This is a genomic window from Propioniciclava sinopodophylli (assembly GCF_004324755.1).
In the GTDB taxonomy this organism is placed as follows: Bacteria; Actinomycetota; Actinomycetes; order Propionibacteriales; family Propionibacteriaceae; genus Propioniciclava; species Propioniciclava sinopodophylli.
The window spans coordinates 112858-170410 of record NZ_SDMQ01000002.1 but is presented as its reverse complement, the minus strand read 5'-3'; the positions used below and the strand labels follow the sequence as shown (position 1 = coordinate 170410).

Below are 57553 nucleotides of genomic sequence, written 5' to 3'. Positions count from 1 at the left end.
GCCGGCGCCTCGGGCAACGAATCCTCGGCCGTCTACTACGGCGAGCGGACGGCCGGGCAGGCCCTCCACGCGCGCGACCTCATCGCGCCGAGCGCGCGCCACGCCGCGGCGGACGCCCTCGTGTCTGCGCTGCGCGCCGAGGGGCGCGAGGTGCTGGAGGAACTCGTCACCAACGCCGAGGTGCGGGACCGCCTGCTCCAGGACCTGTCCTTCAGCCCCCGCGGCGAGCTCGTCGCCCGCATCCCGGAGGGCACCGTGCTGTCGTTCAGCGACGGGGTGGTCACGGCGACGCTCGCCCCGTCCGTGGTGGAGGGGCTGCTTTCGGAGCAGGGCTGGGCCGTGCGGGAGGACGTCACCGGCCTGGTCGCCTCCCCGTCCGCCACCCCGGTGACCTCCGTCAAGTCCGCGCCCGCGGCGTCCGTCGACTGCACGGTCGCCCAGTGCGTCGCCCTCACCTTCGACGACGGCCCCGGACGCCACACCGCCCGCCTGCTCGACGACCTCGACAGCCTCGACGCGCCCGCCACGTTCTTCACGCTCGGCGCGTCGGTGCGGGTCGCGCCCGACCTGGTGCGCCGGATGGCCGCCGAGGGGCACGAGGTCGGCAACCACACCGACGACCACCGGCAGCTCACCAAGCTCGGCCCCGACCGGCAGCGCGCCCAGGTCGAGCGCGCGCAGGCAGCGATCGCGGGCGCCGGCGTCCGGGCCACCGTCTGCCGGCCGCCGTACGGCTCCTACGACGCCACCACGCGGGAGGTCGCCGGGCTGCCCATCATCCTCTGGGACGTCGACACCCTCGACTGGAAGCACCGCTCGACCGAGCAGACGACGAGCATCGCCCTGCGGGATGCCCGCGCCGGCTCGATCGTGCTGATGCACGACATCCACGCGTCGACGGTGGACGCCGTGCCGGGAGTCGTGGCCGGCCTGCGTGAGCGCGGCTTCACCCTCGTGACGGTCTCCCAACTGCTGGGTGATGCGGTCCCCGGGAGCGTGCACCGGCGCCGGTGACCCACGTCTTGACGGACTGTCGGGGGCGGCGCGTAGAGTGGGGAACCCTTCGAACAAAGGTTCGAATGAGGGTTCCTCCCGGGGGTGGTCATGCGGCGCTACGACGAGCCGATCGCGGTGCGGTCGGGTGAGGTGGCCGGTGAGCCCGCGCCGGTGGAGTTCGTCTGGCGCCGCCGGCTCTGGCGGGTGCTGGGGGTTGAGACCCGCTGGCGCGAGACCGGTCAGTGGTGGGTGCTGGGCGGCGGTTCCCGGGGCTCCGCCGAAGGGTCGGGCAACGACCTGCTCGCCGAGGCCGAGGTCTACCGGGTGCTGGCCAGCGCGGGGCGCTCGTCGCTGCCGGGGGTCTACGAGCTGGCACACCCGCTGTCCGGCGACGCGTGGTTCCTGCGGGCGGTGGTGGACTGATGTCCGCCGAGTCGAACGGGCGCTGGGTGCCGGCCGAGGTGGTCTTCGACGACGTGGCCGCCGCGCTCGCCTCGGCGGAGGACGCGGTGCGCCCGGCCGACCGCTACCTCGCCGCCCACCGGGCCGCGCTGCGCGTGGCGGCCGGCGTGCTCGCGCGGCGGCGTCCGCGGCTGCGGGAGCGGCGCAGCATCTGGGCGGTGCTGGCCGGCGTCGCTCCCGAGCTGGCCGAGTGGGCGGATTACTTCGCGATGCTCCAGCTCAAGGTGGAGGCGGTGCAGGCCGGCGCGGTCGGCCTGGTCACGACGCGGGAGGCGGACGACCTGGTCCGCGACGCGCAGGCGTTCGCGGCGGCCGCCCATGCCTGACCCCTTCGTCCACCTGCGCGTGGCGTCCGGGTACTCCCTGCAGTACGGGGCGTCCCACCCCAGCGCGCTCGTCGAGGCCGCCGCCGGCCACGACATGGACACCCTCGCCCTCACCGACCGCGACGGGCTGTACGGGGCGGTCCGGTTCGCGAAGGCGTGCCTGCGGGCCGGCATCGCCCCGGTGGTGGGCGCCGACCTGGCGGTGGCGAACGACCCGCGGCGTCCCGAGCGGGGCAGCACTCGGGCGGTCGTGCTGGCCGAGTCGAGGGCCGGTTGGGGGTCGCTGTGCCGACTGGTCAGCGCCACGCACGCCCGCGGCGACCGGGGCTCGCCGGTCACCACCCGCGCGCTCGTCGGGGAGCACCGCGACGAGGCGGTCGTCGTGCTCGGCCCCGACTCCGACCTCGGCGTCGCGCTGGCCAGGCGCGACGAGCGGGCGGCCGAGGGCGTCCTCGGCGACTGGCTGGAGGTCGTCGAGCCGCACCAGCTCGTCGTCGGCGTCACCAACCACCACCTCGGCGGGCGGGCCGGCCCGGGCCGCGGCGGGGAGGGGACGGCGCACCTGGCCGGGCGCATGCTCGCCTTCGCCGACGCGCACGGGCTGACGGGTGTCCTCACCAACGCGGTCCGGATGGCCCGCAAGTCGGACGCCCCGATCGCCGACGTGCTGGACGCCGCCCGGCGCCTCGTGCCGCTGGACGTCCGCAACGTCGACCGGCGCAACGCCGAGGGCTACCTCAAGTCCGGCAAGGAGATGCTGGCCACGGCCGAGGAGGTCGCCCGCCTCGCCGGCCGGCGCGACGCCACGCGGCTCATCGGCGACACCCGGCACCTGGCGCTGCGCTGCCGCCTCGACCCGGTCGCCGACATCGGGCTGGGGGAGATCCACCTGCCCGAGTTCCCCGGCGGGCTGGCTGAGCTCCGGGCCCGCTGCGAGTCCGGCCTGGCCGCCCGCTACGCCGCGCCCGCGGCGTCCGTCGTCGAGCGGTTGGACGAGGAGCTGGCCGTCATCGGGCAGATGGGGTTCGCCGCCTACTTCCTGACCGTGGCCCAGGTGGTCGACAGTGTGAAGGAGATGGGCATCCGGGTCGCGGCGCGCGGGTCGGGGGCGGGCTCGCTGGTCAACTACTGCCTGGGCATCTCGGGGGTCGACCCGATCCGGTACGACCTGATCATGGAGCGGTTCCTGTCGCCGCTGCGCAGGGCGCTGCCCGACATCGACATCGACGTCGAGTCCGCGCGCCGCCTCGAGGTCTACGACCGGGTGTTCGCCGACTTCGGCACCGACCGGGTCGCCGCCGTGGCGATGCTGGAGACGTACCGCGTCCGCCACGCGATCAGGGACGTGGGGGCCGCGATGAGCCTGCCGCCGGGCGACATCGACCAGATCGCGAAGTCGTTCCCGCACATCCGGGCGCGCGACGTCCGGCACGCGCTGCGGGAGCTGCCCGAACTGCGGCGGGCCAACCTCGGCGACGAGCGGCTGCGCGTGCTGTTCGAGCTGGTCGAGGGTCTCGACGGCCTGCCGCGGCACGTGGCGCTGCACCCGTGCGGAGTGATCCTGTCGGACGCGACGCTGGGCGACCGGACGCCGGTGGAGTCCTCGCTCGGCGGCTACCAGATGAGCCAGTTCGACAAGGACGACGTCGAGGACCTGGGGCTGCTCAAGCTCGACATCCTCGGCATCCGGATGCAGAGCTCGATGGCGCACGCCCTGTCCGAGGTCGAGCGCGTGACGGGGGAGCGGGTCGACATCGATGCGCTGGCGCCCTACGACGACCCGGAGGTGTACGCGATGATCAGCCGCGCCGAGACGATCGGCTGCTTCCAGATCGAGTCGCCCGGGCAGCGGGAGCTGGTCGGCAAGTTCTCCCCGAGCGAGTTCAACGACCTGGTCATCGACATCAGCCTGTTCCGTCCGGGCCCGGTGAAGTCCGAGATGGTGGTGCCGTTCCTGCGCGCCCGCAACGGCTGGGCCGAGGCGGTCTACCCGCACCCGAACCTGCGCGCGGCGCTGGCCGAGACGCGCGGGGTGATCGTCTTCCACGAGCAGGTGATCAAGGTGGTCGCGGCGATGACAGGCTGCTCGCTGGCCTACGGCGACGAGGCGCGCCGCGCGCTGGGCTCGCCCGAGGGGCAGGAAGACGTGAAGCGCTGGTTCCACCCGGCCGCGCGCAAGCTCGGCTACGACGAGCGGCTCATCGACGACGTGTGGGCGATCCTGGTCTCGTTCGCCTCCTTCGGGTTCTGCAAGGCGCACGCGGCGGCGTTCGCGCTGCCGACCTACCAGTCGGCATGGCTGAAGTGGCACCACGGCGCCGCGTTCATCTCGGGGCTGCTCACCCACGACCCGGGCATGTACCCCAAGCGGCTCATCCTCGCCGAGGCGCGGCGGATGGGCATCCCGGTGCTGGGGCTGGACGTGAACGCCTCCGGCGACGTCCACCGGGTCGAGCGGGTCCCTGGGCCCGTCGATCGGTTCCCTGAGCCTGTCGAAAGGGCCACCCTGGGCGTCCGGCTCGCGCTCACGGACGTGAAGAACATCAGCGCCGCCGAGGTGGAGCGCATCGTCGCCGGGCAGCCGTACTCCGGGCTGGTCGACTTCTGGCACCGCGCGCGGCCGGGCTCCGACGTGGCCGAGCACCTCGTGCTGGCCGGGGGTTTCGACGCGCTGTACGGCATCGATCGCCCGCGCGGGTTGGGCACGCGCGGGCGGGTGACGCGCCGCGACCTGCTGCTCACCCTGGCCGACCTCGAGCGCGCCGACCGGGTGGACGCCCGCGCCCACGGCCGCGCGCGGGGGCTGGGGTCCGGCGGCGCGACGGGGCACCAGGCCGTCCAGGTGGCGTTCGACTTCACCGAGCCCGCCGCACCGGACGCCCCGGGTGCGATCCCGGGCGACGTGCGGGTGTCGGGCCTGCCCGAGATGAGCGACGAGGAGCGGATGGCCGCAGAGCTGGCCGTGTTGGGCATGGACGCCACCCGCCACGTCATGGAGGACCACCGTGCCTTCATCGAGGCGATCGGCACGACGGCGTCCGACCAGCAGATGAAGCGGCGCAGCGGCAGCCGCCTGCTGGTGGCCGGGGTGAAGGTGGCCACGCAGACACCGCCGGTGAAGTCGGGCCGCCGCGTCGTCTTCCTCACCCTCGACGACGGCACCGGCCCGGTTGACCTCACCTTCTTCGAGGACGCCCAGGGGCCCTTCGCCCGGACGGTCTTCAACTCCTGGCTGCTCGTCGGTCTGGGGGAACTGCGCCGCACCGGCGCCCGTGGGGTCTCGTTGCGGGCGCTGGGCGCCTGGGACCTGCTCCACCTCGAGGCGCTGTGGCGCTCCACGCTGGAGGCGACCGGCGACGAGCGGGCCGCGGTGGCGGCGGTCCACGCCCTCATCGACGCCGACCTCGCGGCGCGGGCAGCCGAGGTCAACGCCCCACGCATGGCCGAGCCGGCCGAGGCCGGCAGCCAGGGAGAACGCGCCCGGCGCCGCGCAGACACCGAGCACGCCGGCGCCGCCGGCGGCATGGGGCAGCGGCGCGTGCTCATCCACCCCAGCGGGTTCGTGCAGTCTCCCTACACCGACGTCGCCCCCGCCGGTGAGTCGCCGCGTTCGATCCCCCAGGAGTACGCCGACCCGGGCCGCAAGCTGTGGCACTCCAGCCCGGGGTCGTCGGGCCGCTGAGCAGCAGGTGCCTGAGGCGCGTCCTTCGAGGCTCCTTCGTTTGACCTCAGCGGGCGCGTCAGCGAGCCGCGACGAGCCGGTCGCGCCGCCCCGCCCCCGGTCGCGGCACCAGCACGGGGGTGCGGGCCTTGTACTCCTCGTAGTCGGCCTGGCCGCCCCACTTCTGCTCCGCCTTCTTCTCCAGCAGCGGGATGCCGCTCACGCGGGTCAGCAGCAGGGTCACGAACAGCGGGGAGATGATGGCCACCCACTGCCACCCCTGCAGGACGGGCAGCGCGATGATCGCCACCCCGGCCCACAGCAGGATCTCACCCAGGTAGTTCGGGTGCCGCGAGATCGACCACAGGCCGGTGGAGATGAACCGGCCGCGGTTGTCGGGGTCGGCCCGGAACCGGCTCTTCTGCCAGTCGGCGACGACCTCCAGCCCGAAGCCGAGCAGCCACACCAGCGTGCCGAGGAGGGCGAACCATCCGAGCGGGACGCGGTTGGCCGACGTGATCGTCACCCACGCCGCGGCGGCGGTGAACGTCACCCACAGGCCCTGGATCGTCCACACGTTGAGGAACCGGGGTAGCGAGGGCTTGATCTCGTCGAAGCGGTCGTCCGCCCCGGCGCGGCTGACGCGGCGGAACAGGAAGGTGCCCAGGCGTCCGGCCCACGCGATGACGAGCGCGCCGACCAGCAGGGCGCGTGCGTCCACCCCGGGCGTCAGCAGAAGGAGGGACAACGTGATGAAGATGTAGGTGAGGCTGCCGGTCAGGTCGAAGAAGCGTTCGGTCTGGCCGAGGAACGCTGGGACGAACGCCCCCCACTGGATGACGAAGGCGACGGTGACCGCGAGCGCGAACACCGGGACGCCCGCGACGGTGGCACCGCCCTGGCTTCCGGCGAGGGCGACGAGCGCGCCCACCGCCACGACGAGGGGGAGGGCGATCAGCGCCGTGCGGTTGCTCATGGGTGTCCTTCGGGTGGATGAGCTTTCAGCCTAATCAAACAGTTTGAATATCAAACTTATGCGACAAGCCTGTCCAACCTTGGTCGGCGGACTGGAGGCAAGCCCTCGGCGGACTGGAGGCAAGCCCTCGGCGGACGGAAGGCAAGCCCTCGGCGGATGGGCGCTTGACGGAATGTCGGGGGCACCGCCTACTCTGGATTCGAATCAACGTTCGAATCATTGAGGAGGTGCCGTGCCGGTCATCGCCCACGTCGACATGGATGCCTTCTACGTCGCCGTCGAGCTGCGGCGGCGTCCCGAGTTGCGTGGGCGTCCGGTGTGGGTGGGCGGCGCCAACCGCGGGGTGGTGCTGTCGGCGTCCTACGAGGCGCGGGCGTTCGGCGTCGAGGGGGGCATGTCGTCGACGCGGGCCCGCCGGCTGTGCCCGGACGCGGTGGCCATCAACCCCGACTACGACGCGTACGAGGCGGCGTCCGACGGGGTGTTCGCGATCTTCTCCACGATCACCCCGCACGTGGAGCGGGTGTCGTTGGACGAGGCGTTCCTCGACCTCACCGGCACCCGGCGCCTGCTCGGCGAGCCGGAGGAGGTGGGTGAGCTCATCCGGGCGCTGGTGGCCGACGAGCAGGGCATTCCCTGCTCGGTGGGCATCGCGCCGACCAAGCTGATCGCCAAGATGTCCTCGAACCGGGCCAAGCCGAACGGACTGTTCCGCGTCCACCCGGGCGAGGTCATCGGTTTCCTCCACCCCCAGACGGTCGAGAAGATCTGGGGCGTGGGGCCGGCCACCACCGAGAAGCTCCACAAGCTCGGCCTCCACACGATCGCCGACGTCGCCCACACGCCGAAGTCGACGCTGCAGCGCGCGTTCGGCGCTCGCGCCGGGGGAGAGCTGTGGGAGTGCGCCTGGGGCATCGACGGGCGCCGCGTCGTCGCCACCGAGCCGACCGACCGCAGCGTGGGCAGCCAGGAGACGTTCGGGAAGGACACCGACGACCTCGACTTCGTCCGCGCCGAGCTGCTGCGCACCAGCGTGCGGGTCACGTCCCGCATGCGGCTGGCCCGCGTCGTCGGGCGCACGGTGACGCTCACGCTGCGGTTCGCCGACTTCCGCACCGTGCAGAAGTCCCTGACCCTGCCCTACCCGACCGACGCGACGGACGAGGTGTACGCCGCCGCAGTCCGGCTGCTGCGGGCCTTCCGGCTGGAGCGCCCGCGGCTGCGGCGGGTGGGCATCCGGGTCGAGCACGTCCTCGACGTCGACCAGGTCGCCACCCAGCCGGCCCTCGACGAACCCGAGCGGGGGTGGCGCGAGGCGGAGCGGGCCGCCGACGCGGCCATCGCGCGGTTCGGGCCGCACGCCGTCTCACGGGCCACGTTGACGAGAAGGGCCGGTTCCGTTTGAGGCAGCGGGCGCCTACACTTGTCGCACGCCCGGCAACCGGGTCCCGCCCACGACGAAGGGAGGCGCGATGGCACTGTCCGACAAGGAGCAACGTCTTCTCGAGCAGCTCGAGGCTGCCCTCGCGGCCGAGGATCCGAAGCTGGCCAACACGCTGCGTGGCACGACCAACCGCACCCTCCACCGCCGCAGGGCCGCGATCGCCGGCCTTGGCTTCGTGATCGGCCTGGCCACCCTCATCGGCGGCATGCAGGTCGCCTGGTTCGTCAGCGTCATCGGTTTCCTCATCATGCTGGCCGCCACGGTGGTCGCCATCAGCTCGTGGCGCGTCGTCGAGACGCAGCAGCCCGGGCGTCACCCGGAGACCGACTCGGCGTTCACCGACCGCCTCGACGAGCCGTGGCGCCGCGGCGACGACGCCTTCTGAGGGCTCCACCAAGGCACGGCCACCCGGCAGACTCAGCCGACCGAACTCAGCGCGCGACCCTGCGGGGTTGCGCGCTCTTGCGTTTCCCGGCCCGTTCGCGCGCCTGCGCGGTGAGCGCGGCGGTGATGGCGTCCACCTCGGCGCCCCACCGGCCGGGCAGGTCGAAGTTCTCGCTGCGGTCGAATAGGGCGCGCTCGGATGCCGCCGCCAGGCTGCGCAACGCCTCGGCGGCCCCGGCGTCCCCGCCCAGCGACCCGACGAGGCGCTCGGCCGCGAACCGCGGAGACCCGCCCGGCCACGACAGCTCCAGGTCGGCCACCACCTCGCACACCTCCTCCCACGCGGACAGGGTGTCCGCGCGGGCGTCCCCCGTGCCGGCCAGGCGCTGCGTGCGGCGACGCGCGCGCAGCCAGCGGGGGACGAGGACGGCGGCCGCCACACCCGCGGCGGCGAGCAGCCCGAACAGCACCCAGGGGACCGCGCCCGGGACGGCCGGAGCTCCGGGGTCCACCGGCGTGGGGACCGGCGAGGCGGTCGGCGTGGGTTCGGAGGGCTCGGCCGACGGCGTGGCCTCGGCGGTCGGGCCGGCGGTGGGCGCGGCCGTCCCGGTGGGCTCCTGGGTGGTCGCCGGGCCCGCCCCGGAGTCCCCGCGGGAGGGCGTCGGCTCGAAGGCGACCCAGCCCAGGCCGTCCAGCCACAGCTCCGGCCACGTGTGCAGGTCGCGCTCGGTGACGCCCCAGACGCCCTCCTCCTCGGTGCCGGGGACGAAGCCCACGGCCATCCGGGTCGGGATGCCGACCTCGCGCGCCATGATCGCCATCGCGCCGGCGAACTGCTCGCAGTAGCCCGTCCGCGAACCGAACAGGAAGTCGTCGATGGTGGCCAGGCCGTCCCCGTTGCCGGTGGTCGGCGCGATGGAGTAGGTGAAGGCGTCCGATCGGAGGTAGGCCTCGAGGGCCTGCGCCTTGGCGCCCGCGGTCGGTGCCGCCCCGGTCACCTCGCGGGCGAGCTCGCGGATGCGGGAGGGCAGCTCGACCGGCAGGCTCGTGGTGAGCTCGCGCCCCGGGCCGCCGTCCGCCTCCGCGCGGGCGATCGCCTCTGCGTCGGGGCGGACGTCGAGGCTGCGCACCTCGTAGCTGATCCCCTCGGTGGCGCGCCCGCGGCCGGGGCCGGCCATGGCCATGACATCGAGGGTGTCGAGCGCGAAGCCCCAGTCACCCGGGGCGTCGAACGCGGTCGGGGCATACGGGACAGGCAGCCACTCGCTGGAGAAGTCGCCCACCTCGACGTTGGTCGTCCGGCCGACACCGCGGGGGGAACCGGGCGGGCTGGGGATGCGTCCGGTGGCGACCCTGACGTCGGACAGGGCGAAACCGGCCGTCGACAGGGACGGCAGCGTGGCGAGCTTGAGGTACGCGCCGCCGGGGCTGTCGGTGGTGTAGCGGATGATGACCTCGTCTGAGCCCTGGATGAGGTTGCGCTTGAGGTCGAGCGAGGGGTCGCTCATCTGCAGGGGCTCGCTGTTGGTGCGCGGCTCGAAGGTCGGCACGAACTGGGCCGCCACCCACGTGACGCCCACGGCGCCGGCCGTCATGGCGACCGCCGTGAGGAGCGCGGCCGCCCGGGCGGCGGGCCGCTCGCCGTGGCCCCACGGGGCGGCGGCGAGCAGCACCAGCCCGATGCCGACCGCCAGCGCCACGAACTCGCTGAACAGCGTGGGCGTGCTCAACGCGACGGCGACGACCAGGTGCAGCGCGACCAAGGGGATCACGGCCAGGCCGGGGCGCTCGCCGCCGACGGCGATGGCGTCAGCGGCGAGGGCGACGAGCGCGGCGCCGAGGACGATGGCGAGAGTGGCCCCCGGGTTGGGGAACATCGGGGCCGAGCTGCCCTGGATGAAGCTGATCCCCTCGCCGAGCAGGGCGGGCAGGCGCAGCACGTGGCGGACGCCGTGCGCCCACCAGATCGCGCCCACGAGGGAGACGGCGGCCGCAACGACTTGCAGCAGCGCCACGCCGATGGTGGGCAGGCGCAGCACGCGGCGTCCGAGCCAGCCGGCGGCCAGCACGAGCACCATCGCGGCGCCGGCGGCCTGCAGCGCCTCGGCATGGCGGGTCATCTGGGTCCAGGGCCACAGCTGGAGGCACAGGGCCACGGCCAGGGCGAGGCCGACGCGGGTGTCCAACCTCATTGGGCCACCCCTTCTGGCGCCCAGGCGTGGGCCAGTTCGCTGGTGGCGTCCACCTCGCGCACCTCCCAGCCGTGGTCGACCAGAACGGTGCGGCCGTCCTCGAAGCCGGGCCGGGCGTCGGCGTCCGGGGCCATGACGAGGGCGACCCGCTCGTGGCGGGACGCCGTGGTGGCGGCCAGCAGGTCGGCGGTGCCGCGGTCGAGGCCGCCCAGCAGCGCGACGATCCGGTTCTCGGAGTGGGCCTGCGCCATCCAGACGGTGGCCTCGTGCAGGTCGGGCGCGTGGGAGACCGTGGCGTCCACCAGCGGGTCGAGCCACGCGGCGGACGCGCCGACTCGGTCGGAGGACACCTCGTGGCGGGAGCCGTCCGCGTCGATCAGGGTGACGGTGTAGCCGTCCGACAGCAGCCGCAGCCCGATGGACGCCGCGGCCGACACCAGCCACTCGAATGTCACGCGCTCGTCCCGGGAGGCGGGGTGGACGCCCAGGCGCGAGTCGAGGAGCACCCAGGCGGTCGGGTCCCAGGCGGCCTCCTCGCGGCGCACCATGAGGGTGCCGCTGCGCGCGGTCGAGGGCCAGTGGATGCGGCGGACGTCGTCGCGGGCCTGGTACTCGCGGACGAGCACGTCGTCGGGGCCGGACACCGCGGTCTGGGGGATGGGGGTCTCGCCCGTGACGCCGTAGGCGGCGGCCCGGCTCGGCGGCAGCGGCACGACGGCCGGCGTGACGACCAGCTCGGTGGGCTGCGCGACGCGGACGGTGTGCACCCAGAAGCCCAGGATGTCGGTGAACCGGATGCGGAAGCCGTCGAGCGTGTGCCGCCCCCGACGCCGCGGCCGGACGCTGTAGGTGGTCTCCGTGCGTGCCCCCGCGTGGTCGGCGTGCAAGTGCGCGTGGTGCGGGCCGCCGAGCAGGCTGCCGGGGTCGTCCTCGGCCACGACGTTGCCGCCGGGGCTGGGCCGGACGGCCGTGGCCAGCACCTGCACGGTCGCGGGCTCGCGGACGCCGACCACCGGCGGCGTGACCGACCGCTCCAACACGAACCGGGGCCGCAGCACGAGCAGCGCCAGCAGCGCCACCACCGGCAGCGCGAGCAGGAAGAGGGCGGGCCAGACCGTGTCCTGGTTGCCCAGGCCGATGCCGAGCAGCAGGACCAGCGCGCCGAGGACCCAGAACAGCAGCGTGCGGACGGTGGGCTGGGGGAGCGGGAGCATGCGGTCCTAGGTGCGGCGCGGTGCGGGGATGGACGCCACGAGCTGGGACACGACGTCCGCGGTCGACGCCTGGGCGGTGTGCGCCCGGTGGCTCAGCAGGACGCGGTGGGCCAGGACGGGGACGGCCAGGGCGTCGGCGTCCTCGGGGATCACGTAGCCGCGGCCCTGCATGGCGGCGCGGGCGCGCGAGGCGCGCAGGAGCTGGAGGCTGGCGCGCGGGGAGGCGCCCAGGCGCAGCGAGTCCGAGGTACGGGTCGCCGCGACGATCGAGACGACGTAGTCCTTCAGCGCGGGGTGCACGAACACCTGGCCGACGACGTGGCGGGCGTGGAGGATGGCCGCGGCGTCCGTCACCGGGCCGAGGTTGTCGAGGGGGTTGCTGGCGCCGTGGTGCTCCAGCATGTCGATCTCGGCGGCGCGGGTCGGGTAGCCCATGGAGATGGCCGCCATGAAGCGGTCGCGCTGGGCCTCGGGCAGCGGATACGTACCCTGCATCTCGATGGGGTTCTGCGTGGCGAACACCATGAACGGGCTGGGCAGCTCGTGGGTGGTGCCGTCGACGGAGACGTGCGCCTCCTCCATGGCCTCGAGCAGCGCCGACTGGGTCTTGGGTGAGGCGCGGTTGATCTCGTCGCCGATCACGATGTTGGCGAAGACGCCGCCCGGCTTGAACTCGAACCCGCGGGTCTGGGGGTTGAAGACCGAGACGCCGGTGATGTCGCTGGGCAGCAGGTCGGCGGTGAACTGGATGCGCCGCACCGAGCAGTCGATGGACCGCGCCAGGGTGCGGGCGAGCATCGTCTTGCCGACGCCGGGCACGTCCTCGATGAGCAGGTGGCCGCCAGCGAGCAGGACGACGAGCGCCATGTCCACTGCTTCGGCCTTGCCCTCGATCACGGCGCCCACGGAGTCGCGCAGCCGTCCGGCAAGGCCCGTCACCTCGGACACGTCGACAGCGGTGGTGGTGTTCGTCGTCACGGGCCCACCCTACCGGCCGCCCCCGCGCGCCCGATGAGGCGGACCGACCCGAAAAGGGGGCGTGCCGTTGCCTTCAGTGGAGGAGAGTGGGTTAGAGTGGGGGCAAGTGGAGGATGAGGGCAGCCGAAGGGAGGGTCCGGATGTTTCTGGGCACCCACTTCCCGAAGGTCGACGAGAAGGGCCGCTTCGTCCTCCCGGCGAAATTCCGTGACGAGCTCGGCGACGGCCTGGTGATCGCGAAGGGGCAGGAGCGCTGCCTCGCGATCTACACCGTCGAGGAGTTCCAGCGGCAGGCGCAGGCGGCCATGAGCGGGTCCTCGACGGTCCGGGGCATCCGTGACTTCCAGCGCATGTTCGCCGCGGGAGCCTCGGAGGAGGCCCCCGACAAGCAGGGACGCGTGACGATCCCGCCGGTTCTGCGGAACTACGCGGGTCTGGACAAGGAGATCGCCGTGATCGGTGCGTTCAACCGGGTCGAGGTCTGGGACCTCGCCGCCTGGGAGGCGTACCAGTCCGCGCAGGACGAGGAGTTCGCGCGGATGGACGAGGAGATCTTCCCGGGCGGGGCCCCCCGCCCGATCGACTGAGGAGCCCTGCGCCGAGGCTTCGACCCGGTCGGATCCCCTGACACCACTTCCCCGGTGGCAGGTGGCCCTCCCGGTTCGAAACCGCGACGCAGGGAACGGATTGGAGCAAGGCATGGTGCAGGCCGCCCCGACGGGACACGTCCCCGTCATGGCTGCGCGCATCGTCGAACTGCTGGCCCCCGCGCTTGCCGGCGGCGGCACCTACGTCGACTGCACCCTGGGCCTCGGCGGCCACGCCCGCCTCGTGCTGGAGGCCTGCCCGCAGGCCCGGCTCGTCGGCATCGATCGTGACGCGGACGCCCTCGCCATCGCGCGCGAGCGCCTCGCTCCCTTCGGCGACCGGGTCGCCCTCTACGAGGCCGTCTACGACGAACTGCCGGACGTGCTGGCCGAGGACGGGACGCCGCACGTGCAGGCCATCGTCGCCGACCTCGGCCTGTCCAGCCTGCAGATCGACCGACGCGAGCGCGGCTTCGCCTACTCGGTCGATGCGCCGCTCGACATGCGCATGACGCAGGCGTCCGGTCCGACGGCCGCCGACGTCCTCAACACCTACGAGGCCCGCGACCTGGCCCGCATCCTGCGCACCTACGGCGAGGAGCGGTTCGCCGACCGCATCGCACGCCGCATCGTCGCCGAGCGCGCCACCGAGCCCTTCACCACGTCGGCCCGCCTCGTGCAGGTGCTGACGGACGCCATCCCCGCAGCCACGCGCGCCACGGGCGGGCACCCCGCCAAGCGGACGTTCCAGGCCCTGCGCATCGAGGTCAACCGTGAGCTGGAGGCCCTCGAGGGGCTCCTCCCGGCCGCCCTGGCCGCCCTCGCGCCCGGCGGTCGCTTCGCCGTGCTGTCCTACCACTCGCTGGAGGACCGGCTGGTCAAGAAGGCCTTCGCCGCCGCCACCACCGACACCGCACCGCGAGGCCTGCCCGTGGTGCCCGCCGAGCACCGGGCCGGGTTTCGGCTGCTCACCCGGGGCGCCGAGCGCCCCTCGCCCGGCGAAGAGGCCGACAACCCCCGCGCGGCGTCCGCCCGCCTGCGTGCGACCGAACGACTGGAGGCAGCAGCATGACCGCCTGGGAGACCATCCGCGAGGCCCCGCGCCGGATCGGCGAGGCCGCCGCCCAGGCGCGCCCGCAGTTGCGCAGCATCACCAGTCCGCGGCGTCGCATGGCCGGCGCGACCTTCGCGGTGTTCGTCATCGGCCTGTTCTTCAGCGGCATGGTCGGCATGCTGCTGCTCACCACGTTGCTGCAGAACCAGGCCTTCGAGATCCGCGCCGCGCAGCGCACCGCCAGCGAGCTCAGCTACCGCGCCTCCGACCTCGAGGCGCAGGTCAACCGGGCGAAGGCGCCCGTGGCCCTCGGCCAGCGCGCCGCCGCACTGGGCATGGTGCCGAACCCCCGCGCCGTCTTCATCGACCTCAGCACCGGCGAGGTGCTCGGGAAGCCGGTGCCCGTCCGCGGCGACGAGATCCCCTCCCTGACCCGCGTCCCCGTCGTCCCGCCGCTGGAGGACGAGGTGCCGCCGGCGGATGCCCCGCCCGCCGACGGGGCACAGCCCGCCGAGGGTGAGCCGGCCGCTGACGCCCCCGCCGCCGAGCAGCCCGCCGCAGAACAGCCCGCCGCAGAACAGCCCGCCGCCGAGCAGCCGACCGCCACCGACACCGCCGGAGCGACCCCATGAGCCAGCCGTCCCGCCGTCCGTCGTCGAGCCGGCGGCGCCCAGGTCGCGTCCCGCTCGCGTCCTCCGCCTTCCGGCTGCGCTTGCTGACCCTGATGGTCGCGATCCTGTTCTCCCTGGTGGGCGCCCGCGCGATCCAGGTGCAGGTCGTCAGCGCCGAGGCGATGGCGGCCGAGGCGGCGAAGAAGATGACCGTCGGCCGGGACGTCCCCGCACAGCGCGGCACCATCACCGGCCGCGACGGCCAGGTGCTGGCCCAGACGGAGGCGACCGTGAACGTGATCGCCGACCCGTCGATGATCGCCACCAACGGCAAGGAGCCGGAGGCGATGCGCGACTCCGACCGCGCGAAAGCGGCCGTGGCCCCGACGGAGATGGCGGCGATCATCGCCGCCCACACCGGCGTCCCCGCCGCAGAGATCGAGGCCAAGCTGCGCCGCACCACCACGACGAACGCCCGCGGCGAGACGGTGCCGCTGAAGTACGTCCAGCTGGCCAAGCAGGTGCCCTCCAGCACGTGGGTGAGCCTCAACGCGGCGCTGAACGAGGTCGTCCGCGACGCGGCCGGCACCGTCGTCCGCGGCGGCTACGTGGGCGTGTTCCGCGAGTCCAACCCCAAGCGGATCTACCCGATGGGGACGGTCGCGTCCAACGTCGTGGGCTTCATGAGCGACGGCAAGGGCCGCTCCGGCCTGGAGATGGCGCAGGAGACCGCGCTCGCCGGAACCAAGGGCCGCGAGCAGTTCGAGACCTCGCCCAACGGCAAGATCCCGCTCGGCAACCAGGAGTTGCTGCCCGCCGTCGACGGCCAGGACGTCCAGCTGACCATCGACCCCGACCTCCAGTGGATGGTCGAGAAGCGCCTCGGCGAGCGCGTCGACGAGGTCGGCGGCAACTGGGGGGTCGCGGTCGTCCTCGATGTGGAGAACGGCGAGTTGCTCTCGCTGGCCAACTACCCGTCGTACGACTCGAACGCCCCCGGCGACGCCGAGGCGGGCGACACCGGCAACCGCGCGATCTCCGCGGTGTACGAGCCCGGCTCGGTGCAGAAGGTGCTCACCATCGCGTCCCTGCTGGACGCGGGCGTGACCACCCCCGACCGCACGTACCCGATCGGCCCGACGATCACCATCGGCGAGCACACCGTCTCGGACGCCTTCAAGCACGGCGACATCGACATCACCACGCGCGGCATCCTGGTCAAGTCGTCCAACGTCGGTGCGATCACGGCCGCCCGCGATCTCACGCCCGCCCAGCTGCGCGGCTACCTTGCCGGCTTCGGCCTGGGCCAGAAGGCCAACCTCGGCCTGCCGGGCGAGTCCGCCGGCAGCCTGCCGGGCGCCGGCATGCCCCAGTTCCAGGCCGACTCGATGTCCTACGGCTACTCGCTGTCGACGTCGGCGGTGCAGATGGCCGCCGCCATCGGTGCGGTCGCCAACGACGGCGTCTACACCGCCCCCTCGATCATCAAGGCCAGCGGGCCCCACAACGGCGCACTCACCCCGGTCGCCGAGCCCGTCAGCCGCCGCGTCGTCTCCGAGGAGGCCGCCCGCGCCACTGTCGAGATGATGGAGCAGCGCACGCTCGACAGCGAAAGCCTCCTGAGCATCCCCGGCTACCGCTCCGGCTCCAAGACCGGTACCGCCCGCCTGACGGCCGCCACCGGCGGTTACGCGGGCCAGGTCGCCTCCATCGTCGGCGTCGCCCCCGTCGAGGACCCGCAGATCCTCGTGTACGTCCTCATCGCCCGCCCCGACACCACGGGCGCCGGCCTCGGCATGGCCGGCCCGGTGTACCGCGACATCATGTCGCTGGCCCTCCCGCGCTACGGTGTCCAGCCCAGCAACGACATCGAGCAGGTCAAGCTCCCGCTCTTCAAGGAATGATGCGTCCGGTGACCACCGACACCGTCCTGCGGCCCGCCGCCGCCCCCGGAGTGCCCCTGGCCCAGCTGGTGCCGGGGGCCTCGGGCGTCCTCACCGGCGTCGCCCTCGACTCCCGACAGGTGCGCCCGGGCGACCTCTACGTCGGCCTGCCCGGCGCCACCACGCACGGGGCCCGCTTCGCGGCGCAGGCACAGGCGTCAGGCGCCCTCGCGCTCCTGACGGACGCCGCGGGCACGGCCCTGGCCGCCGACACCAGCCTGCCCGTTCTCACCGTCGACGATCCGCGCGCCGCCATGGCCGCGCTGGCCGCCGACGTCTACGGACGCCCCGGCGACGCCGTGGACCTGTTCGGCGTCACCGGCACCAACGGCAAGACGTCGGTGACCTTCCTGCTCGAGGCCGCGCTCACCGCCTTGGGCCGCAGCGTCGGCACGGTCGGCACCATCGGGTTCCGCGTCGCCGGACGCCCCCTGCCCGGCACCCGCACCACGATCACCACGCCCGAGTCGCCCGACCTGCAGGCCCTGCTCGCGGTCATGCGGGAGGCGGGCGCCGACACCATCGCCATGGAGGTCAGCTCCCACGCCCTGGCCCTCCACCGCGTGGACGCCCTGACGTTCGGCGCCGCCGCCTTCACGATGTTCGGCCAGGACCACCTCGAGTTCCACCACACCCTCGAGGAGTACTTCGCCGCCAAGACGGCCCTCTTCCTCGACGGACACACCCGCAACGCGGTCGTGAACACCGACGATGCCTGGGGCCGCCGCCTGGCCGACCTCGTCCACGCCGACGGCACCGCCCGCCTGGTGACCACGCTCGCCGAAGACGCCGACCTGCGGGTCCTGTCCGCCGAGCCGCGCGGCGCCGGCGGGTCGTTGGTCACGCTGGCCCACCCCGGCGGCACGACACGCTTCGAGCTCTCCATGCTCGGCTCCTTCAACGTCGCCAACGCCGTCACCGCGCTCGGTCTGGTGCACGCCGCCGGCCTCGACGTGGACGCCGCCGCCGCGGGCCTGGCCGACGCCCAGGTGCCCGGACGCATGCAGCGCATCGACCTCGGGCCGCACGCCCCGCACGCCGTCGTCGACTTCGCCCACACGCCCCAGGCCGTCGCGGCCGCGCTGGCGGCGCTGCCGGCCACGGGCCGCCGCATCGCCGTGCTCGGTGCCGGCGGCGACCGCGACACCACCAAGCGCGGCCCCATGGGCCGGGCCGCGGCCGAGGCGTCCGACGTCGTGGTGGTGACCGACGACAACCCGCGCAGCGAGGAGCCGGCGGCCATCCGCGCCGCCGTTCTGGCCGGTGCCCGCGCGGTGGCAGGCACCGAGGTCATCGACGGCGGCGACCGCCGTGCGGCGATCCGCACCGCGCTCCGCCTGGCACGCCCGGGGGACTGGGTGGCCGTCCTCGGCAAGGGGCACGAGACCGGGCAGGACATTGGCGGTAACGTCACCCCGTTCGACGACGCCGCGGTGATCCGCGACACCTGGGACGACTGACGTGGAACCCATCACCCTCGCCGCGTTCGCCGACGCCGCCGGCGGGCGGCTCGTGCGGGCCGCCGACCAGGGCGCCGTCGTGGGCCCGGACGTGCTCATCGACTCGCGCCAGGTCACCCCGGGTTCCGTGTTCGTCGCGTTCGCCGGCGAGCGGGTGGACGGCCACGACTTCGTGGCGAACGCCGCGGACGCCGGCGCGGGTGTCGCGCTCGTCGCTCGCGAAGTGGACGCCGACCTGCCCCAGGTCATCGTGGAGGATCCCGTGGCCGGCCTGTCGCGCCTGGCCCGCTCCTGCGTGGACGCCGGGCGGGGACGCGGGCTGGTCGTCGTCGGGGTGACCGGCTCCTCGGGCAAGACCTCCACCAAGGACCTCATCGCCCAGGTGCTCGGCGCCGCGGGCCCAACGGTCGCCCCGCCCGGCTCGTTCAACAACGAGATCGGCGCGCCGCTGACCGCGTGCCGGGTCGACGCCGGCACCCGCTTCCTCGTCAGCGAGATGGGGGCGCGCGGCATCGGCCACGTCCGCCACCTCACCCAGATCACGCCCCCGACCATCGGCGCGGTGCTCAACGTGGGCCAGGCCCACGTGGGGGAGTTCGGCTCCGTCGACGGCATCGCGCAGGCCAAGGGCGAGCTCGTCGAGGCGCTGGACGCCGACGGTTGGGCCGTCCTGAACGGTGACGACGCCCGGGTCATCGCCATGGCGTCCCGCACCCGCGCCCGCGTGGCCGCCTTCAGCGCGGCCGGCGACCCCGCCGCCACGGGCGCCGACCTGCGCGTGTGGGCGTCCGACGTCCACGGCGACGACCTGCAGCGCTTCACCTTCACCCTGAACGCCGCACCCGGGGACGTCCGCGAGCGGGTCTCCCTGCGCGTGCTCGGCCGGCACAACGTCGACAACGCGCTGGCCGCGGCCGCCGTCGGGCTGGCCGCCGGTCTCGCACCGGACGCCGTGGCCGCCGCCCTCAGCTCCGCCAGGTCCCTGTCGCGCTGGCGGATGGAGCTGGACACCCGCGCCGACGGCCTGGCGATCCTGAACGACGCCTACAACGCCAACCCCGACTCGATGGCCGCCGCCTTGCGCAGCCTCGCCGGGATGCGGCGTCCGGGCGGGCGGATCGTCGCCGCCCTGGGCGACATGCTGGAGCTCGGCGACAGCACCGAGCAGGCCCACCACGAGGTCGGCCGGCTGGCGGCCCAGCTGGGCGTCGACGACGTCCTGGTGCTCGGCGCGTTTGGCAATCACACGGTCTCCGGAGTTGCCGCGGCAGGCGGACGGGGCCAGTATCTGGAGGACAAGGACCAGCTCATCGAGGCACTCCGGGCCATCCTCGGCCCGAACGACGTGGTGCTGGTCAAGGCGTCGCGCGGGCTGGCGCTGGAGACGGTGGCGGCCGCCCTGGCCGCCCACGACGAAGGAGAGTCGCACCCGTGATCATGATGCTGCTGGCCGGCGCGCTCGGCCTGTTGGGCACCCTGGTGGGGACGCGCCTGGCCATCCATGTCCTGGTGAGCCGCGGGTACGGACAGTACGTCCGTGACGACGGACCCAAGGAGCACCTGAAGAAGGCGGGCACGCCCACGATGGGCGGCATCGCCATCATCCTCAGCGTGCTGCTGGCCTACACGCTGGCCCACCTGATCCTGTGGCGGCCGCCCACGGCGTCCGGCCTGCTGCTGCTCGGCCTGTTCACCGGTCTGGGCTTCGTCGGCTTCCTGGACGACTGGATCAAGATCTCCCGCGCCCGCAGCCTCGGCCTCAACAGCAAGGCCAAGCTCGCCCTGCAGACCCTGATCGCGGTCGCGTTCGGCATCGGCGCCTTCCAGTTCCCCAACGAGCGCGGGCTGACGCCCGGCTCGACGTTCGTGTCGTTCTTGCGCGACATCGAGTGGCTCAACCTCGGCCCGTGGCTCGGCCTGGCCTGGATCGTCTTCATCATCGCCGCGCTCTCCAACGGCGTGAACCTCTCCGACGGTCTCGACGGCCTGGCCACCGGCCTGTCCACCATGGTGTTCGCCGCCTACGCGCTGGTGAACCTGTGGCAGTACAACCAGTGGTGCAGCCGGCTGTCGACCGCCGGTCCGCTCTGCTACGAGGTGCGCGACCCCAACGACCTGGCCGCCATCTCGATGGCGCTGGCCGGCGCCTGCTTCGGCTTCCTGTGGTGGAACGCCTCCCCGGCCAAGATCTTCATGGGCGACTCCGGATCGCTGGCCCTCGGCGGCGCCGTCGCCGGCCTCGCGATCCTGACCCGCACGGAGCTGCTGGTGGTCATCCTCGGTGGCATGTTCGTGCTGATCACCCTGTCGGTGATCCTGCAGGTCGGCTACTTCAAGCTGTCCAAGGGCAAGCGCCTGTTCAAGATGGCGCCCCTGCACCACCACTTCGAGATGATCGGGTGGGCCGAGCAGACCGTGGTGGTCCGGTTCTGGATCATCTGCGGCATCCTCGTCGCGCTCGGCACCGGCATCTTCTACGCCGAGTGGGTGTCGGCCCAGTGACCCTCCGACAAGCCCAGGGTCCGGACTGGATCGCGAACGCCGACCGCCTCTCGCCCTGGGGCGAGGCCACCGTCGTGGTGGCCGGCCTGGGCACCTCCGGCTACGCCGCGGCCGACGGCCTGATGGCGCTCGGCGCCGGCCGCATCATCGTGCTGGACGACGCCGACAGCCCCGGCAATCGCGAGAAGGCAGACCTGCTGCGCGCCCTCGACGTCGAGGTCACCCTCGGCGCCGGGTCGACCGCGCTGCTGCCCGACGGCGTCCACCTCGTCGTCACCTCGCCCGGCTGGCGGCCCACCGCGCCGCTGCTCGCCCAGGCCGCCGAGCGCGGCGTCCCGATCTGGGGCGAGGTCGAGCTGGCGTGGCGCATGATGCAGCCCGACCGGGTCGTCCCGTGGCTGGGCATCACCGGCACCAACGGCAAGACCACGACCACCAACATGCTGGAGTCGATCCTGCTGGCCGCCGGGCTGAAGACGTCGGCGGTCGGCAACGTGGGGCGTCCGATCATCGAGGCGATCCTCGACGAGGTGGACTACGACGTGCTCGCGGTCGAACTCTCCAGCTTCCAGCTGCACTACACCGACACCGTCGCCCTCCACTCGGCCGCCGTGCTCAACCTGCAGGCCGACCACCTCGAGTGGTACGCCCACGCGCACGACCCGTACGCCGCCTACGCCGCCGACAAGGCGAAGATCTACGAGCGCGTCACCCACGCCTGCGTCTACAACGTCGCCGACCCCGCCACCGAGCACATGGTCGAGGAGGCCGACGTCGCCGAGGGCGCCCGCGCCATCGGCTTTCGCCTCGAGGTGCCCGCGCCGTCCATGGTCGGCGTCGTCGACGACATGCTGGTCGACCGGGCGTTCATCGAGCAGCGCCGCGACTCGGCGATGCCGCTGGCCGAGCTGACCGACGTCCGCCCCTTCGCCCCGCACAACGTCGAGAACGCGCTGGCCGCCGCCGCGCTGGCCCGCAGCTTCGGCGTCCCGCCGCGGGCGGTCGCCCAGGGGCTGCGCGACCTGGAGATCGGCGACCACCGGATCCAGACCGTCGCCGAGGGCGGCGGCGTCACGTGGGTGGATGACTCCAAGGCGACCAACCCGCACGCGGCGGCGTCCTCGATGCGCGCCTTCGACTCGATCGTCTGGATCGCCGGCGGCCAGGCCAAGGGCACCAGCTTCGATGACCTCGTCACGACCTACGCGGGCAAGCTGAGGGGCGCCGTCGTGCTGGGCGTGGACCGCGGCGTGATCGCCGGGGCGCTCGCCCGACACGCGCCCGACGTCCCGGTGATCGTCATCGACTCGGGCGAGACTGGAGCCATGGCCGAGGCCGTTGAGGCCGCGGCGGGCCTGGCTTCCCCGGGCGACACCGTCCTGATGGCGCCCGGATGTGCCAGTCGGGACATGTGGACGGGGTACGACGCCCGCGGACGCGACTTCACCGAAGCGGCCCGACGCGTGGCCGGACAGCAACAGGACTGAAGGAGGACAGACGGTGGCGATCCTGACCCCCAGCAGGCCGCCCCGGTCGTCCGGACGCAAGCGCGACCGCGGCCAGGCCTCCCTTGCCGACACCGCCTCGGGTTGGCTCAGCCACCCGATGGCGGACGCCGTGCTCGTGCTCGTGCCGACGATGATCCTGCTGGCGCTCGGCTCCCTGATGGTGTGGTCGGCGTCCACGGTCTTCGCCTACCGCCAGTTCGACGACGCCTTCTACTTCATGGAGCGCCACCTCGTCTTCATGGCGGTCGCGATCGCCTGCGGCTGGGTCGCCTCCCGGGTGCCCACCGAGACCCTGCGCTCGTGGGCCTGGGTGATCTACGCGGTCGCCGGGTTACTGCTCGTGCTGACCTTCACCCCGCTGGGCTACGGCGTGGGCGGCAACAAGAACTGGCTGAACTTCGGCGGCCCGGGCCAGATGCTGCGCCTGCAACCGGCCGAGCTCGCCAAGCTCGCGCTCATCGTCTGGGGCAGCGCCGTGCTGGCGAACAAGCGCAAGCTGCTCGACCAGCCCAAGCACCTCATCATCCCGTTCATGCCGTTCGCGCTCGGGCTGGTGGGGCTCGTCGTCCTGCAGAAGGACCTCGGCACGGCCATCATCCTCGGCGCCCTGATGATCGCCGTCCTCTGGTGCGTCGGCGCCCCGTGGCGCGTGCTGGGCGGGATGCTCGGCCTCGTCGCCGTCGGGGCCGGTGTCCTGGTCACGTTCAACCAGTCGCGCATCGAGCGCATCCTCGGGTTCCTGGACCCGACGTCCGACCCCACCGGCATCAACCACCAGATGACCCAGGCCCTGTACGGGCTGGCGACCGGCGGCTGGCTGGGGGTCGGCCTGGGCCGCAGCCGCCAGAAGTGGGGCAGCCTGGCCGAGGCCCACACCGACTACGTGCTCGCGATCATCGGTGAGGAGCTCGGCCTCTTCGGCACCCTGCTGGTGCTGACCCTGTTCGTGCTGCTGGCCTGGGGCGGCGTCCGCATCGCGCTGGGCAGCTCGACCTTCTTCGGCCGCCTGCTGGCCTCCGGCATCACCACGTGGCTGGTCCTGCAGGCGCTGGTCAACGTGATGGTCGTCCTCGGCCTGCTGCCCGTGCTCGGCGTCCCGCTGCCGTTCCTGTCCTACGGCGGCTCGGCCCTGCTCGCCAACGTCGTGGCCGTCGGCATCCTCGTCGCCTGCGCGCGGGAGGAACCCGACGCGAAGGCGTGGCTGCGCCGGCGCGCCAAGGCGAAGGGCCCGCGCCGCCGCCTCTCGGCGATCCTCCCGGGTCGCCGCCCGTAGAAGGAGACCCATGGTTTCGATCGTCCTGGCCGGCGGGGGCACCGCCGGCCACACGTCACCTCTCATCGCCACCGCCGAGCGGCTGCGCGAGCTGGCCCCGGACGTCCGCCTGACCTCGGTCGGCACGCCCAAGGGCCTGGAGGCCCGCGTGATCCCGGCCGCCGGCCTGGACCTGCGCATGATCCCGCCCGTCCCCCTGCCCCGAAAGCTGACCCCCGAACTCGTCGCCGTCCCCGCGCGTCTGGCCGGTGCGGTGAAGCAGGCCGCCGGCATCCTCGACGCGGTCGGCGCGGACGCCGTGGTCGGCTTCGGGGGCTATGTGTCCCTCCCGGTCTACCTCGCCGCGCTGATGCGCCGCGTCCCCGTGGTCATCCACGAGCAGAACGCGGTCCCGGGCCTGGCCAACAAGATCGCCGCCACGTTCGCCAAGGTGGTCGCCGTCTCGTTCCCGAACACGCCGCTGCGGGGAGCGCGCTACGTGGGTATGCCCGTCCGCGCCGCAATCTCCGAGCTCGATCGTGCCTCCGCCCGCGCGTCCGCGCGCCTCGAGCTCGGCTTCGACGCCGACCGCCCGCTGCTGCTGGTCTCGGGCGGCTCGCAGGGCGCCGTGGCCATCAACAACGCCACGGACGCGGCCCGCGCCGAGCTGCTCGCGCACGGCATCGACATCCTGCACGTGCTCGGCCCGAAGAACCTCACCGACGCCCACCGCGTCGTCACCCACCCGACCACCGGCGCGCGCTACGTGCCGGTCGGGTACGTGGACGCCATGGAGCAGGCCTACGCCGCCGCCGACCTCATGGTGGGCCGCTCCGGCGCCGGAACCGTCATCGAGACCGCCACGGTCGGGCTCCCGGTCGTGTTCGTCCCCCTGCCGCACGGGAACGGGGAGCAGGCGCGCAACGCCGACTTCCTCATCGACGCCGACGCGGGCGTCCTCGTGCCCAACGCCGAGCTCGACGGCCCGCGCCTGCTTGCCGAGGTGCTGCCGCTGCTCACCGAGCCGGCGAAGCTGGACGCCCTGCGCGCCCGCCTGGCCGGGCTGGTGCCCGCCGACGCCGCGGCCGATCTGGCCCGCATCGTCCTCGACGCCGCCGGGGTGAAGTGACATGCCGCTCGTCGAACCTGTCGAACTGGCCCCCGCCGCCGAGGTGGGCCCCGTCCACTTCATCGCGATCGGCGGCGCCGGCATGAGCGGCATCGCGCAGGCCTACGCCGACCTCGGCGTCACCGTCTCCGGTTCCGACCGCGACGACTCCACCGCCCTGCGCAAGCTGGCCGCCGCCGGCGTCCGCACCCACGTCGGCCACGCCGCCGAGCAACTCGGCGACGCCCGCACCGTGGTCGTGTCGTCCGCCATCAAGCCCGGCAACGCCGAGCTGGACGAGGCCCACCGCCGCGGCCTGCGCGTCTGGCACCGCTCGGCGGCCCTCGGCGCCCTCATGCTCGGACGCCGCGGCGTCGCCATCACCGGGACCCACGGCAAGACGACCACCACCGGCATGGTCGCGACCATGCTCACCCACGTCGGAGCCGACCCCGGCTACGTCATCGGCTCGCCGCTGGCCGCGACGGGGGAGAGCGCCGCCCTCGGCACCGGCCCCGCCTTCGTGGTCGAGGCCGACGAGTCGGACGGCTCCTTCCTGCAGTACCCGGCCCAGGTCGTCGTCATCACCAACATCGAGGTCGACCACCTCGACAACTGGGGCACCGCCGAGGCCTACGTCGACGGGTTCGTCCGCCTCGGCGCCGCCGACGCGGTCGAGGTCGTCGTCATGACCGCCGACGAGCGCTCCTCGCGCGAGGTCGCCGCCGTCCTGCGCGACCGCGGCAGGACCGTCGTCACCTACGGCGAGGCGCCGGACGCCGACATCCGGCTGTCCGACCTGGAGCTGACCCCCGACGTCACCGCCGCGACGCTGGCCGCCGAAGGCGACACCGGACGTCTCGCGCTGGCCGTGCCCGGCCGCTTCAACCTGCACAACGCCGCGGCCGCGTACGCGGTCGGCCGGGCGCTGGGCCACGCCGGCCCCGAGCTGCGCGCCGCGCTGGGCGCCTTCGCCGGCACCCAGCGCCGCTTCGAGGCCAAGGGCGAGGTCGGGGGCGTCCGCGTCTACGACGACTACGCCCACCACCCGACCGAGGTGGCGGCGGTGCTGCGGGCCGCGCGTCCCCGCGTCGGGCCGGGCGGACGCCTCGTCGCCTGCTTCCAGCCCCACCTGTTCAGCCGCACCCGCGACTTCCTCGACGAGTTCGCCGCCGCGCTGACCCTGGCCGACGTGGTGGTGCTCGCCGGCATCTACCCCGCGCGCGAGGCGGCCGAGGACTTCCCCGGCGTCACCGCGTCCGCTCTGGCCGGCCGTGTCCGATCGCTGGGCCGGGAGGCCACCGTGGTGGAGGGGCTGGGCGACGTCGCACCCGCGCTGGCGGACGCCGTGCGCCCGGGTGACCTGGTGCTCACCATCGGCGCGGGCAGCGTGACCACCGTCGGAGCCGAGCTCGTGGCCCTGCTGCGGGAGCGTCCGTGACGGAACCGTTGGTCGACGTCACCGGGGCCAGGCGCCGCCGCGCGAGGGCGCGGAGGCAGCGCCGGCTCCGCATCGCGGGCATCGTCGCGGGCGTGATCGCCCTCATCGGCGGCGTCGCGTGGGTCGTGCTCGGCTCGCCTTTGCTGGCCGCCACCGAGGTGCGCGTCACGGGCAACCAGCTGCTGACCGCCGACCAGGTCGCCCAAGCCGCCGCGATCCCGCTGGGCGGTCCGCTCGCGCAGGTCGACACCGGGGCCGCGGCCCAGCGCGTCCGGGAGGCCCTGCCGGCGGTGGCGACCGTCGAGGTCGACCGGGCCTGGCCCAACACTGTCTCGGTCGCGGTCACCGAGGCGCGGCCCAGCGTCGTCCTCGCCCTGCCCGGGTCGTGGGTGTGGGTGGCCGGCGACGGCCGCTCGTTCCACAGCACCCCCGAGCCCCCCGAGGGGGTGCTCGAGGCGCGCGGCAACCTCTCCGACGAGGACGTCCTCGTCACGCTCGCCCGCGTCGCGGACACCCTCCCGCAGGAGGTCGTCGACCAGGCGGAGGCCATCTCGGCGGGGTCGGTCGACTCGGTGGTCGTCGAGCTCACCGGCAAGCGCCGCGTGGTGTGGGGGAGCGCCGAGGACGGCGAGCTCAAGGGCCGCGTTCTGGTGCCCCTGCTCAAGGTGAAGGCGACCGAGTACGACGTCTCGGCCCCCACCCATCCGACGAGCCGCTGACCGCTGGTCCAGGGTCTCGCCCCAACCCTCAACTTCAGGTTGAGGGGCGCGCCCGACAGGCGGGCGGTGATGGACCGTGGCGCGCCCACTGAATACCCTGAACCCCAGCCCCAAGCCACGTCGTTTGCCTTCCCACTCGTAACGCCGAGGTGGGGCCAGCAACACCATTGGCAACGAACGACAGAACGGGTACCCAACGTGGCGAGTGCATCCCAGAACTACCTGGCGATCATCAAGGTCGTGGGCGTCGGCGGCGGCGGAGTCAACGCCGTCAACCGCATGATCGAGGCGGGCCTGCGGGGCGTTGAGTTCATCGCGGTGAACACCGACGCCCAGGCGCTCCTGATGAGCGACGCCGACGTGAAGCTCGACATCGGCCGCGACCTGACCCGCGGCCTCGGCGCCGGCGCTGACCCGGACAAGGGCCGCCAGGCCGCAGAGGACCACGCCGACGAGATCGAGGAGGTCCTCAAGGGGGCCGACATGGTCTTCGTCACCGCCGGCGAGGGTGGCGGCACCGGCACGGGCGGCGCCCCGGTCGTGGCCCGCATCGCCCGCTCGCTGGGCGCGCTGACCATCGGCGTCGTGACCCGTCCCTTCTCCTTCGAGGGCAGGCGCCGTTCGACCCAGGCCGAGGACGGCATCACCAAGCTGCGCGAGGAGGTCGACACCCTCATCGTCATCCCCAACGACAAGCTGCTGGAGATGACCGACCACCACGTCGCGATCCTCGACGCCTTCAAGCAGGCCGACCAGGTGCTCATGCAGGGCGTCTCCGGCATCACCGACCTGATCACCACGCCGGGCCTGATCAACCTCGACTTCGCCGACGTGAAGGCCGTCATGAGCAACGCCGGCTCGGCGCTCATGGGCATCGGCTCGGCCCGCGGCGAGGACCGCGCCCGCGCCGCCGCCGAGATGGCCGTCAGCAGCCCGCTGCTCGAGGCGTCCATCGACGGCGCCCACGGCGTCCTGCTGTCGATCGCCGGCGGCTCCGACCTGGGCCTGTTCGAGGTTTCGGCCGCGGCCAACCTCATCGAGGAGTCCGCTCACGAGGACGCGAACATCATCTTCGGCACGGTCATCGACGACGCCCTGGGTGACGAGGTGCGCGTGACGGTCATCGCGGCCGGCTTCGACGGGGGAGCGCCCTCGCGGCGCCAGCCCGGCGTGACCCGCCAGCCCGACCTGCGCAAGCAGCAGCAGCCGGCCCCGCGCCAGCCCGAGCCGCAGCAGCAGCGCCCGGTCGAGCCCGCCCCGGCGCAGCAGCCCGCCGCCCCGGTGCAGGCCCAGCCCGTCCAGCAGCAGTCCCGGCCGGCCCCGCGTCCGGAACCGATCGACGACGACGAGCTCGACGTCCCGGACTTCCTCAAGTAGTCCGCGGGCCTTGTTCATCCACCGTCGCGACCCCGACGGCGAGCTCGGCGTCGGGGTCGCGTTCACGTCCGCCGCCCTCGACCTGGGCGACAACCAGCCCGCCGAGCCGCGCGCCGCGGCGTACGCCGCCCTGTCGGACGCCCTCGGCGTCCCGGTGGCGGTGACCGCCCAAGTGCACGGCAGCGACGTCTGGTGGGCGGACTCGCCGGGCGACACCCCGGGTCTCGTCGACAGCACCCGGCACGAGGCGGACGCCCTCGTCACGACCCGGGAGGGCCTCGGGCTGGCCGTCCGGGTCGCCGACTGCGTGCCCATCCTGCTCGCCACCACCGACGGGGCCGTCGTCGCCGCCGTGCACGCCGGCCGCGCCGGGCTGCTGAACGGCGTCATCGGCGGGGCGGTCGACGCGATGCGCAGCGCGTCCGCGGCGCCTCTGGTGGCGTGGGTCGGCCCGCACGTGTGCGCCGCCTGCTACGAGGTGCCCGCCGCGATGGCCGCCGAGTCGGGCGAGCGGCTCGGCGTCGCCGCGACGACCACCAGCTGGGGCACGCCTTCGCTGGACCTCGGCGCGGCGACCGCAGTCCAGCTCGCCGTGGCCGGCGCGCGGGTCGAGTTCAGGGGCGGGTGCACGCTGCATGGCCAGGGCCTGCACTCGCACCGCGGCGGCAGCACCGGACGCCTCGTCGGCGTCGTCTGGCGGGCCCGCGGCACCGCGGATGATTCGGCCGGCGGCGCGGGCGTGCCGCACCGGGACGGCATCGGCCCCGCGCTAGGGTGATGTCCGATCCCTGAACGGAGGAACCCATGGCCGAAGGTTTCAAGAAGGCCGCCGTCTGGCTGGGCCTCATGTCCGACGCCCCCTACGGCGACGAGGACCGTGACGACGAGCTCACCGAGGCGGTCGAGCCGATGCGTGACGACCGTCGTGACCGGCGCGACGACCACCGTGTCCGTGACGACCGCGAGCAGCGTTCCGAACGCGCCCTCGCGTCGCAGGACGCCAGCGTCACCGCCCTCGAGCCCCGCCGCCCGGCGCCGGTGCCCCGCACGGCCGACCTGAGCCGCATCGTCACCGTCCACCCGCGCACCTACAACGAGGCCCGCACGATCGGCGAGCACTTCCGCGACGGCGTGCCGGTGATCATGAACCTCACCGACATGGAGGACGTTGACGCCAAGCGCCTCGTCGACTTCGCCGCCGGCCTGATCTTCGGCCTGCGCGGCACCATCGAGCGCGTCACCAGCAAGGTGTTCCTGCTCTCCCCGGCCGACGTCAACGTCACCGCGGAGGACAAGGAGCGCATCGCCGGCGGGTTCTTCAACCAGAGCTGACAAGCACGTCCCGTCGCACGGCCACGCCCGCGGTTCCTCTCAGGGAAACCGCGGGCGTCTTGGCGCTCGGAAAGTGGCTAGACTAACCTCAGGTCTCGGCGCGCCCTCGTGGGCGTCCGGCCCGTTTTTTCTTACCTGTCCATCACATGAGGTGAACCGATGACCTTGACCATCGAGCAGGTGCGCGACACGCGTTTCCACCTGGCCCGCCGCAACGGCTACGACCCGCAAGACGTCGACACGTTCGTCGACAAGGTCGAGACCACGCTCGTCACGCTGGCCGAGGAGAACGCGACCCTGCAGCAGCAGGTTGCGACGCTCTCCTCCGGTGGCGGCCAGGGCGACGCCGAACTCCGCAGCCGGCTGGAGGAGCGGGACGCCGAGATCGAGTCCCTCCGCCGCGAGCTGGACGAAGCCCGTGCCCAGCTCGGCGCGAAGGACGACGAGCTCCGCGCCTCCGGCGAGGGCCGCGACGACGACACGCGTGCCCTGCTCGAGGGTAAGGACGCCGAGCTGCAGGCCAAGGACGCCGAGTTGGCCAACCTGAACGACGCGCTCCGCGCCAAGGAGGAGGAGCTCGGTCGCAAGCAGGAGGAGATCCAGCACCTCACCGAGTCGCTGGCCGGTGGCGGCGACGAGGCGCAGCACCTGCGCGGCGAGCTCGAGCACCGCGACGGCGAGCTGAACGGCCTGCGCGGCGAGGTGGAGAACCTGCGCCAGCAGCTCGCGCAGCGCGACGACGAGCTCAACGGTCTCCGCGGTGAGGTCGAGTCCCTGCGCAACGCCCAGCCCGCCCAGGCCCCTGTCGCGTTCGCGGCGGGTGTGGGCGCCGGCGCCCAGGAAATCGTGGTCCGGACGGCCGCCGAGGCCTCCCCGGCCGTGACCCGACTGCTGCAGATGGCCACCGAGCAGGCCGAGCGCCTCGTCTCCGAGGCCCAGGACGAGGCCCAGCGCGTCACGGCCGAGGCGAACAGCAACGCCGAGCGCGTCACGGCCGAGGCCAACGCCAACGCCGAGCGCGTGACCACCGAGGCCGACGCGTACGCCGAGAAGGTCACCTCCGAGGCCAACGCCAACGCCGAGCGCGTCAACGCCGAGGCAGACGCCTCCGCCCGCCAGATCGTCGCCGACGCCACGTCGCGCGGCGAGCAGATCGAGGCGGACGCCCGCGCCGCGGCCGAGCAGGTCACCAACGACGCCAACGCGTACGCCGAGCAGGTGACCAACGAGGCCACCGCCCGTGCCGAGCAGGTCGACAAGGACGCCGTGGCCCGCCGCGCCGAGCTCTTCAGCACGCTGGAGTCGGAACGCGACGAGCTGGCTACCCGCGTCGACCATCTGCGCAGCTTCGAGGGCCGCTTCCGCGAGACCTTCCTCGGCGACCTGGAGCGCCAGGCCGAGGCCCTGCGCTCCGGCAAGTTCGCCCCGGAGGATGAGCCGGACCTGCTGCGCGACGGCGTCCGTGGCACGTCGGCCACGCCGCGTCTGGACGCGCTGCTGAACAGGGAGAACTGATCGACCCAGATCGACCGCGACGCCCCCGGCCCCAAGCCGGGGGCGTCGTGCATGTTCGTTCCGCGCCGGTGCCGCTGTGGTGGTACTGTCTGCGCTCACGATCACCGAAGAAGGGGTGGCAGCATGGCCAGGGCCGCTGATGGGGACGTCCGCGTTCCCGTCCTCGATGGCGAGGACCCGTGGACGTCCGAGGAGCTCGCCGAGGTCCGGGAGGACCTGGTCTTCGACATCGAGCGGATGCAGCGCGCGATCCGCATCGCCGAGAAGGGCCTGGAGAAGCTTTTCGACGAGGGCACCGAGGGTGCGGGCCGTGACCCCGCCGACGTGGGGTCGACCAACTTCGAGCGCGACCAGGAGATGTCGCTGGTGCAGAACGCGCGCGACCTGCTGGACCAGGCCACCAACGCCCTGCGCCTCTTCGACGCCGGCCAGTACGGCTGGTGCGAGAACTGCGACGAGCCGATCGGCAAGGATCGGCTGATGGTCTTCCCCCGAGCCACCATGTGCGTGACGTGCAAGCAGCGGGAGGAGCGGCGCTGAACGGCCCGACACCCCGCCGGGGCGTTCTGACGGCTCGTGCCGCCTGGGCGCTCGCCCTCGGCATCGGAGCGGTCGGCTACGCCGTCGACTTCGGGACCAAGGAGCTCGCGCTCGCCCACCTGGACCCGCAGAACCCCCCCGTGCTGCTCGGCGGGCTGCTGCGCCTCCAGCTCATCCGTAACCCCGGCGCCGCCTTCAGCATGGGGGAGGACTTCACCGTCGTCCTCACCCTCGTCTCGGTGGCGGCCCTGGCCGGCGTGCTCGCCTGGGTGCTGCCGCGCACCCGGCACGTGGGCTGGACGGTGGGCATGGGCCTGCTGCTGGCCGGCATCCTCGGCAACCTGACCGACCGGCTGATCCGCCCGCCCGCCCCGCTGCACGGGCACGTCATCGATTTCTTCCAGGTGCCCAACTTCGCGATCTTCAACGTCGCCGACATCTGCATCACGTTCGCCGCGATCACGATAATCTGGCTGGTCGTCATCACGCAGGTGGACCTGAACGGCACCTCCACCAAGGAGGAGAAGGCGGTGGACGCCCCGGTCGCCGCCCCCGAGGGCGACGCGTGAGCATCCACCTGGTCCCCGACGGTCTCGCCGGGGAGCGTGTGGACGCCGCGGCGTCCCGGATGACCGGCGTCAGCCGCAGCCGCCTGGCCGAACTGCTGGCCGAGGGGCTCGTCCGACTCAACGGCGAAGTCGTCTCCAAGTCCGCCCGGGTCGCGGCCGGCGACATGCTGGAATTGGAGATCCCCGCGCCCAGGGTGGCCAGCGTTACGCCGCGCGAGGTGGAGGGCATTCGCATCGTTCACGACGACGCCGACATCGTCGTCGTCGACAAGCCCGCTGGGGTGGCCGCCCACCCGTCGCTGGGCTGGGACGGCCCCGACGTCGTCGCCCACCTGTCCGCCGCCGGGTTCCGCATCTCCACGTCGGGGGCTCCCGAACGCCAGGGCATCGTGCAGCGCCTCGACGTGGGCACGTCCGGCCTGATGGTGGTCGCCAAGAGTGAGCCCGCCTACACGGCCCTGAAGCGCGCGTTCCGTGACCGGGAGGTCACGAAGATCTACCACACCCTCGTCCAGGGCCACCCCGACCCGTTCACCGGCACGATCGACGCCCCCATCGGGCGCCACCCCGGCCACGACTGGAAGATGGCGATCGTGGACGGGGGCCGCCACTCGGTGACCCACTACGAGACGCTCGAGGCGTTCCGCTCCACCACGCTGCTCGAGGTGCACCTGGAGACTGGCCGCACCCACCAGATCCGCGTGCACATGGCTGCCCTGCGGCACCCGTGCGTGGGTGACCCGCTGTACGGGTCCGACCCCGTGCTCGCGGCGCGGCTGGGGCTGGAGCGCCAGTGGTTGCACGCCGTGGAGCTCGGCCTCACACACCCGGGAACGGGGGAGTGGGTCGTGTTCTCGTCGGACTACCCGGCCGACCTGGCACACGCGCTCGCGGTGGTCGCCGAGGACTGACCGGTTGCCAAGCGGTTGTCAGGTTGCCCCAGGTTGCCGCCTCGCGATCACGGACGGCCCCCGGCCGTTCAGGGCCGTGCGCTAAGGTCTGCGGCGTGGTCAAGCTGAAGAATGATGGACTGCCCGCCCGCCGTGCGAAGATCGTGTGCACCCTCGGCCCCGCGACCGACTCCTACGAGTCCGTCATGGAGCTCGTCGAGGCCGGCATGAACGTCGCCCGCCTCAACATGAGCCACGGCGACCACGAGACGCACCTGCGCCGCCTCAACAACGTGCGGCAGGCCGCCCAGGCCGCCGGGCGCCCGATCGGCGTCTTCGCCGATCTGCAGGGCCCGAAGATCCGGCTCGGCAACTTCGAGAACGGCTCCGAGATGATCGAGGCCGGGGACGGCTTCACGATCACCACCCAGGATGTGCCCGGCACCAAGGAGCGCGCCGGCACGACCCTGCACACCCTGACCAACGACGTGCGGCCCGGCGACCAGATCCTGATCAACGACGGCGCCATCGAGCTGCGCGCCCTCGAGGTCACCGACACCGACGTGGTCACCGAGGTCGTCATCGGCGGCCGGGTCAGCGACCACAAGGGCATCAACCTGCCGGGCGTGGCCGTGTCGGTCCCGGCCCTGAGCGAGAAGGACGCCGACGACCTGCGCTGGGCGCTGGAGCACGGCGTCGACATGGTCGCGCTCTCCTTCGTGCGCAACGCCAGCGACATCGACGACGTCCACGCGATCATGGACGAGTTCGGCATGCGTGTCCCCGTCATCGCCAAGATCGAGAAGCCGCAGGCTGTGGCCGCCCTCGACGAGATCGTCCGCGCGTTCGACGCGATCATGGTCGCCCGCGGCGACCTCGGCGTCGAGCTGCCGCTGGAGGACGTCCCGGGCGTCCAGAAGAGCATCATCACCGCGGCCCGCTTGGTGGCCAAGCCCGTCATCGTGGCCACCCAGATGCTGGAGTCGATGATCACGGCCCCCCGCCCGACGCGCGCCGAGGCGTCCGACGTCGCGAACGCGATCCTGGACGGCGCGGACGCGGTCATGCTGTCCGGCGAGACGGCGGTCGGCGCGTGGCCGATCGTCACCGTCGAGACGATGGGTCGGATCGTCCGCAAGATCGAGTCGCTCGGCCTCGAGCGGATCGCCCCCATCGACTGGAACCCGCACACCACCTCCGGCATCATCGCCAAGGCCGCAGTGGAGATCGCCGAGCGCATCGGCGCCAAGTACCTCGTCGCGTTCACCAAGACCGGAGACACCGCGCTGCGCCTGACCCGCCTGCGCTCGACCATCCCGGTGTGCACGTTCAGCCCGTACGTGGAGACCGCCCAGAAGATGACCCTGGCGTGGGGCATCAAGGCGTTCACGACCCCGGAGTTCTACTCCATCGACTCGATGGTGGAGGCCGTGCAGAACGCGCTGAAGGGCTCTGGCCTGGTGGAGACCGGCGACACGATCGTCATCGTGGCGGGCAACCCGAAGCACTCCGCCGGCAAGACCAACTCGGTGCGCGTCGCGGTCATCCCCTGATCGGTACCGGGAAGGGGATTCGAACCCCTACGGGCTTGCGCCCAGACGGGTTTGAGCCGTCCGCGTATACCATTCCGCCACCCCGGCGCGTGAAGCGCGTGCAACATAGTGCCACATCCGCGCCGAGTCGGTGGGATCGACTCGACCCGATTAGGGTGGCGAGGTGTAGGGTCCGAACCGGATTCCGACGATTAGGAAGTGGTGATTCCAGGTGACTTCGAACCTGCCGCCGACGGGGCGTCCCCGTGTCCTCGTGGCCGAGGACGAGGCGCTCATCCGGCTCGACCTGGTGGAATTGCTGACCGGTGAGGGCTACGACGTGGTCGGCGAGGCCGGCGACGGCGAGGAGGCCCTGCGCCTGGCCCGAGAGCTTGAGCCGGACCTCATCGTGATGGACGTCAAGATGCCCAAGATGGACGGCATCACCTCGGCCACCGCCATCGCCGAGGACCGCATCGCGCCCGTCGTCATGCTGACCGCGTTCAGCCAGCGCGAGCTGGTCGATCGCGCCCGCGAGGCCGGCGCGATGGCGTACGTCGTGAAGCCGTTCGACGCCTCCGACGTCGTGCCCGCGATCGAGCTGGCCATGGCCCGCTACGCCGAGATCCGCGCGCTGGACGACGAGGTCGCCGACCTCGAGGAGCGACTGGCCTCCCGCAAGGCCGTCGACCAGGCCAAGGGCCTGCTGCAGGAGGGGCTGGGCCTGTCCGAGGCCGAGGCGTTCCGCTGGATCCAGAAGACCGCCATGGACCTGCGCAAGTCGATGCGCGAGGTCGCCGAGGGCGTCATCGACCACAGCAAGAGTGGCAAGGGTCCCAAGGGCGGCAAGAAGGGCAAGAAGGCCAAGGCCGTCGACCTGGACGAGGACCTCGACGAGGCCTGACCCGCTGGGTCCAGTCCGCCGAGGGCTTGGGTTCAGTCCGCCGAGGGCTTGGGTTCAGTCCGCCGAGGGCTTGGGTTCGCGCTTGGGACGACGGATCGCACACGTGACGCGGGCGGTGCACAGGCGCCGCCCGTCGTCGTCTGCGAGCACGACCTCCCACGTCCCCACCGTGCCGCCGACGCGCAGCGCGCGCGCCTCGCCGGTCACCCAGCCCCCGCGTGCCCCCTCGTGGTGGCTGGCATTGATCTCGATGCCGTACGCTGCGCCGCCCTCTCCGGCCGCCGCGACCGCGGCCAGGGACGCCAGCGCCTCGGCCAGCACGCAGGACGCCCCGCCGTGGAGTAAGCCGTAGGGCTGGGTGTTACCCTCCACCGGCATCCGCCCGCGCGCCCGCTCGGGGGACACCTCGAGCAGCTCCAGGCCCATCCGCGTGTGCAGGCCCGTGTCGGCGAGCGCCTGCCACTCACTCAGCTCCATGCGGGCAATCCTGTCAGACCCACGGGCTAGGCTGCTCGGGTGACCCAGACCACCGCACCGGCGGCGTCCGTGCCGCGCCTGCTGCTCATCGACGGCCACTCCGTGGCGTACCGGGCGTTTTTTGCCCTGCCGGTGGAGAACTTCTCCACGACCACGGGGCAGCACACGAACGCGGTCTACGGCTTCACCTCCATGCTGATCAATGTGTTGCGCGACGAGCAGCCGACCCACCTGGCGGTCGCGTTCGACGTCAGCCGCCAGACCTTCCGCTCCGAGGCCTACCCCGAGTACAAGGCCAACCGGTCGACCTCCCCGGAGGAGTTCAAGGGCCAGGTCGCTCTGGTCAAGGAGGTGCTGGACGCCCTCAACATCGTCCACGTCGAGGTGGACGGCTACGAGGCCGACGACATCATCGGCACGCTGTCGCTCCAGGCCCGGAACGCGGGGTGGGACACGCTGATCTGCACCGGCGACCGCGACGCCATGCAGCTCGTGGACGAGCACACGACCGTGCTCTACCCACGCAAGGGCGTCAGCGACCTCGCGCGCATGACCCCGGCCACCGTCGAGGAGAAGTACCTCGTGGCCCCCGCACGCTACCCCGAGCTGGCCGCGCTGGTGGGGGAGACCTCCGACAACCTGCCCGGTGTCCCCGGCGTGGGCCCCAAGACCGCTGCGAAGTGGCTCGGCGAGTACGACGGGCTGGAGAACCTGATCGCCCACGCGGACGCGGTGAAGGGCAAGGCGGGGGAGTCCTTCCGCGAGCACCTCGAGGGCGTCCGGCGCAATCGTGAGCTGAACGCGCTCGTCCGCACGCTCGACCTGCCCGTCGCGCTCGACGCCCTCGAACGCCGCGACTGGGACAGGGAGGCCGTGCACACCCTGTTCGACAGCCTCGAGTTCCGGGTGCTGCGCGAGCGGCTGCTGGAAACCCTGCCGGCCGAGGAGTCCGAGCCCGAGGGCGGCTTCGAGGTCGCCGGAACGGTGCTCGAGCCAGGCGCGCTCGCCGACTGGCTGGACGCCCACGCCGCCGGCCTGGTCGGCGTGCAACCGCAGGGGCACTGGCACGGCGGACAGGGCGACGTGACCGGCCTGGCGCTCGCCTCGCTGGACGGCGAGGCCGCCTGGGTGCGCATCACCGAGCTGACACCGGCCGACGACGCGGCGCTGGCCGCCTGGCTCGCCGACCCGGGGCGTCCCAAGGCGCTGCACGACGCCAAGGGCCCGATGCAGGCCCTGTGGTCGCGCGGTTGGCAGCTCGCGGGGCTGGCGTCCGACACGATGCTGGCTGCCTACCTGCTGCGCCCCGACCAGCGCACCTACGACCTGGGCGACCTGACGGTCCGCCACCTGCGCCGCGAGCTGGCCGCCGAGGCCGGCTCGGGTGCCGACGACTCCCAGCTGGCCCTCGACTTCGGCGACCCCGACGAGGGGCAGGACGCCATGGTGCGGGCCCGCGCGGTGGCCGAGCTGGCGGGGGCGCTCGACGCCGAGCTGGACGCCGCGGGCGGGGCCTCTCTGCTGCGCGAGGTCGAGCTGCCGTTGCAGCGCACGCTCGCGGTGATGGAGCGCGACGGCATCGCCCTCGACCTGGCCGCCCTCGACGCGCTGTGGGCCGAGTTCGATGCCGAGGTGCGCCGCGCCGAGCAGGGGGCCTACGACGCCATCGGCAAGCCGATCAACCTGGGCTCGCCCAAGCAGCTCCAGGTCGTGTTGTTCGACGAGCTCGGCATGCCCAAGACCCGGCGCACGCGCACCGGCTACACCACCGACGCCGACGCGCTCGAGGGGCTCTACGAGAAGACGGAGCACCCGTTCCTGGCGGCCCTGCTGCGCCACCGAGACCAGATCCGCCTGCGGCAGACCGTCGAGGGGCTGCAGAAGTCGGTCGCCGACGACGGCCGCGTCCACACCACCTACCTGCAGACCGTCGCCGCGACCGGCCGGCTGAGCTCGACCGACCCGAACCTGCAGAACATCCCGATCCGCACCGAGGCGGGCCGTCGCATCCGCGAGGCCTTCGTCGTGGGCGAGGGCTTCGAGTCGCTCATGACGGCCGACTACTCCCAGATCGAGATGCGCATCATGGCCCATGCGTCCGAGGACGCCGGGCTGATCGAGGCGTTCACCTCCGGCGCCGACTTCCACACCGTGATGGCGGCCAGGGTGTTCGGCGTCGCCCCCGACGAGGTCGGCGGCGGCATGCGCGCCAAGATCAAGGCGATGAACTACGGGCTGGCCTACGGCCTGAGCGCGTTCGGCCTCTCGGGGCAGCTGAAGATCTCCGTGTCCGAGGCGAAGGGCCTGATGGAGGAGTACTTCGAGCGGTTCGGGCACGTGCGTGACTACCTGGCCGGCATCGTCGACGACGCTCGCAGGACTGGCTTCACCGAGACCATCCTCGGTCGCCGCCGCTACCTGCCCGACCTGACCTCGTCCAACCGCCAGCGCCGCGAGATGGCCGAGCGGATGGCGCTCAACGCTCCCATCCAGGGCTCGGCCGCCGACATCATCAAGGTCGCCATGCTCGACGTCGAGGCGGGTCTCGCGCAGGCCGGCCTGGCCTCGCGCATGCTGCTCCAGGTGCACGACGAACTTGTCTTCGAGGTGGCGCCCGGCGAGGCCACCGCGCTCGAGGCGGTCGTCCGCGAGCGTATGGGCAACGCCGTCGCGATGGCCGTCCCGCTCGACGTGTCGGTCGGCGTGGGCCGTTCCTGGCACGAGGCCGCCCACTGAGCGCCGACGCGGTCATCGCCCGGGCGCTGGTCGCCGAACCCCGCTGCGGCGATGTGGTCGTGGTCGCGCTCGACGGACCCTCGGGCGCCGGCAAGACGACGCTGGCGGACGCCGTGGCGTCCGACCTCGGCTGCCCGGTCGTCCGCTTGGAGGACCTGTACCCGGGCTGGGACGGGCTCGCCGAGGGCGTCCGGCTGCTGCACGAGCGCGTGCTCGAGCCGCTTTCGCGCGGCGAGGTCGCCCGCTACCGCGCGTGGGACTGGCTCGCGTCCGCATGGGGGCAGGAGCGCACCGTCGCCCCGGTGCCGCTGCTCGTGGTCGAGGGCTGCGGCGCGTCCGCGGGCCCGGCCGGCGAGCTGGCTGCCGTCCGCGTCTGGCTGGATGCCCCCAGCGACGTCCGCCGCCAACGCGGGCTGGCCCGCGACGGCGAGACCTACGCCCCCTGGTGGGAGTCGTGGGCCGCACAGGAGCGAGCCCTGTTCGACGCCGACGGAACCCGCGCCAGGGCCGACCTCGTCCTGCGGTCGGGGTGACTCAACGCAGGACGGCCAGCACGTCCTCGCGCTCGGTGCCCTCGTACGTCCACGTCGCCGTCAGGACGCCGCGGGCGGCGTGGGTGTCCTCGTGCTCGGCGTCCAGGACGCGGATCAGGCGCACCTGGCCCTGGGCGTCCACGCCCGGGACCACGCCCGACCCGGCGACGACCGTGTTCTCGGGCATCGGCTCCTGGGCCTCGACGTTCAGCATGGCCGCGCCCGTGTCGCCCTCGCGGATCACCCGCACCAGCTCGGCGACGTAGACCGGGTCGGTCGGCGCGTCGTAGCACCACCGGGTGCCCAGCACACCGTGCTCGAGGGTGCCGATGAGCTCGCCTTCGGCCAGCTCCGCGCCGCGCCAGGTGACGGGCACGTGGTAGACCCGCCCGCCCGAGGCGAGCAGCATCGAGTCCAGGCCGACCTCGCCGTCGGGGTCGACGAAGCGGAAGTTGCCCACGCGCTCCAGGTCGGCGGCGTCGCCCTCGAACCAGTCCTGCTGCTGCAGCCAGGGCGCCAGCAGTTCGAGCTTGCCCGGCTGCAGGGACGTCTGGGTGTAGATGTCGGCGGTGCCACTCATGGTTTCCTCCCGGCGATGACGGTGTTGGCACCACGCTAGGCCACAATGGCACCCATGCGAGAGCTCCAGCAGACCATCGTCGACGAGTTCGGCGTCAAGCCCGAGATCGACCCCGGCGCCGAGGTGGAGGCGCGCGTCGGGTTTCTGGTCGACTACCTGACCTCCGCGCGCGCGAAGGGCTACGTCCTGGGCATCTCCGGTGGCGTGGACTCAACGCTGGGCGGGCGCCTCGCGCAGCTGGCCGTCGAGCGCGTCCGCGCGAACGGGGGAGAGGCGACCTTCGTCGCCATGCGGCTGCCCTACAAGGTGCAACACGACGAGGCGGACGCCGCGGCCGCGATCGACTTTGTGGCCGCCGACCGCACCATCACCTACAACGTCGCGCCCGGCGTGGACGGCTTCGAGGCCGAGTACGACACCGCCGTCGGCGAGGCGATGACCGACTTCAACAAGGGCAACGTGAAGGCGCGCCTGCGGATGGTCGCCCAGTACGCGGTGGCCGGCGACAACGGCCTGCTGGTGGTCGGCACCGACCACGGCGCGGAGTCGGTCATGGGCTTCTTCACCAAGTTCGGCGACGGCGCGGCCGACATCCTGCCGCTGTTCGGGCTCAACAAGCGCCAGAACCGGCAGTTGCTGCAGCACCTCGAGGCGCCCGAGCGCCTGTGGGCCAAGGTGCCCACCGCCGACCTCCTGGACGGCAACGCGGGGCGTCCGGACGAAGACGAGCTGGGCATCAGCTACGACCACATCGATGACTACCTGGAGGGCCGCGACGTCCCCGACGCCGTCGCGGAGCGCATCGAGACAACCTGGCGGCGCACCCGCCACAAGCGGACGACGCCGGTCACGATCCTCGAGGACTGGTGGCGTTCCTGACCGCGGTTGCCGAGTCGAGTTGGTGGCGGTCCCCGCGCGGGCTTATGGTTCATGCATCAACTTTTCGAGGAGGTGCTGCATGCCGGGTCTCTGGCGTCGACTGACCGTCGACCTCTGCCTGCGCAGCACCAGTGGTTGTCGGGGCTGACCTCCCACCCCCAACCCCCGCGCCCCTTCGGCGCCCTGCCGTCCTGCTCGCTCGTCCGCGCGCGAGCACGCCCGGCGGTCCTCCTCGTCGCAACCCGTCCGTGAAAGGCACACCCATGTCCACCGCATCCGCGGCGCCCGCTCGCAAGAAGGCGTCGTTCCCGTTCTGGGCTCAGGTCCTCGCCGGCCTGGCCGCCGGCGTCCTCCTCGGCTGGCTCGCCCGCACCTTCGACGTCGCCTGGCTGAAGGAGCTCCTCAACACCGTCGGCACGATCTTCGTGCAGCTGCTGCGCGTCATCGTCGTCCCGCTGGTCCTGACCGCGCTCATCGTCTCCATCACCCAGCTGCGCCACGTGGCCAACGCCGCGAAGCTGGCCGTCCAGACGCTCGCCTGGTTCGCCATAACCGCCTTCATCTCGGTCCTGATCGGCATCGGCCTGGGCGTCCTCACCAACCCGGGCGCGTCGGCCTCCATCGGCACCGAGGGCGCGCGCGCCGTCGCGACCCAGGGCACCTGGCTCGACTTCATCAAGGGCCTCGTCCCGGTCAACTTCCTCGGCCTCGAGGCGTCCAGCCGCTTCAACGCCGACGCCGCCACCGTCGCCACCAGCCTCAACTTCAACGTGCTCCAGCTCGTCGTGCTCGGCATCGCCCTGGGCGCCGCCGCGCTCGCGGTGGGGGAGAAGGCCAACCCGTTCATCGAGGTCGCGGGCTCGCTGCTGGCCGTGTTCCAGAAGCTGGTGTGGTGGGTCATCCTGCTCGCCCCGATCGGCACCGCCGCCCTCATCGGCCGTGCCGTGGCCACCTACGGGTGGGACCTCATCGCCCCGCTCGGCATCTTCACCCTCGACGTGTACCTCGGCTGCGCCATCGTCATGTTCGGCCTGTACCCGCTGCTGCTGAAGATGCACGGCCTGTCGGTGCGGCGGTGGTTCTCCGGCGCCTGGGAGTCGATCACGCTGGCCTTCGTGACCCGCAGCTCGATCGGCACCCTGCCGGTCACGCAGAGCAACACCATCAACAAGCTCGGCGTCCCGCAGAGCTACGCGTCGTTCGCCGTGCCGCTGGGCGCGACCACCAAGATGGATGGTTGCGCCGCCATCTACCCGGCGCTGGCCGCGATCACCGTTGCGCAGCTGTTCGACATCCCGCTCGGCCTCCAGCACTACGTGCTCATCGCGTTCGTTGCGGTCGTCGGCTCCGCCGCCACAGCCGGCCTCACCGGCGCCATCGTGATGCTCACGCTGACGCTGTCGACGCTCGGCCTGCCCCTGGAGGGCGTCGGCCTGCTGCTGGCGATCGACCCGATCCTCGACATGGCGCGCACCGCGACCAACGTGGCCGGCCAGTCGCTGATCCCGACGATCGTCGCCAAGCGCAACGGCATCCTGGATGAGGACGTCTACAACGGCCGCCGCACCCCGGACGCCGACGACGTCCGGCTGGCCGCCGCGCACGCCTGAACCCGTCAACCACAACGCGGGATCGGTGGTCGCCTTTTGCGGTGACCCCGATCCCGAGAGTAGGCTGGCGAACCGGTGCGGTCTGCCCACCTCCGGACGGAGTGGGGTGGGTGCGCAAGGATCGCACCGGTTTTCCCAGCACATCAAGCCACAATCGGAGCCCTACTACATGACCTCCACTCCTGAGGCCGCTCAGGTCGCAGTCGACGATTTCCAGTCCGCCGAAGAATTCGCGCAGGCCGTCGACGCCACAATCAAGTACTTCAACGACGGTGACATCGTCACCGGCACCGTCGTCAAGGTCGACCGGGACGAGGTCCTCCTCGACATCGGCTACAAGACCGAAGGCGTCATTCCTTCCAAGGAACTCTCCATCAAGCACGACGTCGACCCGTTCGACGTGGTTTCCGTGGGTGATGTGATCGAGGCCCTCGTCCAGACGAAGGAGGACAAGGAAGGCCGCCTGATCCTGTCCAAGAAGCGTGCGCAGTACGAGCGCGCCTGGGGCACGATCGAGAAGGTCAAGGAAGAGGACGGCGTCGTCACCGGCCGCGTCATCGAGGTCGTCAAGGGCGGCCTCATCGTCGACATCGGTCTCCGTGGCTTCCTCCCCGCGTCCCTGGTCGAGATGCGCCGTGTCCGCGACCTCCAGCCCTACGTGGGCCAGGAGCTCGAGGCCAAGATCATCGAGCTGGACAAGAACCGCAACAACGTGGTCCTGTCCCGCCGTGCGTGGCTGGAGCAGACGCAGTCCGAGGTGCGCCACACGTTCCTCAACCAGCTGCAGAAGGGCCAGATCCGCAAGGGTGTCGTGTCCTCCATCGTCAACTTCGGCGCGTTCGTCGACCTGGGCGGCGTGGACGGCCTCGTGCACGTCTCCGAGCTGTCCTGGAAGCACATCGACCACCCGTCCGAGGTCGTCGAGGTCGGCACCGAGGTCACCGTCGAGGTGCTCGACGTCGACATGGACCGCGAGCGCGTCTCCCTGTCGCTGAAGGCCACCCAGGAGGATCCCTGGCAGACCTTCGCCCGCACCCACCAGATCGGACACATCGTGCCCGGCAAGGTCACCAAGCTGGTGCCGTTCGGTGCGTTCGTCCGCGTGGGCGATGGCATCGAGGGCCTGGTGCACGTCTCCGAGCTGGCCGAGCGCCACGTGGAGATCCCCGAGCAGGTCGTCGCCGTCAACGACGATGTCATGGTCAAGATCATCGACATCGACCTCGAGCGTCGCCGCATCTCTCTGTCGCTCAAGCAGGCCAACGAGGGTGTCGACACCGCGTCCGAGGACTTCGACCCGTCGCTGTACGGCATGACCGCCAACTACGACGACCAGGGCAACTACATCTACCCCGAGGGCTTCGATCCGGAGCTCCAGGAGTGGAAGCCCGGCTACGAGGAGCAGCAGCGCGCCTGGGAGCAGCAGTACGCCGAGGCGCAGGCCCGTTGGCTGGCGCACAAGGAGCAGGTCGTCCAGGCCGAGGCCGCCGAGTCCCAGGCCGCCGTCGAGTCCGTCTCGACCGCGTCCTACAGCTCCGGTGGGGCGATCGACAGCGCGCCCGAGGGCTCGCTGGCGTCCGACGAGGCCCTGCAGGCCCTCCGCGACAAGCTGACCGGCGGCGCCAACTGACGCCACCCGTCATCTGACGAAACGGTGCCCCGCTCCCTCGTGGAGCGGGGCACCGTCGCGTTCGGGGGAACCTCAGGCGTGGGCGTCCGCCAAGGCCTCGCCGATGATGCGGACGCCCTCGGCGTTGGGGTGCAGCCCGTCGTCGGAGATCAACGCCCCGACGTCACCGGACGCGTCGAAGGGCCCGGCCAGGTCGACGTACTCCATGCCCACGTTCTCGGCGGCGGTGCGGATCGCTTCGTTCACCATCGCCGTGGCGGCGGCCGACTGGGTGGTCGAGCGACCGGACGGGGCGAGGATGTCCCAGTAGCCCGTGACCAAGTAGGTGTCCGGGCGGTCTCCGGCGGCCTCGCGAACGGCCTCCAGTGCGGCGGTCACCCCGGCGTTGAGCAGGAGGGCTTGCCGGCCCAGCGTCGTGGCGTCGGCGCCGTCGCGGAAGGCCTCGCCCATCCGGAACAGGTCGTTGGCCCCGATGATGATGACGACCGTGTCGGCCGCGGCCAGGGCGGACCGGGCGTCGGCGTCCGTGGTCAGGAACTCGCGCAGGTCTTGGGTGGTCCAGCCCGCCACGCCGAGGTTGGTGACCTCCGGGCGCGCGCCGCCGGCGCGATCCACCGCGTCGGCGTAGGCGGCCAGCGGGCCCGTGCACGAGCAGTTGGTGCCGGCCATGATCGAGTCGCCCAGCCCCACCACGTGCCTGGGGCCGGAAGCCGTGGGCGCCGGTGCCGGGGCGGTGGTGTCGGCGGTGGTCGGCCGGGGCGCGGTGGATGCCGACGCGGCAGCCGGCGCCGGGGCGGCGCGTCCGCACCCGGCCAGCGCGAGGGCGACGAGCGCCGACGCGGCCACGAGGCGGAGGCGCGGATGGCGTGGCGACGGGTGCATCCTCACACGCTACCCGCGCGGGCGGCCCGGCCCGGCAGCCGCGTCACCGGGGCGACGGCCAATGCCCAGGCGGCCCCGGCCAGTGCGGCGCCACCCACGACGGTGATCGCGGCAGGCAGGGACGCCACGACCAGCAGCGCGGAGATCGCCAGCGGCCCCCCGAGCTGTCCGGCCTGGGTGAACATCGCCCAGATCGACAGGAACCGAGCCCGACCGCGCGCCGGCGACAGGTCGGCGCCGATCGTCATGTTGATGCCGGCGCCCAACCCGTTGCCGATGCTCATGACGCCCATGGCCACGACAAGCCCGGCGGGGGTCGGCCACAGCGGCGCGACGAGGAAGCCCGCGCCGTAGACCGCCAGGCACAGCACGAGCGTGGGGGTGCGGCCCAGCGCGTCCTTCAGGTATCCGCCGGGCACCATCATGACCAGCTCGATGGCGGCGCCGACGGCCACGAGCAGGGAGATCTGGGCGGCGGTCCAGCCGAGGTGGACGCCCCACAGCGCGACGAGGATCGGCTGGCCGACCCGCGCCGTGGCGAGCGTGATGATGGCCACGCCGGCCAGCCCGACCGCCCGCCAGCGGACGCCCTGGGCCAGTTCCTCCTCGGTGCGGGCCGCCAGGTTGCGCGCGGTCTGGGCGTCGAAGGCGCTGTTGAGTCGCTTGACGAAGAGCAGTCCGGTCGCGGCCAGGGCGCAGAGGGCGGCGAACGCGAACACGGACCACAGGGGCCACGCCAGCAGCAGGGCGGCGCCGCAGAGCGGGCCGACGAGGTTGCCGGCTCGCATCGTGCCGCCCAGCGCCGTCATCGCCTGGCCGCGCTGGTGCGCGGGGACGGTCTCGGCCACAACCGCCTGCCGGGCGAGGTTCCAGGCCGTCATCACGGGGGCGCGCAGCACCACCGACCCGATGAACAGGGCCAGCGACCACGGCTGCCCGGACGCCAGGGCCACGATGCCCAGCGAGATCGTCAGCACGGCCGCCCCCGTGGCCAAGGCCATGGCCGTGCGGTCGCCCACCCTGTCGATGAACAGCCCCACCGGCACCGTGAACGCCAGCGCGGTGGCGCCGATGATGCCGACGATGGCGGACGCCAGCGCCTGCGAGGCGCCCAGCTCGAGCGCGGCGAGCACCAGCACGGGGGCCATGGCGCCCATCGCCACCCCGAGCAGGAAGGACGGCGCGAGGACAGGCCAGAAGATCAACCGGTACACCCACACACCCCCCGTCTGTCTCGACATCAAGATACCTGCGGCCCGAACAGGGCGTCATCCCCTTTCATCGCCTTCTCACCGTGGGAGGGTGAACTGCGCCCATGGCCACGGGGCTGCGGACGCCGTGGCGACCCACCTCTCGCTCCATGCGGCCCAGCCCCTGCGGTGACAGGATGGTGGGATGACACACATCGCACTCACCGGCGGCATCGCCTCGGGAAAGTCCGCCGTGGCCGACCTGCTCGCCGCGAAGGGTGCGGTGCTCGTCGACTCCGACGTGCTCGCCCGCGAGGTGGTCGCCCCCGGCACCCCCGGGCTGGCTGCCGTCGTACAGCGGTTCGGTGAGGGAATCCTGCGACCCGACGGAGCGCTCGATCGCCCAGCGCTGGGCGCCATCGTCTTCGCCGACCCGGACGCCCGCGCCGACCTCGAGGCCATCACGCACCCCCGCATCCGCGCCCGGGCAGGCGAGCTGCGCGCCGAGGCGCCGGCCGGCGCGGTCGTGATCGACGTGATCCCGCTGCTGGTCGAGGGCGACCTGTCCGGGCGTTTCGACGTGGTCATCGTCGTCGACGTGCCCGTGGAGGTGCAGGTCGAGCGCCTGCGCCGCCGCGACGGGTTCACCCGGGACGAGGCGATGTGGCGCCTGGCCGCCCAGGCCTCACGCGAGGACCGACTGGCCGTGGCCGACCACGTCATCGACAACAGCGGTGACCCTGACGCCCTGGCCGAGCAGGTCGACCGGCTCTGGGACGCCCTGCGCCTCGGCTGAGCCCGGGTCAGGCCTTCTCGCTCTGCCGCCGAACGGGTGCGACCCGGTTGAGCCGGCCTCAGGCGACCGGCTTGCAGGTGCAGGTCGGGCACTGGCAGTCGCGGCACTCGCACTCGCCGCCTGTGTGGCAGCCGCAGATGTGCGCCTCGCTGGCGTTGATGAGCATCGTGGTGAGGTCCGGCGGGCGCAGGCTGTCGCGGCGCAGTTCGGGTGACAGGCGGCGGGCCTGGGCCAGCCAGGCCCGGCAGTCCGGGCAGGCCGCGAGGTGGGCGTCCAGCTTCTCGCGGGGGACAGGCAGCGGCTCGCCATCCAGCAGTGCCGACGCGGCCAAGCGCCAACGGCGCGGCTGCGGGCAGGTCGGCTGGGGCACGGGTCGAGCCTAGCGTTAGGGTGCTGGGCGTGCTCACGTCACCCCGCACCGCCCTCGACGCCGAGGTCACCCGCCTCGCGCTGGCGGCCGGTCTGGGGGACCGCGTGGCGCTGGGGGAGTTCATCGCCCGCACCCAGGCCGACGTGTGGCGCTTCCTCGCCCACCTGACCGACGCGGACACCGCTGACGACCTCGCCCAGGAGACCTATTTGCGCGCCCTGGACGCCCTCCCGGGCTTTCGCGGTGAGGCGCCCGCCCGCTCCTGGCTGCTGACGATCGCGCGCCGCGCTGCGGCCGACCGGGTGCGTTACGGGGTTGCGCGTCCTGCCGTTCCGTGTCCCCCCGGCGACTGCGGGTCGGACGCCGTGCGCGACGACACGCAACGGGTCGAGATCGCCGCCATGCTGGCCTGGTTGGACGCCGACCGCCGGGAGGCGCTCGTCCTCACCCAGGTGTTCGGCTACTCCTACGCCGAGGCCGCCACGATCGCCGGGGTGGCGGTCGGCACGATCCGCTCGCGGGTCGCCCGCGCCCGCGCGGACCTGCTTGCCCGGTGGTCCGACGCAGCCGCCGAACTGGACGCCTTGCGCCTGGCCGGCTGACCCGGCCTCCTGATCCGGCTGGAATCGCCGGGAACTATCGGGCGCCCCGGGACGACTCCTGAGGTGAACAAGGAGGAGTCCCGTGTCCCTGTCCCGTCGTCGCGTCCTCGCCGCGCTCGCCCTCGTCCCGCTGGCGGCGTGCGCCGGCCCCACCCCCGCGGCACCGGCGCCCGCGGCGTCCGCCACGCCACCGGAACCACCCCGGCCGCACCCGCGGCGTCAGAGGTCACGGTCTTCGTGCCCGGCGCGATGGCCGCGCACGCGAAAGAGCTGGCGGCCGCCTTCGACGTGGGCGGGGCGCACACGGTGGTCGAGGTGGGGCACACGCCGATCCAGCGCGAGCAGTTGGCCAAGGGCGCCACGCCGGACGTGTGGATCGCCGCCAACCCCGCCGACATCACCTCGGCCGCCGAGGCCGGCCTCGTGGTCGCCGACCGGGTGCAGCAGCTCGCGCGGACCAAGCTGGTCGTCGTGGTCGCTCCCGGCAACCCGGCCGGTATCACCGGCATCGAGGACCTCGCCAAACCCGGCGTGAAGGTGCTCCTCGGCGCCGAGACGCTGCCGATCTGGAAGGTGACCGAGCGCGGGTTCACCAAGGTCGAGGCGGCCCACCCGGGCTTCACCGCGGCCGTCACGGCCAACACGGTGAGCCGGGAGATGGGCGTCCAGCCGATCGTGACCAAGGTCACCAAGGGCGAGGCCGACGCCGGAGTGGTGTTCGTCACCGACGTGCCGGCCGACGCCGAGATCGTCCAGGTGCCGGACGCGTTCAACGCCGAGCTGCCGCTGTCGATCGCGCCGGTCACGGCCGGGAAGAACCCGGCGGGCGCTGCGGCGTTCATCGCGTTCATGACGGCTCATCACAGTTGAGGGTGTAGCGGCGGGTTGATCTTGGCGGCGCGTCGATGCGGGGAGGAGGGTCGAGGCCTCCCGAAGATGGAAGTTCTCACACTGCCCATCTGGAAGACCTCGACGTGCCCCACGCTACCTTCACGCGCCCCAACCTGACGACGTTCACCCGCCTTGACGAGCTCGGCCTGGAGGTCATCGGCCAGTACGTCGAGCCGAAACGCGCGGTGCTCGCGTGCAGGGTCGTCGACCCCGACCAGTGGTGCCGTCGGTGTGGCGGTGAGGGTATCCCGCGTGGCACCGTGGTCCGTCGCCTGGCCCATGAGCCGTTCGGGTGGCGCCCCACCCTCCTGGTGGTCACCGTGCGCCGCTACCGGTGTGGGGAGTGCGGCCATGTGTGGCGCCAGGACATGAGCAAGGCCGCCGAACCGCGGGCCAAGCTGTCTCGGCGGGCGTTGCGGTGGGCGTTGGAAAGCATCGTGGTCGCCCACCTGACCGTCGCCCGGATCGCCGAAGGCCTCGCGGTGTCCTGGAACACCGCCAACGATGCTGTCCTCGCCGAAGGCAAGCGCGCCCTGATCGATGACCCCAAGCGATTCGACGGCGTCCAGGTGATCGGCGTCGACGAGCACGTGTGGCGACACACCCGCAAGGGCGACAAGTACGTGACCGTGGTCATCGACCTCACTCCGATCAGGGACGACACCGGGCCGGCCCGCCTGTTGGACATGGTCGAGGGCCGCTCCAAACAAGCCTTCAAGACCTGGCTCGCCGCCCGCCCCAAGGCGTGGCGTGACGGCGTGGAGGTGGTCGCCATGGACGGCTTCACCGGGTTCAAGACCGCCACCACCGAAGAACTCCCCGACGCCACCCCCGTGTTGGATCCGTTCCACGTCGTCCGGCTGGCCGGCGATGCGCTCGACCAGTGCCGGCGCCGGGTTCAGCAGACCCTGCACGGTCATCGCGGTCGCGCAGCTGATCCGCTGTACCGGGCACGACGGATGCTGCACACCGGCCTGGACCTACTCACCCCCAGGCAGAAGACACGGCTCGAAGCCTTGTTCGCCGGCGACGACCACGTCGAAGTCGAAGCTACCTGGGCGGTCTACCAACGGATGATCGCCGCCTACCGCGAACCCAAGCCCGCTGAAGGGAAGGCCCGCATGCAGGCCGTCATCGACGCCCTCAGCAGCGGTGTCCCCGCCGCGTTGACCGAGCTCGCCGTGCTGGGCCGCACGCTTAAGAAGCGGGCCGCCGACATCCTCGCCTACTTCGACCTGCCCGGAACGTCCAATGGCCCGACCGAGGCCCTGAACGGCCGGCTGGAACACCTCCGGGGTAGTGCGCTCGGCTTCCGGAACCTCACCAACTACATCGCCAGATCCCTCCTCGAGACCGGCGGATTCAAACCGCGACTACACCGTGGATTGGGATGAGCCTTCATGACCGCGGGTGAGGGCAAGGAGATCCTCACGAAGGCCGGCTACCTGCCGCCCGCCGCGTGAGGACTCGGGCGCGCGACGTCCTCGGCTTCGCGGTCCCGGCCAGCAGCCTCGTGGGGCTGCTCGCCGTGCCGGTCGCGGGCCTGGTCTGGCTCGCCCTGAGCAGCGACCTCGCAACCTACCTGGCCGACCCCGCGGTGCACGCGGCGGTGAAGCTGTCGCTGGGCACGTCGGCGTTCAGCGCCCTGGTGATCATCGCCACCGGGACGCCGCTGGCCTATGCGCTGGCCCGCTGGCGGTTCCCGGGGCGGACGCTGGTGCAGCTGCTGGTCGACCTGCCGATCGTGCTGCCGCCCATGGTGGCTGGCATCGCCCTGCTCGAGGTGTTCGGACGCCGGGGCTGGCTGGGCGAGCCGCTCGCCTTCCTGGGCATCTCGTTGCCGTTCACCACGGCCGCCGTCGTGCTGTCGCAGGTGTTCGTGGCGGGCCCGTTCTACGTGCGCGCGGCCCGGGTGGGGTTCGCGTCGATCGACGTCGCCGTGCCCGAGGCGGCGCACGTCGACGGGGCCTCGGAGGGGCAGTTGTTCCGCCACATCATGGTGCCGGTCGCCAAGCGGGCCCTGCTGAGCGGGCTGGTGCTCGCGTGGGCCAGGGCGCTGGGCGAGTTCGGGGCGACGATCTTCTTCGCGGGGAACCGCGAGGGCGTGACCCAGACGATGCTGCTGGCGATCTTCATCGGGTTCGAGTCCAACATGGCGCTCGCCGTCGGCCTGTCGTTCGTGCTGCTCGTCGCCAGCATCGCGGTGCTGCTGTTCGCGTGGCTGCTCGGCGACCGGGTGGAGCTGTAGGTCGCCGAGCAACCCTGCGGGTCACCTCAGGGTGAGGTCGTTGCGGGAGAGGTGGAAGCCGGCGTCGCTGCGGCTGTCGTCGCAGGTGATGCCGGTGGTGGCCATCTCGCAGGAGAACCGGCCCGTGACCGCGGTGGTGCCGTAGGGCAGCACGTAGGCCTTCATGCCGGGCAGGAACTCGACCAGCTCGGTGCCCTTGCCCGCCCAGCTGCGGTACTCGGTGCCGTAGGTGTTGGGCTGGCCCTCGTTGGTCTCGACGGCCTCGAAGACCGAGATCTCGCTGACGCAGCTGCCGAACGAGCCGTCGCGGTTCAGGACGACGTCCTGGCCGGGGCCGAAGTCGCCGAACTCCGGACCGCAGTTCTCGAGCTTCTCGGGCGGGACGTCCTTGCCGGTCCAGTTCGCCGTCATCGCGTGGCACCGGACGCCGTTGGTCACGTCCATGGTGCACACCAGGTTGCCGGTGGGGGAGGCGAACCCGAGCTGGTCGCCGGTGACCCGGACGTCCTTCGGCTCCGGCGAGGCTGGCGGCTTCGGGGTGTCGGAGGGCTTGGGCGTCTCGCTCGGCTGTGGGGTCTCGACGGGGTCCGGGCTGGGGGTGCTGCTCGGCGTGGTGTCGGGGGTGGACGCCGGGGTGGGAGAGGCGTCCGGACTGGTCGGACTGGTCGCCGGGGCGGGGGCAGGAGCGGCAGGGGTGGTGGGCTGGTTGCCCTGCATCATGAGGAAGCCACCGCCGAGGGCGACGACGGCGAGGCCGGCGGCGACCCCTGCGACGATGCCGGTGCTGTGCTGGCGACGCGCGGCGCGGGCGGCGTCGGCGACCTGGTCGAAATTCTCGGGGATGGACATGGCGTCAGCCTCCTGTCGCAGGGTCTGCTCCAGGCGACGAGCGATCTCGTCGTCGGGTTCGAACCAGGTGCTCATCGGAGGTCTCCTTCGTCGTCGAGGCGGGCCCGGAGGGCGGCGAGGCCGCGATGGGCGTGGGACTTGACGGCTCCCCGGCTGACGCCCAGGGCGTCCGCGATCTCGGCCTCGGACAGCTGGCCGTTGAACCGCAGCACGAGCACCTCCTGCTGCCGCTGGGGCAGGCTGCGGAGGGCCGCCATCATGCGCGTCCGCTCGTCGTCGCGTTCGCTCACGTGGTCGGGTCGCTCGGGCTCGACGCGCTCCTGGAAGAGCGGGACGAGCTTGCGTCGCTGCACCGACCGGTGGCGCTGCACCGAGCGGCAGGCGTTGACCACGCACTGGCGCAGGTAGGCCACCGGCACCTCGTCGCCGAGCCGGGCCCGACGCTGGTAGGTGGCCACGATCGCGTCCTGGGCGATCTCGTCGGCTCGCTCGGTGTCACCGAGCAGCAGGCCGGCGAGTCGGACCAGCGGGGCCCACTGCGCGTCGTACACGGCGCGCAGCCAAGCCTCGTCGGCCGCCCGTCCGCCGGGGAATCCGACCGCGGAGGACATCTGCACCTCCGATGCCATGGTTGTCACACCCCCTACACGCCCGAGTGCCCCCCTCGGTTGACACGGACCACGTCCATCTTCACGCCTTCTCGCGCAGCACGATCTCGACGCGGCGGTTCTTGGCTCGCCCTTCGTCGGTCGCATTGCTGGCGACGGGTCGCTCGGCGGCGAAGCCCTCGACGGTCATCCGGGACGCCGACACACCCTTGCCCGACAGCGCCTTGGCCACCGCGTCGGCGCGGTTCTTCGACAGCGTGGCATTGCCGTCGGCGCTGCCCGTGCTGTCTGTGTGCCCCTGCACCCGGATCTCGGCGTCGGCGAAGTGCGCGAGCAACGCCCCGACCTCGGTGAGCTTGGCGTCGGCACCGGGCAGGATGTCGTACTTGTTGTACTCGAACAGCACCGTCTCGGGCAGGGTCAGCACCCAGCCGTCAGGGGTGCGCTGGGCACCCAGGTCCTTCAACGACTGTTGGGCCTTGGCCTCGGCGTTGGGGTCCTCGGCGGGCGGGGGCGTGGCGCCCTCGCGGACGAGCCACGACCCGGGGTTCGCGAGGCGGGTCGACGTGCTGACCGGCAGCGGCTTGATGTCGCTGACCCCGACCCGAACAGGCTCGGGGGTCGGGGAGGCCGTGCCCTCGGGGGTCGGTGCCGCCGGGGCCGGGGTGACCCGCAGTTCGGGGGCCGCCTGCTCGGTCTCCACCTCGCCCAGGGTGGCCTCCGGCTTCGGGGGCGCCGCGTCCGCGGGCCCAACCGGCACGCTGAAGGTCATGGCCGTGTCAATCAGGTAGAAGCCGCCCAGGTGGGCGCGAAGTTCGGTGACGGCGGCCGGCACGGCGCCCTGGAACACCATCACGACGTCGGCAGCGGTGTTGGGCTCGATCGTGGTTTCGGTGGTTCCGCCCAGCATGGGGAACACATCACCCGTGGGGCTGTCGAGGCTGCTGTTGCCAGGCATCCTGCGGAACTGGATGGCCTTGTCGCCGGCAGCCAGGCGCGTGGTCAGCTGCACCCGGTCGGCCAGGACGTCCACCTGGCTCACGGTGATGGACGCCTGGCCATCGGTGGCGGTCGCGGTCACGGGGGTCGCCAAGGGCATCGTGGTGCGCGTGAGGTCGCCGGCGGCGGCCTGCGTGGGGGAGTCCGCGTGGGTGGGCAGCGTCACGTCGATGGGGTCGAGGTCCTTGCCGGACGTGGCGGCGCTGACGTTGAGGGTGAGGCGCGTGTTGTTGGGATCGAGCTCGCCGAGGAACCGGAGCGTGCCCTGGGTCCGGCCGCCGCGGTCGGCAGATTGCTCGGTGCGACCGAGCAGGGGGTGCACGGTGCCGTCTGGCTCGACCAGCCGGCACTTGTCGTCCTGGAAGTTGTACGAGCACACGTCGATGCGTTCGCCGTCGGGCACCGTGGCGCGGTAGGTCACCTCGGTGACCAGCCCGTCGCTGCGGATCGTGTCGAAGACGACGCGGGCCGTGGCCGTCTGCCTGGGCTCCTGGGCCAGGCCGACCTGGCGCAGCGCGGCGGGGCGCCACACGGTCGCGCCGTCCTCGGCGGGAACCGGAACGGTGACCGACAGGTCGCCCCACAGCTCGACCCTCACCTCCTTGGCCTCCTCCTCCGGCAGGGTCGCCTGGACGGTGAGCGTCGCGACGGACGCGGCAGGCACCTCGCGATCGGTGCCCTTGTCGGTCTCCAGTTTCACCCCCGTGTTGGTGGTCAATTCCATGCTGTAGCGGCCGAGCTTCGCGGAGCCTCCCGCGGTGGCGAGTGTCAGGCCGATCGCAATGTTCTTGCCGCTGCGCACGACCTGGTCGACGCGCAGGGATCCGTCCGACCCGGTCGCGGACGGCGCTCGGTCCTCGGAGACGACCAGCTTGGGGCCACCCCCGCCGCCGGGCAGCTGGGGCATCTTCGGGAGGTCGCCACCGTCGGTGCATCCGATCAGGGCGAGAGTGAGGGCGACGATCACCGTCGACAACGTGCGGCGCATGGGCGGGGCTCCTTGGGGTCAGGGATCATGAGCTGTGGGCAGCCTAACAAGCTGACTCACCTCGGCGACGGATTGTCTGCGGCGGCACCTACGCTTGCACACATGCGCCCAGTGACCGACATCCAGCGCCGCGTGGCCCCGTTCACCATGCAGGCCGACTTCGAGCCTGCCGGCGACCAGCCGGCGGCGATCGACGAACTCGAACGCCGCATCCGCGCCGGCGAGGACGACGTCGTGCTGCTCGGCGCGACCGGCACGGGCAAGACGGCGACCGTGGCGTGGCTGGCCGAGCGGCTCCAGCGTCCGATGTTGGTCATGCAGCCCAACAAGACCCTCGCGGCGCAGTTCGCGAACGAGCTGCGGCAGTTCTTCCCCGACAACGCGGTGGAGTACTTCGTCAGCTACTACGACTACTACCAGCCCGAGGCGTACGTGCCGCAGTCGGACACCTACATCGAAAAGGACAGCTCGCTGAACGAGGAGGTCGAACGCCTCCGCCACTCGGCGACCAACTCGCTGCTCACGCGCCGCGACGTGATCGTGGTGGCGACGGTCTCGGCCATCTACGGCCTGGGCACGCCGCAGGAGTACGTCGACCGCATGATCCGCCTGCGGGTGGGGGAGAGCCACGACATGGATGGGCTGGCCCGCCGCCTCGTGACCAACCAGTACGCCCGCAACGACCTCGCCGCCACGCGGGGCACGTTCCGGGTGCGCGGCGACACCATGGAGATCTTCCCGATGTACGAGGAGAATGCCGTCCGGGTCGAGTTCTTCGGCGACGAGATCGAGGCGCTCTCCACGCTGCACCCGCTCACCGGCGAAGTGCTGAGCGAGGACCGCGAGGTCTACGTCTTCCCGGCGTCCCACTACGTCGCCGGCCCCGACCGCATGGAGCGCGCACTGTCCGGCATCGAGATCGAACTCGAACAGCGCCTGGCCGACCTCGAGGCGTCCAACAAGCTGCTGGAGGCACAGCGCCTGCGCATGCGCACCGGCTACGACATGGAGATGATGCGCCAGATCGGCACCTGCTCGGGCATCGAGAACTACTCCCGCCACATCGACGGGCGCGGCCCCGGCACGCCGCCCAACTGCCTGCTCGACTACTTCCCCGAGGACTTCGTGCTCGTCGTCGACGAGTCGCACGTCACGGTGCCGCAGATCGGCGGCATGTACGAGGGAGACATGTCCCGCAAGCGAACGCTGGTCGACTACGGCTTCCGCCTGCCCAGCGCCATGGACAACCGCCCGCTCCGCTTCGAGGAGTTCGTCGAGCGCATCGGCCAGACCGTCTACCTGTCGGCCACCCCCGGCCCCTACGAGATGGCGCGGTCGGACGGGTTCGTCGAGCAGGTCATCCGCCCCACCGGCCTCATCGACCCCGAGGTCATCGTGAAGCCCACCAAGGGCCAGATCGACGACCTGATGGGCGAGATCAAGCAGCGCGTCGAGAAGAACGAGCGCGTCCTTGTCACGACGCTGACCAAGAAGATGGCCGAGGACCTGACCGACTACCTCATGGAGAACGGCATCCGGACGCGGTACCTGCACTCCGAGGTCGACACGCTGCGCCGCATCGAGCTGCTGCGCGAGCTGCGGATGGGCGAGTACGACGTGCTCGTCGGCATCAACCTGCTGCGCGAGGGCCTCGACCTGCCCGAGGTGTCGCTCGTCGCGATCCTGGACGCCGACAAGGAAGGTTTCCTGCGTTCGGAGCGCTCGCTCATCCAGACGATCGGACGCGCTGCGCGCAACGTGGGCGGTCAGGTGCACATGTACGCCGACAAGATGACCCCGTCGATGGAGGCCGCCATCGACGAGACCAACCGCCGCCGCGAGAAGCAGGTCGCCTACAACACCGAGCACGGCATCGACCCGCAGCCGCTGCGCAAGAAGATCGCCGACATCACCGACATGCTCGCCCGCGAGGACGCCGACACCTGGGACGTCGTCGGCAAGTTCGGCGACAAGGGCGCCCCGGTGCCCGCGCTCAAGAAGGGCGACCGCAACCTGGGGGCGCTGCCCACCTCGGAGCTGGCCAAACTGGTGCACGAGCTGAGCGACCAGATGCACGAGGCCGCGCGTGAACTGCAGTTCGAGACCGCGGCGCGGTTGCGCGACGAGATCCACGAGCTGAAGAAGATGATCCGGCAGGTGGTCGAAGCGACCAAGTAGCGGGGCGGCGCGGCGGCGTCCGGGGGTGTGTGCCCTAGTGTTCTGCCATCCGAACCGAACGGAGAGAACGCATGGACGCCGTCATCGCCTTCCTCAACGACAACCTCACGTGGGTGTTGATCTTCTTCCTGATCGCCGCCGGTGTCGCCTTCACGGTGATGACGAGGGGCGTCCAGTTCCGTCTGTTCGGCACGATGTGGAAGGTCATCTTCAACTCCCGCGGCCACGTGAGCGGGGGGATCTCGTCGTTCCAGGCGTTCGCGATCTCGCTGGCCTCGCGGGTGGGCGTCGGCAACATCGTCGGTGTCGCGGTCGCGTTGACCCTGGGCGGACCGGGCGCCATCTTCTGGATGTGGCTGATGGCCCTGCTGGGCATGGCGACCGCGTTCGTCGAGGCGACGCTGGCGCAGGTGTACAAGATCCCGCACGAGGACGGCACCTTCCGCGGCGGCCCGGCGTACTACATCCAACGCGGGCTCGGCTCGCGGGCCTTCGGCATCGTGTTCGCCTGCGCGCTGATCTTCACCTTCGGCTTCGCGTTCGAGATGATCCAGGCCGGCACCATCGCCAGTGTGTTCCAGTCCACGTGGGGCATCGACCCGATCTGGACGGCCATCGGACTGGGTGTGCTGACCGCGCTCATCGTCTTCGGCGGGATCAAGTCGGTGGCCCGGGTGTCGGAGATCCTCGCGCCCGGCATGGCTCTGGTCTACGTGCTGCTCGCCCTGGTCGTGATCGTGACGAACCTGCCCGCGGTGCCCGGCATCATCGGGTCCATCTTCGCGGGCGCGTTCGGGTTGAACCCGGCGCTGTCCGGGACAGCGGGTGGCATCCTGGCGTCGATGCTGAACGGCGTGAAGCGCGGCATGTACTCCAACGAGGCGGGCATGGGCTCAGCGCCCAACGCGGCCGCGACCGCGACGACCTCGCACCCGGTGCACCAGGGGCTCATCCAGTCGGCGGGCGTGTTCGTCGACACCATGATCGTCTGCACGGCGACCGCGATCGTGATCCTGCTCTCCTCGCCCGA

General features: G+C 72.2%; 50 protein-coding genes, 1 tRNA gene and 1 pseudogene (2 of these 52 running past the window's edge). 39 read left to right on the top strand and 13 right to left on the bottom strand.

From position 1 onward, the window contains the following. From ET989_RS03010 to ET989_RS02995, 4 genes are all read left to right on the top strand, one after another. Window positions 1-1014, top strand: the 3' portion of a protein-coding gene (locus tag ET989_RS03010; RefSeq protein ID WP_131167082.1) for a polysaccharide deacetylase family protein. Its footprint begins 411 nt before the window's first position; 1014 of the gene's 1425 nt are visible here — the last part of the coding sequence; its start codon lies off the left edge, out of view; it ends in the stop codon at window positions 1012-1014. Window positions 1015-1104: 90 nt separating this feature from the next. After that, a complete protein-coding gene (locus ET989_RS03005) occupies window positions 1105-1419 on the top strand; it encodes a DUF6504 family protein (RefSeq protein ID WP_131167081.1) in 315 nt (104 codons plus the stop codon). Continuing rightward, window positions 1419-1784, top strand: coding sequence for an SAV_6107 family HEPN domain-containing protein (locus ET989_RS03000; protein WP_131167080.1), 366 nt, complete (start codon window positions 1419-1421; stop codon window positions 1782-1784). Before ET989_RS03005 ends, ET989_RS03000 begins: the two co-directional genes overlap by 1 nt. Then, a complete protein-coding gene (locus tag ET989_RS02995; protein WP_131167079.1) occupies window positions 1777-5466 on the top strand; it encodes a DNA polymerase III subunit alpha in 3690 nt (1229 codons plus the stop codon). The genes ET989_RS03000 and ET989_RS02995 overlap by 8 nt, the downstream gene beginning before the upstream one ends. A gap of 58 nt (window positions 5467-5524) precedes the next feature. Here ET989_RS02995 and ET989_RS02990 read toward each other — a convergent pair whose 3' ends face one another. Next, a complete protein-coding gene (locus ET989_RS02990) occupies window positions 5525-6421 on the bottom strand; it encodes a DUF1295 domain-containing protein (RefSeq protein WP_131167078.1) in 897 nt (298 codons plus the stop codon). 232 nt (window positions 6422-6653) lie between these two features. Between ET989_RS02990 and dinB the strand changes: the two genes are divergently transcribed. Both dinB and ET989_RS02980 read left to right on the top strand, forming a co-directional pair. Next, window positions 6654-7826 (top strand): DNA polymerase IV, encoded by a 1173-nt coding sequence (gene dinB / locus ET989_RS02985; protein ID WP_241656181.1) that lies wholly within the window; start codon window positions 6654-6656, stop codon window positions 7824-7826. A 67-nt stretch (window positions 7827-7893) separates the two neighbouring features. Next, on the top strand, window positions 7894-8250 hold the full coding sequence (locus ET989_RS02980) for a DUF3040 domain-containing protein (RefSeq protein WP_131167077.1): 357 nt from the start codon (window positions 7894-7896) through the stop codon (window positions 8248-8250). A gap of 46 nt (window positions 8251-8296) precedes the next feature. Here ET989_RS02980 and ET989_RS02975 read toward each other — a convergent pair whose 3' ends face one another. The 3 genes from ET989_RS02975 to ET989_RS02965 are packed head-to-tail and all read right to left on the bottom strand — an operon-like array spanning window position 8297 to window position 12633. Next, window positions 8297-10441 carry a transglutaminase TgpA family protein gene (locus ET989_RS02975; RefSeq protein ID WP_131167076.1) on the bottom strand — a complete coding sequence of 715 codons (2145 nt, stop codon included), beginning with the start codon at window positions 10439-10441 and terminating at the stop codon, window positions 8297-8299. Further along, window positions 10438-11655, bottom strand: coding sequence for a DUF58 domain-containing protein (locus tag ET989_RS02970; protein WP_131167075.1), 1218 nt, complete (start codon window positions 11653-11655; stop codon window positions 10438-10440). The genes ET989_RS02975 and ET989_RS02970 overlap by 4 nt, the downstream gene beginning before the upstream one ends. Window positions 11656-11661: 6 nt before the next feature. Beyond that, window positions 11662-12633, bottom strand: coding sequence for an AAA family ATPase (locus tag ET989_RS02965; RefSeq protein WP_241656180.1), 972 nt, complete (start codon window positions 12631-12633; stop codon window positions 11662-11664). Between the two features lie 140 nt (window positions 12634-12773). On the opposite strand from ET989_RS02965, the gene mraZ reads away from it, so the two are divergent. The 20 genes from mraZ to pyk all read left to right on the top strand — a co-directional run bounded on the left by mraZ (window position 12774) and on the right by pyk (window position 34594). Then, the gene (gene mraZ, locus ET989_RS02960) at window positions 12774-13220 is read left to right on the top strand and encodes a division/cell wall cluster transcriptional repressor MraZ (protein WP_131167074.1); all 447 of its coding nucleotides are present in this window, start codon (window positions 12774-12776) and stop codon (window positions 13218-13220) included. 112 nt (window positions 13221-13332) lie between these two features. Next, on the top strand, window positions 13333-14292 hold the full coding sequence (gene rsmH, locus ET989_RS02955; RefSeq protein WP_131167073.1) for a 16S rRNA (cytosine(1402)-N(4))-methyltransferase RsmH: 960 nt from the start codon (window positions 13333-13335) through the stop codon (window positions 14290-14292). Beyond that, the gene (ftsL, locus tag ET989_RS02950) at window positions 14289-14906 is read left to right on the top strand and encodes a cell division protein FtsL (RefSeq protein WP_131167072.1); all 618 of its coding nucleotides are present in this window, start codon (window positions 14289-14291) and stop codon (window positions 14904-14906) included. Before rsmH ends, ftsL begins: the two co-directional genes overlap by 4 nt. After that, window positions 14903-16789: a peptidoglycan D,D-transpeptidase FtsI family protein gene (locus ET989_RS02945; protein ID WP_131167071.1), complete on the top strand. Its 1887-nt coding sequence runs from the start codon at window positions 14903-14905 to the stop codon at window positions 16787-16789. Before ftsL ends, ET989_RS02945 begins: the two co-directional genes overlap by 4 nt. Continuing rightward, the gene (locus ET989_RS02940) at window positions 16789-18288 is read left to right on the top strand and encodes a UDP-N-acetylmuramoyl-L-alanyl-D-glutamate--2,6-diaminopimelate ligase (protein ID WP_131167070.1); all 1500 of its coding nucleotides are present in this window, start codon (window positions 16789-16791) and stop codon (window positions 18286-18288) included. Before ET989_RS02945 ends, ET989_RS02940 begins: the two co-directional genes overlap by 1 nt. Before the next feature lies 1 nt (window position 18289). After that, complete coding sequence (locus ET989_RS02935) at window positions 18290-19723, top strand: UDP-N-acetylmuramoyl-tripeptide--D-alanyl-D-alanine ligase (RefSeq protein WP_131167069.1); 1434 nt, start codon at window positions 18290-18292, stop codon at window positions 19721-19723. A 2-nt stretch (window positions 19724-19725) separates the two neighbouring features. Next, the gene (mraY, locus tag ET989_RS02930; RefSeq protein ID WP_421958207.1) at window positions 19726-20790 is read left to right on the top strand and encodes a phospho-N-acetylmuramoyl-pentapeptide-transferase; all 1065 of its coding nucleotides are present in this window, start codon (window positions 19726-19728) and stop codon (window positions 20788-20790) included. Then, window positions 20787-22277 carry a UDP-N-acetylmuramoyl-L-alanine--D-glutamate ligase gene (gene murD, locus ET989_RS02925; RefSeq protein ID WP_131167067.1) on the top strand — a complete coding sequence of 497 codons (1491 nt, stop codon included), beginning with the start codon at window positions 20787-20789 and terminating at the stop codon, window positions 22275-22277. The genes mraY and murD overlap by 4 nt, the downstream gene beginning before the upstream one ends. Window positions 22278-22290: 13 nt before the next feature. Then, window positions 22291-23571 (top strand): putative lipid II flippase FtsW, encoded by a 1281-nt coding sequence (gene ftsW, locus ET989_RS02920; RefSeq protein WP_206662200.1) that lies wholly within the window; start codon window positions 22291-22293, stop codon window positions 23569-23571. Window positions 23572-23581: 10 nt separating this feature from the next. Then, window positions 23582-24679, top strand: a complete 1098-nt coding sequence (murG, locus tag ET989_RS02915) for an undecaprenyldiphospho-muramoylpentapeptide beta-N-acetylglucosaminyltransferase (protein ID WP_131167066.1) — start codon at window positions 23582-23584, stop codon at window positions 24677-24679. 1 nt (window position 24680) lies between these two features. Continuing rightward, window positions 24681-26099 (top strand): UDP-N-acetylmuramate--L-alanine ligase, encoded by a 1419-nt coding sequence (murC, locus tag ET989_RS02910; protein ID WP_131167065.1) that lies wholly within the window; start codon window positions 24681-24683, stop codon window positions 26097-26099. Next, a complete protein-coding gene (locus ET989_RS02905) occupies window positions 26096-26818 on the top strand; it encodes a cell division protein FtsQ/DivIB (protein ID WP_131167064.1) in 723 nt (240 codons plus the stop codon). The genes murC and ET989_RS02905 overlap by 4 nt, the downstream gene beginning before the upstream one ends. A gap of 198 nt (window positions 26819-27016) precedes the next feature. After that, complete coding sequence (ftsZ, locus tag ET989_RS02900) at window positions 27017-28195, top strand: cell division protein FtsZ (protein ID WP_131167063.1); 1179 nt, start codon at window positions 27017-27019, stop codon at window positions 28193-28195. A gap of 10 nt (window positions 28196-28205) precedes the next feature. After that, on the top strand, window positions 28206-28973 hold the full coding sequence (locus ET989_RS02895) for a purine nucleoside phosphorylase YfiH/LACC1 family protein (RefSeq protein ID WP_131167062.1): 768 nt from the start codon (window positions 28206-28208) through the stop codon (window positions 28971-28973). Window positions 28974-28999: 26 nt separating this feature from the next. Then, window positions 29000-29527 (top strand): cell division protein SepF, encoded by a 528-nt coding sequence (locus ET989_RS02890; RefSeq protein WP_131167061.1) that lies wholly within the window; start codon window positions 29000-29002, stop codon window positions 29525-29527. 159 nt (window positions 29528-29686) lie between these two features. Then, complete coding sequence (locus ET989_RS02885; protein WP_131167060.1) at window positions 29687-31042, top strand: DivIVA domain-containing protein; 1356 nt, start codon at window positions 29687-29689, stop codon at window positions 31040-31042. A 123-nt stretch (window positions 31043-31165) separates the two neighbouring features. Continuing rightward, window positions 31166-31582, top strand: coding sequence for a TraR/DksA family transcriptional regulator (locus tag ET989_RS02880; RefSeq protein ID WP_131167059.1), 417 nt, complete (start codon window positions 31166-31168; stop codon window positions 31580-31582). Beyond that, window positions 31579-32151, top strand: a complete 573-nt coding sequence (locus ET989_RS02875) for a signal peptidase II (RefSeq protein WP_421958206.1) — start codon at window positions 31579-31581, stop codon at window positions 32149-32151. Before ET989_RS02880 ends, ET989_RS02875 begins: the two co-directional genes overlap by 4 nt. Beyond that, a complete protein-coding gene (locus tag ET989_RS02870) occupies window positions 32148-33062 on the top strand; it encodes an RluA family pseudouridine synthase (protein ID WP_131167057.1) in 915 nt (304 codons plus the stop codon). The genes ET989_RS02875 and ET989_RS02870 overlap by 4 nt, the downstream gene beginning before the upstream one ends. Window positions 33063-33157: 95 nt before the next feature. Next, window positions 33158-34594 carry a pyruvate kinase gene (pyk, locus tag ET989_RS02865; protein ID WP_277751337.1) on the top strand — a complete coding sequence of 479 codons (1437 nt, stop codon included), beginning with the start codon at window positions 33158-33160 and terminating at the stop codon, window positions 34592-34594. Window positions 34595-34598: 4 nt separating this feature from the next. On the opposite strand, the gene ET989_RS02860 is transcribed toward pyk, so the two are convergent. Continuing rightward, window positions 34599-34681, bottom strand: a tRNA-Leu gene (locus tag ET989_RS02860). Between the two features lie 124 nt (window positions 34682-34805). Between ET989_RS02860 and ET989_RS02855 the strand changes: the two are divergent. Then, window positions 34806-35405 (top strand): annotated as a pseudogene (locus ET989_RS02855) (ANTAR domain-containing response regulator); the annotation flags it as partial. A 126-nt stretch (window positions 35406-35531) separates the two neighbouring features. Here ET989_RS02855 and ET989_RS02850 read toward each other — a convergent pair. Continuing rightward, window positions 35532-35954: a PaaI family thioesterase gene (locus ET989_RS02850; protein WP_131167055.1), complete on the bottom strand. Its 423-nt coding sequence runs from the start codon at window positions 35952-35954 to the stop codon at window positions 35532-35534. Window positions 35955-35993: 39 nt separating this feature from the next. Between ET989_RS02850 and polA the strand changes: the two genes are divergently transcribed. Together polA and ET989_RS02840 are read left to right on the top strand one after the other, a co-directional pair. Further along, on the top strand, window positions 35994-38690 hold the full coding sequence (gene polA, locus ET989_RS02845) for a DNA polymerase I (protein WP_241656178.1): 2697 nt from the start codon (window positions 35994-35996) through the stop codon (window positions 38688-38690). Between the two features lie 59 nt (window positions 38691-38749). Further along, window positions 38750-39223: an AAA family ATPase gene (locus ET989_RS02840; protein WP_206662199.1), complete on the top strand. Its 474-nt coding sequence runs from the start codon at window positions 38750-38752 to the stop codon at window positions 39221-39223. 1 nt (window position 39224) lies between these two features. On the opposite strand, the gene ET989_RS02835 is transcribed toward ET989_RS02840, so the two are convergent. After that, window positions 39225-39803, bottom strand: coding sequence for a maltokinase N-terminal cap-like domain-containing protein (locus ET989_RS02835; RefSeq protein WP_131167053.1), 579 nt, complete (start codon window positions 39801-39803; stop codon window positions 39225-39227). Between the two features lie 54 nt (window positions 39804-39857). Between ET989_RS02835 and nadE the strand changes: the two genes are divergently transcribed. The 3 genes from nadE (at window position 39858) to rpsA (ending at window position 43922) form a co-directional block, all read left to right on the top strand. After that, complete coding sequence (gene nadE, locus ET989_RS02830) at window positions 39858-40682, top strand: ammonia-dependent NAD(+) synthetase (RefSeq protein ID WP_131167052.1); 825 nt, start codon at window positions 39858-39860, stop codon at window positions 40680-40682. A gap of 263 nt (window positions 40683-40945) precedes the next feature. Then, window positions 40946-42292: a dicarboxylate/amino acid:cation symporter gene (locus ET989_RS02825; protein WP_131167051.1), complete on the top strand. Its 1347-nt coding sequence runs from the start codon at window positions 40946-40948 to the stop codon at window positions 42290-42292. A 169-nt stretch (window positions 42293-42461) separates the two neighbouring features. After that, window positions 42462-43922, top strand: coding sequence for a 30S ribosomal protein S1 (gene rpsA / locus ET989_RS02820; RefSeq protein ID WP_131167050.1), 1461 nt, complete (start codon window positions 42462-42464; stop codon window positions 43920-43922). 72 nt (window positions 43923-43994) lie between these two features. Here the strand turns inward: rpsA and ET989_RS02815 are convergent, their stop codons facing one another. Continuing rightward, window positions 43995-44804, bottom strand: a complete 810-nt coding sequence (locus tag ET989_RS02815; RefSeq protein ID WP_131167049.1) for an SGNH/GDSL hydrolase family protein — start codon at window positions 44802-44804, stop codon at window positions 43995-43997. Window positions 44805-44806: 2 nt separating this feature from the next. Next, on the bottom strand, window positions 44807-46018 hold the full coding sequence (locus tag ET989_RS02810; RefSeq protein ID WP_165489999.1) for an MFS transporter: 1212 nt from the start codon (window positions 46016-46018) through the stop codon (window positions 44807-44809). 181 nt (window positions 46019-46199) lie between these two features. Here ET989_RS02810 and coaE point away from each other — a divergent pair, with 181 nt between their 5' ends. Next, window positions 46200-46790 carry a dephospho-CoA kinase gene (coaE, locus tag ET989_RS02805; RefSeq protein WP_131167047.1) on the top strand — a complete coding sequence of 197 codons (591 nt, stop codon included), beginning with the start codon at window positions 46200-46202 and terminating at the stop codon, window positions 46788-46790. Between the two features lie 58 nt (window positions 46791-46848). Here the strand turns inward: coaE and ET989_RS02800 are convergent, their stop codons facing one another. Beyond that, window positions 46849-47160 (bottom strand): zf-HC2 domain-containing protein, encoded by a 312-nt coding sequence (locus ET989_RS02800; RefSeq protein ID WP_131167046.1) that lies wholly within the window; start codon window positions 47158-47160, stop codon window positions 46849-46851. 29 nt (window positions 47161-47189) lie between these two features. Here ET989_RS02800 and ET989_RS02795 point away from each other — a divergent pair, with 29 nt between their 5' ends. From ET989_RS02795 to ET989_RS02780, 4 genes are all read left to right on the top strand, one after another. Further along, window positions 47190-47762 (top strand): sigma-70 family RNA polymerase sigma factor, encoded by a 573-nt coding sequence (locus ET989_RS02795; protein WP_131167045.1) that lies wholly within the window; start codon window positions 47190-47192, stop codon window positions 47760-47762. Window positions 47763-47900: 138 nt separating this feature from the next. Continuing rightward, window positions 47901-48632, top strand: a complete 732-nt coding sequence (locus ET989_RS02790; protein ID WP_131167044.1) for a substrate-binding domain-containing protein — start codon at window positions 47901-47903, stop codon at window positions 48630-48632. 104 nt (window positions 48633-48736) lie between these two features. Continuing rightward, the gene (locus ET989_RS02785; protein WP_131167043.1) at window positions 48737-50047 is read left to right on the top strand and encodes an ISL3 family transposase; all 1311 of its coding nucleotides are present in this window, start codon (window positions 48737-48739) and stop codon (window positions 50045-50047) included. 65 nt (window positions 50048-50112) lie between these two features. After that, complete coding sequence (locus ET989_RS02780) at window positions 50113-50901, top strand: ABC transporter permease (RefSeq protein ID WP_131167042.1); 789 nt, start codon at window positions 50113-50115, stop codon at window positions 50899-50901. A gap of 21 nt (window positions 50902-50922) precedes the next feature. Here ET989_RS02780 and ET989_RS14770 read toward each other — a convergent pair whose 3' ends face one another. The 3 genes from ET989_RS14770 to ET989_RS15220 form a co-directional block, all read right to left on the bottom strand. Further along, window positions 50923-51825 (bottom strand): hypothetical protein, encoded by a 903-nt coding sequence (locus ET989_RS14770; protein WP_165489998.1) that lies wholly within the window; start codon window positions 51823-51825, stop codon window positions 50923-50925. After that, window positions 51822-52361 carry an RNA polymerase sigma factor gene (locus tag ET989_RS02765; protein WP_131167039.1) on the bottom strand — a complete coding sequence of 180 codons (540 nt, stop codon included), beginning with the start codon at window positions 52359-52361 and terminating at the stop codon, window positions 51822-51824. The genes ET989_RS14770 and ET989_RS02765 overlap by 4 nt, the downstream gene beginning before the upstream one ends. A 79-nt stretch (window positions 52362-52440) precedes the next feature. Continuing rightward, window positions 52441-54345, bottom strand: coding sequence for an OmpA family protein (locus ET989_RS15220; RefSeq protein ID WP_206662198.1), 1905 nt, complete (start codon window positions 54343-54345; stop codon window positions 52441-52443). 102 nt (window positions 54346-54447) lie between these two features. On the opposite strand from ET989_RS15220, the gene uvrB reads away from it, so the two are divergent. Both uvrB and ET989_RS02750 read left to right on the top strand, forming a co-directional pair. Continuing rightward, complete coding sequence (uvrB, locus tag ET989_RS02755; RefSeq protein ID WP_131167038.1) at window positions 54448-56523, top strand: excinuclease ABC subunit UvrB; 2076 nt, start codon at window positions 54448-54450, stop codon at window positions 56521-56523. 71 nt (window positions 56524-56594) lie between these two features. Further along, a protein-coding gene (locus ET989_RS02750; RefSeq protein WP_131167037.1) for an alanine/glycine:cation symporter family protein crosses the window boundary here: on the top strand, window positions 56595-57553 show its 5' portion. 496 nt of this gene lie beyond the right edge of the window; only the first 959 of its 1455 coding nucleotides appear in the window; it begins with the start codon at window positions 56595-56597; the stop codon falls past the right edge of the window.

Bases quoted from the DNA above. Each gene is read 5' to 3' on its own strand.
- ET989_RS03005 (WP_131167081.1), top strand. From the start codon at position 1,105: ATGCGGCGCTACGACGAGCCGATCGCGGTGCGGTCGGGTGAGGTGGCC.
- ET989_RS03000 (WP_131167080.1), top strand. From the start codon at position 1,419: ATGTCCGCCGAGTCGAACGGGCGCTGGGTGCCGGCCGAGGTGGTCTTC.
- ET989_RS02995 (WP_131167079.1), top strand. From the start codon at position 1,777: ATGCCTGACCCCTTCGTCCACCTGCGCGTGGCGTCCGGGTACTCCCTG.
- ET989_RS02990 (WP_131167078.1), bottom strand. From the start codon at position 6,421: ATGAGCAACCGCACGGCGCTGATCGCCCTCCCCCTCGTCGTGGCGGTG.
- ET989_RS02980 (WP_131167077.1), top strand. From the start codon at position 7,894: ATGGCACTGTCCGACAAGGAGCAACGTCTTCTCGAGCAGCTCGAGGCT.
- ET989_RS02975 (WP_131167076.1), bottom strand. From the start codon at position 10,441: ATGAGGTTGGACACCCGCGTCGGCCTCGCCCTGGCCGTGGCCCTGTGC.
- ET989_RS02970 (WP_131167075.1), bottom strand. From the start codon at position 11,655: ATGCTCCCGCTCCCCCAGCCCACCGTCCGCACGCTGCTGTTCTGGGTC.
- mraZ (WP_131167074.1), top strand. From the start codon at position 12,774: ATGTTTCTGGGCACCCACTTCCCGAAGGTCGACGAGAAGGGCCGCTTC.
- rsmH (WP_131167073.1), top strand. From the start codon at position 13,333: ATGGTGCAGGCCGCCCCGACGGGACACGTCCCCGTCATGGCTGCGCGC.
- ftsL (WP_131167072.1), top strand. From the start codon at position 14,289: ATGACCGCCTGGGAGACCATCCGCGAGGCCCCGCGCCGGATCGGCGAG.
- ET989_RS02945 (WP_131167071.1), top strand. From the start codon at position 14,903: ATGAGCCAGCCGTCCCGCCGTCCGTCGTCGAGCCGGCGGCGCCCAGGT.
- ET989_RS02940 (WP_131167070.1), top strand. From the start codon at position 16,789: ATGCGTCCGGTGACCACCGACACCGTCCTGCGGCCCGCCGCCGCCCCC.
- mraY (WP_421958207.1), top strand. From the start codon at position 19,726: ATGATGCTGCTGGCCGGCGCGCTCGGCCTGTTGGGCACCCTGGTGGGG.
- murG (WP_131167066.1), top strand. From the start codon at position 23,582: ATGGTTTCGATCGTCCTGGCCGGCGGGGGCACCGCCGGCCACACGTCA.
- murC (WP_131167065.1), top strand. From the start codon at position 24,681: ATGCCGCTCGTCGAACCTGTCGAACTGGCCCCCGCCGCCGAGGTGGGC.
- ET989_RS02890 (WP_131167061.1), top strand. From the start codon at position 29,000: ATGGCCGAAGGTTTCAAGAAGGCCGCCGTCTGGCTGGGCCTCATGTCC.
- ET989_RS02885 (WP_131167060.1), top strand. From the start codon at position 29,687: ATGACCTTGACCATCGAGCAGGTGCGCGACACGCGTTTCCACCTGGCC.
- ET989_RS02880 (WP_131167059.1), top strand. From the start codon at position 31,166: ATGGCCAGGGCCGCTGATGGGGACGTCCGCGTTCCCGTCCTCGATGGC.
- ET989_RS02850 (WP_131167055.1), bottom strand. From the start codon at position 35,954: ATGGAGCTGAGTGAGTGGCAGGCGCTCGCCGACACGGGCCTGCACACG.
- ET989_RS02835 (WP_131167053.1), bottom strand. From the start codon at position 39,803: ATGAGTGGCACCGCCGACATCTACACCCAGACGTCCCTGCAGCCGGGC.
- nadE (WP_131167052.1), top strand. From the start codon at position 39,858: ATGCGAGAGCTCCAGCAGACCATCGTCGACGAGTTCGGCGTCAAGCCC.
- ET989_RS02825 (WP_131167051.1), top strand. From the start codon at position 40,946: ATGTCCACCGCATCCGCGGCGCCCGCTCGCAAGAAGGCGTCGTTCCCG.
- rpsA (WP_131167050.1), top strand. From the start codon at position 42,462: ATGACCTCCACTCCTGAGGCCGCTCAGGTCGCAGTCGACGATTTCCAG.
- ET989_RS02815 (WP_131167049.1), bottom strand. From the start codon at position 44,804: ATGCACCCGTCGCCACGCCATCCGCGCCTCCGCCTCGTGGCCGCGTCG.
- coaE (WP_131167047.1), top strand. From the start codon at position 46,200: ATGACACACATCGCACTCACCGGCGGCATCGCCTCGGGAAAGTCCGCC.
- ET989_RS14770 (WP_165489998.1), bottom strand. From the start codon at position 51,825: ATGAGCACCTGGTTCGAACCCGACGACGAGATCGCTCGTCGCCTGGAG.
- ET989_RS02765 (WP_131167039.1), bottom strand. From the start codon at position 52,361: ATGTCCTCCGCGGTCGGATTCCCCGGCGGACGGGCGGCCGACGAGGCT.
- ET989_RS15220 (WP_206662198.1), bottom strand. From the start codon at position 54,345: ATGCGCCGCACGTTGTCGACGGTGATCGTCGCCCTCACTCTCGCCCTG.
- uvrB (WP_131167038.1), top strand. From the start codon at position 54,448: ATGCGCCCAGTGACCGACATCCAGCGCCGCGTGGCCCCGTTCACCATG.